This window comes from Streptomyces justiciae (genome assembly GCF_015163075.1).
In the GTDB taxonomy this organism is placed as follows: domain Bacteria; phylum Actinomycetota; class Actinomycetes; order Streptomycetales; family Streptomycetaceae; genus Streptomyces; species Streptomyces justiciae.
This window is the reverse complement of the sequence record NZ_JADDXU010000011.1, coordinates 223,033-278,876: the sequence shown is the minus strand read 5'-3', so window position 1 is coordinate 278,876 and position 55,844 is coordinate 223,033. Positions and strand designations below refer to the sequence as shown.

The following is a 55,844-nucleotide window of genomic DNA, read 5'->3' as shown; positions in this document are numbered from 1 at the left end:
GGCTCTCGGGGTCCGTCAACTCCGCCCGCCGCGCCAGGACCCCGTCCGGCACATCGCCCTCGGCGATCCGCCGGGATGTCGCCGTCACCTGAGCACCCGATGCGGCCAGATTCCGGACCAGCTCCCGGCCGACGTTCCCCGTCGCCCCCGTCACCACGATCATGAGCAACTCCCCTGTGAAACCGGCCTTGTTGCCGATGAAGGGACGCTAACACCGTGGATATAGTAGGTACCTAGAGGAAAGTGACTACCTCGGAGGGATGCGGATGCGGGTCGCCGACACCGCCACGGAACCTGAACTCGCCTGCCCCATAGGCCCGGTCGTGGACATCGTCTTCAGTCGCTGGACCACCCCGATCCTGTGGAGCCTGCACGCGCACGGCCGGCAGCGGTTCGTCGAGCTGGAGCGGCGCATCACCAGGATCACGCCGAAGGTGCTGACGCAGCGGCTGCGCCAGCTGGAACGGGACGGGCTGGTCGTACGGACGTACCACCCGGAAGTCCCGCCGCGCGTCGAGTACGAGATCAGCGAACTGGGCCGCAGTCTCGCCCCGCTGTTCGCGCACCTGGCCGAGTGGTCGACCGAGCACCTCGGCGAGGTGGAGCAGGCCAGGCAGGCCTACGACGAGGCCTGACACTCCGCGCGTCTACGGCACAGGCCGACGCTGCACCGCCGGTCCGCGCGCCTACGACACCGCCTGCCGCCCCGGCGTATCGAGCGTGGCGACCGGCACGACCAGATCCGCCCGGACCCGGGTCGTCGCGACCAGCTCGGCGTTGCGCTGGTCCGTGCGCTGCACCCAGGCCACGGCCTCCTCGTGCCCCTTGCCGAACTCCTCGTGCCGGGCCACCAGGCGCCTGATCCGCTCGCCCTCCTCCAACTCGCAGAACCACACCTCGTCCAGCTGTTCCCGCACCCGCGGCCACGCGCCCGAACCGAGCAGCAGATAGTTCCCCTCGGTCACCACCAGCCGGGCCGACGGCAGCACCGGCACCGCCCCGGCGATCGGCTGCTCCAGCACCCGCTCGAAGCCGGGCGCGTACACGACGTCGCCGCCGTCCTCCTCGGCACGCAACCGCCGCAGCAGCGCCGCATAGCCCGCCGCGTCGAAGGTGGGCGGCGCGCCCTTGCGGTCCCGCAGCCCCAGCCGGTCCAGTTCGACGTCGGCGAGATGGAAGCCGTCCATCGGGACATGCGCCACCCACGGCTCACCGCCGGCGTTCAGCTCGCGCACCAGCGTCTCCGCGAGCGTCGTCTTGCCCGCGCCGGGGCTGCCCGCGATGCCGAGGATCGCGCGCCGGTCGCCCCGTGCGAGGGAGCGGGCGCGAACGAGCAGGTCGTCGAATGTCAGCGGCACACTGGAGAGTGTGCCACCCGGTCATGCCGTGACCATGGCCCGGGACACAGGGAGACAAAGGGAGAGGGGGACGCAGGGAAGGAGCCACCACCGTGTCCGAGGAGACCGGCGAGCCCGACGAGACCGACGACGCCGCGCAGATCCGCGCGCTGATCACGAAGTGGGCCGATGCCGTCCACCGGGGCGACCTCGACGGCGTCGTCGCCGACCATGCCGAGGACCTCGTGATGTACGACGTACCACCGCCCCACCACGGCATCCACGGTCTCGCCGCCTACCGCGCCGCCTGGCCGCCGTTCTTCGCCTGGCAGGCCCAGGGCGCCTGCTTCGACATCGAGACCCTCGACGTCACCGCGGGCTCCGACGTCGCCTGGGCCCACGCGCTGCTGCGCTGCGCGACCCCCGAGGAACTCGCCGAACACCCCACCCTGCGGCTGCGGCTGACCTTCGGTCTGCGCAAGGAGAACGGTCGCTGGCTCGTCGCGCACGAGCACCACTCGTTCCCACACGACTGACCCGCCCCATCCGGAACCCGACCCATATGACCGATCGTCATACAAGTGGGCGAACATCGCGCTGCGCACGGCACGGCTGCGGGTTAATTTGTCCCTGTTTCTGTTCTTTTTACGGCTCCTGACCAGAGCCGAGCACCTCCGTGGCATCGACGGGGTAAGGGGTGGACGATGGCGCACGGCATGAATGCCCTGCTCGCCGAAGGACGACGGAGCGACAGGGTGACCGTGCCCGTCACATTCCGGCACTGGCGGGGCGACGCGCTGCTCGCCGCCGTCGCCGGGGTCTTCGTCCTCGCGCAACTGCTGCTCGTACGGCCGGGGATGGGCCTCGGCTGGGACGAGACGGTGTACGTCAGCCAGGTCGGCTCCGGCGCACCGCCCGCCTTCTTCAGCGCCCCGCGCGCCCGTGGCGTCTCCCTGCTGGTGGCGCCGATCGCCTCCTGGTCGACGTCCACGGAGCTGCTCCGCGTGTACCTCGCCGTGCTCTCGGGGCTCGGCCTCTATCTCGGCCTGCGCGTGTGGCGCGGACTGTTCCGGTTCCGCGTCCTGGCGGGCGCGGGGGCGCTGTTCGCGTCCCTGTGGGTGACGCTCTTCTACGGCCCGCAGGCCATGCCCAACTACTGGGTCGCCATCGGCGCGCTGATCGCCGTGGGCTGCTTCCTCAAGGGCCGCGTGTGGGGCGTCCTGGCGGGCGCCGCCCTCATGGCGTGGATGCGGCCCACGGACGCGGTGTGGGTGACGGTGCCCCTGCTCGTGTTCGCCGTCGCGGCCCGGCGGTGGCGGCCGCTCGCCGCGCTCGTCACGGGGCTCGCCCTCGGCGCGGTGCAGTGGGTGGTCGAGGCGTACGTCTCCTTCGGCGGCCTGGGCGCGCGGCTGCACGAGGCCTCCCGCATCCAGGGCGGCCTCGGCTGGAACATGGCCGTCGACGACCAGATGCGCAGCCTGGTGGGGCGCGCGCTGTGCCGGCCGTGCACCGGGTCGATGCCGAATCCGGTGATCACCGCGTGGTGGTACGTCCTTCCGGTGCTCGCCGTGCTCGGGCTGGTCGTCGCCGTCCGCGCGGACCGCACCGAGCGCACCCTGGTACCGCTCGCCTGCGCCGTCACCGCGGCCGTCCCGTACCTGTTCATGATCGGGTACGCCGCGCCGCGCTTCCTGCTGCCCGCCTACGCGCTGCTCGCGCTGCCGGTCGCCGACGCGCTGCTCCACCTGGCCACCAGGCCGAACGGCAGCTGGCGGCCCGTGGCCGCGACCGTCCTCGCCATCGGCCTCACGCTGCATCTGGCGGTCCAGCTGAACGTCCTGAACCGCACGGTCACCAACGCCACCAACGCCCGCATCGGCTGGGAGCGGACCGCCGCCGAGCTGCACCGCCTCGGCGTCCGCCCACCCTGTCTGCTCACCGGCCACGAAGCCATCCCCGTCGCCTACTACACCGGCTGCTCCTCCGCGGCGACCGGCGGCCACAACGCCAACTCCACCGCGACCGAGATCCGCGACACGGCCCGCCGCATGCCGGTCGCCTACCTCACCGGTCCGGACGGCGGCACGGCCAGGTACGCCCGCGACTGGACGCCCTACGAGACGGACGGGGTCCTCGTACGCCTGGCGCCACCGGGCCCGGACGGCGCCGAATGACGCCCGAACCGGCCGGGCCCGGAGGGCGGCGGCGCATTGCGTCCGAGCCGGTCGGGGTCGGCGCGGTGCTCGTGCGTGCGGCGTCGCCGGGTTCGCAGGGTGGTGGCGTATGACGTGCGCGCCGGTCGGGGTCGAAGGGTGGTGGCGAACGACGGCCGAAGGGGTCAGGCCCGGACGGTGTTGGCGAATGACGCCCGAACCGGTCGGGCCCGGAGGGTGGCGGCGCATGACGTTCGAATCGGTCGGGCCCGGAGGGTGGCGGCGCATGGCGTTCGAATCGGTCGAGGCTGGTGCGGTGGTCGGGCCGGCCGCGACCCCGGGCTTCGCGGGCGGTGGCCGATGACGTCCGGACCGGTCGTCGTCAGCGCTCCTCGAAGACGGGTCTTCTGGCAGACCGCCGTCACCGTCGCCGTCCTGGTGGGCACTGCCTGTCTGGCCCGGCGGCACTGGCCGATGCTGGAACGTGGGGCCGTGCGGCTCGCCGTCGCCGACCAGGGCTGGCTGCTGGTGGGCGGGGTCGCCGCCGCCGCGACCTGGGTGTGCGCCGCGCTCGCCCAACAGGGCGCGGTCGTCCCGCGGTTGCCCCAAGGGCGGCTGGTGGCCGCGCAGTTCGCCGCCGGTGCCGCCAACCACCTGCTGCCCGCAGGGCTCGGCGCCGGTGCGGTGAACCTCCGTTTCCTCATGCGCTGCGGTCTGACCGCGGGGCGCGCCGTGAGCGCCCTCGCCGTCAAGGGCACCGCCGCCGCGGTCGTCCGGGCGGTCCTGATCGTCACCCTCGTGGCGGCCTGCCCCGGCATGCTGCGGATGCCGCGGCCGCACCTCGTGGTCCTCGCCGTCCTGTGCGCTGCCGCCGTCTGCGTGACCGTCCTGCTGGCCTGGTCCCGGTGCCGGCGTGCTCTCGCCACCGTCCTCGCGGACATCCGGGCCGTGCACGCCAACCCGCCCCGGGCGGCGGCACTTTGGGGCGGCCAGCTGGCCTTCGCCGCCCTGCACGCCCTCGTCCTGATCGCCGTCACCCAGGCCGTCGCCCTCTCCCTGCCCCCGGCCCGGGTGGCACTCCTGTACGTCGCCGCCAGCAGCGCCGCCGCGCTGTTGCCCACGCCCGGCGGCCTCGGCTCCCTCGACGCCGCCCTCGCCTTCGCCCTCACGGCGAGCGGCGCCACGGGCACGGCCGCCGCCTCCGCGGTTCTCGGCTACCGCCTGCTGACGGTGTGGCTGCCACTGATTCCGGGGCTGGTGGTCCTGGCCGTACTGGTACGCCGTAAAGCCCTCTGAGCCCCACCGACGCGAGCCCTCTGAACCCCACTGGGCAAGCCCTCTGATCCAACCGGCGGCAAACCTTCTGGCCCGACCGGTCCGAGCCCCCTGAGCCCTCTGAACCCGACCCGTGTTTCCGCTCTGCGGACTTCAGGTAGGACTCGTTTGTCGGCCCGGAGACGACCAGGGGGGAACGCGATGACGGCGAGTGAGCAAGGCGGGCGGCTGGGGGAGGAGTTCTTCACTCCCGGGACCTCGTCCTTCGCGGAGTTCCTGACCGCCCACCGCCCGGACCTGCTGCCCACCCGCAAGCCCTTCCCGGACCACGTCCGCGCCGCCCCCGACCGCTTCCCGCACGGCACCACCGTGCTGGCCCTCGCCTACCGCGACGGCGTGCTCATCGCGGGCGACCGCAGGGCCACGATGGGCAACCTCATCGCCCAACGCGACCTGGAGAAGGTGCACCCCGCCGACGACTACACGGCCGTCGCCTTCGCGGGCACCGTCGGCCTCGCCCTCGACATGGTGAAGCTGTACCAGGTCGAGCTGACGCACTTCGAAAAGATCGAGGGCATCCCCATGACCCTCAACGCCAAGGCGCGGCGGCTGGCGGGGATGATCCGGCAGAACCTCGGCCAGGCCATGCAGGGACTCGCGGTCGTGCCGCTGCTCACCGGGTACGACGACTCCGCGCCCGAGGGCGAGCGGGGCCGCATCTTCAGCTTCGACGTCGCCGGGGGCCTGTACGAGAAGCAGGACTTCCACGCGGAGGGGTCCGGTTCGCCGTACGCCCGGGGCGCGCTGAAGAAGCTGTTCCGGCGGGGCATGTCCCGGCGCGAGGCGGCGCTCGCCGCGCTCCAGGCGCTGTACGACGCGGCGGACGACGACTCCGCGACCGGCGGCCCCGACATCAACCGCCGTATCTTCCCGATCGTCTCGGTCATCACCGAGGACGGCTTCGAGCGGCTGGCGGAACCGGAGACGGAGGAGCTCAGCCGGGAGATGGTGGCACAGCGCCGCACCCGCCCGGACGGCCCCAACGCGACGCCCTGAGCCCTGCCACCACGCTCTTTCCCCTCCCGTGGGGAAGATCTGCCACGGCCTTTACTGCACATGAGTTGCAGTTACCGGAGGATGGCACAAGGCTGCTTGTCGCGGCCGCTTCGCCGAACGAAAGATCCTCCCGATGCCGGTCGCCCCTGACTCCGCTCCGCCCCTCCCCGCCCCGGCCACCGGAAACGCCGGGGTACGGCAGCGCGTCCGCGGCTCCATGACGCGTGAGGAGTGGATCAGGGTCGGGGGGATGGCCGCGTTCATCCTCGCCCTGCACGTCATCGGCTGGTTCACCCTCGTCGTCCTCGTGGCGCCCGAGCACTACAGCGTCGGCACGAAGTCCTTCGGCATCGGCATCGGCGTCACCGCGTACACACTCGGCATGCGGCACGCGTTCGACGCCGACCACATCGCCGCGATCGACAACACCACCCGCAAGCTGATGGGGGAGGGGAAGCGGCCGCTCTCGGTCGGCTTCTGGTTCTCGCTGGGTCACTCCAGCGTCGTCTTCGGCCTGACGTTCCTGCTCTCCCTGGGCGTGAAGGCCCTCGCGGGCCCCGTCCGCGACGACGGCTCCTCGCTGCACGACGTCACGGGCCTGATCGGTACGACGGTCTCCGGGACCTTCCTGTACGTCATCGCCGGCATCAACCTCGTGATCCTGGCCGGGATCTGGAAGGTGTTCCGCCGGATGCGCTCGGGGAACTTCGACGAGGCCGCGCTGGAGGAGCACCTGAACAACCGGGGCTTCATGAACCGGCTCCTGGGCCGGGTCATGGGGTCGGTCACCAAGCCGTGGCAGATGTACCCGCTCGGCCTCCTCTTCGGCCTCGGCTTCGACACCGCCACCGAGGTCGCCCTGCTCGTCCTGGCCGGCTCGGGCGCCGCGTCCGGGCTGCCCTGGTACGCGATCCTGTGCCTGCCCGTCCTGTTCGCGGCCGGCATGTCCCTGCTGGACACGATCGACGGCACGTTCATGAACTTCGCCTACGGCTGGGCGTTCTCCAAGCCGGTCCGCAAGGTCTACTACAACCTCACCATCACCGGCCTGTCCGTCGCCGTCGCCCTGCTCATCGGGACGGTCGAACTCCTCGGCCTGCTCGCCGAGAAGCTCGACCTGCACGGCCCGTTCTGGACCTGGATCGCCGGACTCGACCTCAACACCCTCGGCTTCGCCGTCGTAGGCCTGTTCGTGCTGACCTGGATCGTCGCGCTGGTGGTGTGGAAGGCGGGCCGGATCGAGGAGAAGTGGACCGCGGACCTGGCGGACTGACCCCGCTCACAGCCGAAGTTCCTTGCGCCACTTGAGGATCTGTTTGTCCGGATCGCCTGTGTACGACCAGGGTGTGCGCGTGGCGCGTGGCCCCTGAATACGCAGCAGCGGGCCCGCGATGTCCGTCAGGCCCGCGTGACAGGCCGCGTGGGTCAGGTAGTTGAGGTCACGCAGTTCGCCCGGGGCGACCGCGCCGCGCGGGCGGTCGGCGAACCAGCGCTGCCAGGTGCGGCGTACGTCGCTGGCGGCGCCGTCGTTGCTCCAGTGCTCGGCGAGGCCGACCGAGGACTGGCGTCCCTTGGCCGCGTCCAGGGCGTAGCGGTACTCCTCGACCCGGGCGTACTGGACCAGGACCGGCAGCGCGCATCCCGGCGGCGCCACCCCGGCTGCGTCGCGGGCGAAGTCGTACATCAGGCCGTGCGTGCCGTGCCAGCGGGACGAGTAGTAGTGGAGTATCTGCAGATGGCCCTCCACGCTGTAGGGGTCGCGGCGGTGCAACTCGTCCCACCAGCGCGCCAGTTCCTGTCTGCGGACCCCGGACGGGTAGAGCCGGGCGACGGAGATCAGGGAGATCCACGGCGTCGGGTCGTCGGGGTAGGCGTCGGCGGCCTGGAGGCAGGCCAGCACGGCGGTGTCGATGCGGTGCTGGTCGATCGCCACGCCACGGCCCGCGGCGATCGCCAGGTTGAACGCCCGGGCCGTCTCGGTCGCCGCCCGCAGCACCAGCGCGTCACCGCTGTGCGGCTCGGCGGCCAGCCAGGACTCGGCCGTCGAACTGCTCGCGCAGGCCTGCGCGAGCAGCCGGACGCGGTGGCCGCGGCTGAGCCAGTCGGGGCCGGTCGCGCGCAGCAGTTCGCGCAGTCCCTGCCAGCGGCCGATGACGATGTCGTGGCGGGCGTCGGAGAGGGCGGTGTCACCGCAGTCGGGGTCGAAGTCGAGGGTGAAGCGGTCTCGCACCATTACCGGCTCCCTCAGAAGTCGGTGGGGAGACCCTCGTGGGCACGGGACTGCGCGACCACGAGGCCGTCGGGGACGTAGTCCGTCTCGACCGTGTGCGTGGCGTCCAGTTTGGCGGGGCGGTAGTAGTCGCTGCCCTGCCGCCAGTACCAGAGCATCGGCAGCAGTCCGACGGCGAGGCCGCCGATGCCGATCGTGATCGCCGCGGCGCTCAGCTCGCTCAGCGACTCCACGAAGATCCAGAACATGAACACGGCGCCCAGCAGCGGCCACAGGCCACCGAGCAGGAAGTTGGCCGCCGACCTCAGCAGCATCTTGCGGTAGGCGACGACCACGGCGAGACCCGCGAGCCCGTAGTACACCGCGATCTGGAGGCCGATCGCCGAGATCGCGTCGGAGAGGATGTCGCCCACCGTGCCCAGCAGGTTGGAGGCGATCAGCATCACCAGCGCCACCACACCGACCACGCTGATGGCCACCCACGGCGTGTTCCACCGGCGGTGCACCTTGCCGAGCGCCGACGGCATCGTACGGTCCCGGCCCATCGCGAACAGCGAACGCGTGACCTGGATGAGGGTCGTCTCCAGCGTGGCGATGGTCGACAGCATCACCGCGACGACCAGCAGCTTGCCGCCCCAGCCCGGCCAGATCTCCTCGCCCAGCACGGCCAGCACGTTGGCGTCGTTCTCCTCGATCTGCCGCGAGGACAGCACCACGTTCACCGCGATGGTGAACGCCTCGAACAGCAGGAAGACGATGCCCACCCCGATCAGGCCCGCGAGTCCGGTCGTACGACGGCTGTTGCGGGTCTCCTCGGAGAGGTTGCTGGTGACGTCCCAACCCCAGTAGTAGAAGGCGGCGATGAGCGCCCCGGACGCGAAGCCGGACACCCCGTCGAACTGGCCGAAGCCGAGCCAGGACCAGTCGAAGGCGCGGGCGTTGTCCGAGTGGAAGAGGGCCAGCACCGCGAACAGGGCGAGTATCGCGAGTTCGATGCCGGACATGAGCAACTGGGCGCGGACGGTGAGCCGGGCGCCGCCGAGCACCACCAGCAGCATCACCACGAACCAGGCCGCGCCGACCAGCGTCGACAGCGCGGTGTTGTCGGCGAGTTCCTCGTCGAACAGGGCCAGCGTCATCGACCCGGCGGGCAGCGAGCCGGCCACCATGAAGATGGTCGCCGACACCACCAGTGCCCAGCCGCTGAGAAAGCCGAGGAACGGGTGGAGAGTTCGGCCCACCCACGAGTAACTGGCGCCCGCGTTCACGTCGATACGGCTGAGATAGCTGAACGCCAGGGCGATGCCCAGCATCGGGATCGCGCAGTAGAGCAGGGCGGCCGGGCTGGCGAGGCCCACCGCGCCGACCAGGACGGCGGTGGTGGCGGCGATCGAGTACGCCGGGGCGCTGCCCGCGACGGCCATCACCACCGTGTCGAAGGTTCCGAGGGCGCCTGCTTGCAGCCCTCTGCCCCTGTTGTTGCTCATGACTTGCTGCTTTCCGTCGTGCACGACGCGGGGACGACCAGGGCCCCGACGGCGTAGGGGGGTGGGGGGTGGAACCCGCCTCCCACGGCGAGGGGTGGCCTCGGGTAAGGGGCGGCACAAAGGGGGGCGGCAGACACCGTTCAGCACTGCGTCGGCAGACGGTCACACCGTGTGTGCGAGTGATGATAGCCCTACCCGTCGGCCTTTCAAGATTGGCCGGAGGGGAATCTCCCGCTTCCAACTCCGCCGCAGGTCAGGGGCGTTGCCCGGGGCGGAGCCGGAGGCCGCGGATCAGTCGCCGATGTGGTCGATCTGGCGGAGCTTGTTGGTGGCGTCCAGGGCGGCGACCTTGTAGGACTCCGCGAGCGTCGGGTAGTTGAACACCGCGTCGACGAGATAGTCGACCGTGCCGCCGCAGCCCATCACGGACTGTCCGATGTGGATGAGCTCGGTGGCGCCCGTCCCGAAGCAGTGCACGCCGAGCAGGGTGCGGTCCTCGGGGGACACCAGCAGCTTCAGCATGCCGTGCGAGTCGCCGATGATCTGCCCGCGGGCCAGCTCCCGATACCGGGAGATACCGACCTCGAACGGCACGCTGTCCTCCGTGAGTTGGTCCTCCGTCCGGCCCACGAAGCTGATCTCGGGAATGGTGTAGATGCCGATGGGCTGGAGGTGGTGCATCCGTCCGACCGGCTCCCCGAAGGCGTGGTACGCGGCCGAGCGGCCCTGCTCCATCGACGTCGCGGCCAGCGCCGGGAAGCCGATGACGTCCCCGACGGCGTAGATGTGCGGCACCTCGGTGCGGTAGAACTCGTCGACCGTGATCCGGCCGCGCCGGTCCGCCGACAAGCCGGCCTTGTCCAGGTCGAGGTCGTCGGTGAGGCCCTGCCGGCCCGCCGAGTACATCACGGCGTCGGCGGGGATCTTCTTGCCGCTCTCCAGGATCGTCAGCGTGCCGCGCGGATGCCGCTCCACCGCCGCCACCGTCTCCCCGAACCGGAAGGTCACGGCGAGGTCCCGCAGGTGGTACTTGAGCGACTCGATCACCTCGACGTCGCACATGTCGAGCATCCCGGCCCGCTTCTCCACCACGGTGACCTTGCTGCCGAGCGCGGCGAACATCGACGCGTACTCCATGCCGATGACGCCCGCGCCGACGATGACCATCGAGCGCGGCACGTGCTCCAGGGCGAGGACGTTGTCGGAGTCCATGATGGTGCGCCCGTCGAACTCGACCGTGTCCGGCCGGGCCGGCCGGGTGCCGGTGGCGATGACGATGTGCTCGGCGCTGAGCAGACGTTCGTGACCGGTCACCTCGCGCAGCGCGACGGTGTGCGGGTCGACGAAGCGACCGGTTCCGGCGTAGAGGCTGACGTGGTTGCGGGAGAGCTGGCTGCGGATGACGTCCACCTCACGGCTGACCACGTGCTGGGTGCGGGCGGTCAGATCGGCGACGGTGATGTCCTCCTTCAGCCGGTAGCTCTGCCCGTACAGATCGCGCTGGGTGAGGCCGGTGAGGTACAGCACCGCCTCGCGCAGGGTCTTGGAGGGAATGGTGCCGGTGTGGATGGAGACCCCGCCGACCATGTCGGGGCGGTCGACGACGGCCACCCGGCGGCCCAGTTTGGCCGCGGCGATGGCGGCCTTCTGGCCACCCGGGCCGGATCCGATGACGAGCAGATCAAAGTCGAAGTCGGGCACCCTTAGGAGTGTGACAGTTCAACGGCCCGGTCCGGAAGAGCGGGCAACTGCCCGGCGTCGATGATCAGTTGAGCGGCGGGGTGCCGAGTCCGCCGCGCGGCGCGACAATGCCGTCATGGGCCATCGACTCGACGACGCGAGCGCCCCCGCCCGGCTGGCCGCCCCCGACGAGGGCATCGGCCGGGACGAACTCGCCCTCGCGACCCGCAACCACGGACTCCCGCTGGAAGCCCTGCGCTACGACGTCACCCCGCCGGGTCTGCACTACGTGCTGACGCACTACGACATCCCGTACGTCCCCGACGACACGGAGTGGCAGCTCACCGTCGGCGGCCTGGTCCATCACTCGCTCCGCCTCACCCCCGCCGACCTGCGGGCGTTCCCGCAGGTCACCACCCGGGTGACGCTGGAGTGCGCGGGCAACGGCCGGGCTCTGCTGACGCCCCGCCCGGTCAGCCAACCCTGGCTGGTCGAGGCCGTCGGCACCGCCGACTGGACCGGAGTGCCGCTGCGGCTGCTCCTGGAACAGGCCGGGGTCCAACAAGGCGCCGTGGACGTGGTGTTCACCGGCACCGACCACGGCGTGGAGCGCGGTGTCGAGCAGGACTACCAGCGCGCCCTGCCGATCGGCACGGCCACCGCCACTGAGCCCGAGGTACTCGTGGCGTACGCGATGAACGGCGCCCCGCTGCCACCGCAGCACGGCCGCCCACTGCGGCTGGTCGTGCCCGGCTGGTACGGCATGGCGCACGTGAAATGGCTGCGTGAAGTCACCGTCACCGACACCGAGTTCACGGGATTCCAGCAGTCCGTCGCCTACCGGCTGCGGCAGCACCCCGGTGACGAGGGCGAACCTGTCACCCGGATCGTGCCGCGCGCCCTCCTGGTCCCGCCGGGGTTCCCGGACTTCATGTCGCGCACCCGGGTGGTCCGGCCCGGCCCGGTGCCGCTGGAGGGACGCGCTTGGTCGGGGCGGGCGCCCGTGACCCGCGTCGAGGTGAGCGCGGACGCCGGACAGACCTGGCAGGACGCCGAACTCGAGCCGGACGGCGGCCATCGCTGGGCCTGGCGCCACTGGCGCTCCACCTGGACGGCGACACCGGGCGAGCACACGCTGACCGCGCGGGCCACCGACGCCGACGGCCACACCCAGCCACTGGACCAGCCGTGGAACCGCGGCGGCTTCGCCGTCAACCTCGTCCAGCGGGTGCCGGTCCTGTGCGTCGACGAGGACACGCAAGGCTGACGGGCCCGACGCCGGCCGGGCCCGGAAGGTCGTACCTCTACGGCAGCAGCTTCTCCAGCGCGGCCGGCCCCTCGGCCTCCAGCTTGCGCCGGGCCCATTCCAGGTTGCGCGGGGTCAGGTCCCGGCCGGCCGCGAGCACCACGTCCTCGGCGGACACCTCGGTGCCGGTCCGGGTGTGCAGCAGGTCGTCGGGGGTGGCGCGGTCCTCGGAGGGCCCGGCCGCTTCGGGCTGTGACGTCGGCATGATGTGTGCTCCTCGGGTCGTCAGCGGGTCCGATATCACCATTCACCCGGGGAGCTCCGTGTGCATCCGGAGAGCCCCGGCCCCGGATGCCGACGGGAGTGGGCGGGCGTGTAATGGGGGTAGCGAGCAAAGGCCAACGCCATGTCACCCACCCGCAGCACGCCAGGGGACGGGGGGCCCACCGCCACCGGGGGACTACGGCGGCTGGGACAGTGGTGCGCCCGCCATTTCGTGATCGTCCTCGTGGCCTGGCTCGTCGCCATCGTCGCCCTCCAGGTCCTCAACCGGTCCGTCGGCGGCGAGTACGAGGACAACTTCTCCCTGCCGAACGTGCAGTCGCAGCAAGGCCTGGACGTCCTGAAGAAGCACGACCCGGCGGCCGGCGGCTACAGCAGCCAGATCGTCGTGCACGACGCGCAGAAGCCGCTGACCTCGCTGGACTCCCAGATGTCCACGACGGTCGGCGACCTCCAGAAGCTCCCGCACGTCCTGGCCGTCCAGAACCCCCTGACCGTCTCCACCTCGCCGGTCGGACCGCTGTCCAAGGACGCGAAGACGGCGTACGTCACCGTCCGCTTCGACGTCCAGCCCTCCACCCTCGGCGACGACTACCTCCACGGCGTCGACAGCGCGGTGCAGCCGCTGCGGGCGGCCGGCGCCGACGTCGAGTACGGCGGACCGCTCGGCGAGCTGGCGCGGCCCGCCGCCGACGACCGGGTGAGCGAACTGATCGGTTTCGCGGTCGCGATCGTCGTCCTGCTCATCGGCTTCGGCAGTGTGATCGCCGCCGGTCTGCCCCTGGTGACGGCGCTGCTCAGCGCGATCGGCGGGCTGGCCTGTCTGGGGCTGCTCGCCGCCGCGTTCACCTTCGCCACCGTCTCGCCGACACTGGCCACGATGATCGGTCTCGGGGTGGGCATCGACTACGCCCTGTTCCAGATCACCCGGCACCGGCAGAACCTCATGGACGGCGCCGACCCGGTGACCTCCGCGGGCCGCGCGAACGCCACCAGTGGCCGCGCGGTGCTCGTCTCCGGCTGCACGGTCATCGTCGCCCTGGCCGGCCTGTCCGCGTCCGGCGTGACCTTCATCAGCAAACTGGGCCTGGCCGCGGCCGTGACCGTGGTCTCCGCGGTGCTCGGCGCGCTCACGCTGGTCCCCGCCCTGCTCGGGCTCATCGGCACCCGCATCGACCGCTACCACGTGCGCCGCCCGGTCGCCGAGACCGACGCCGCCGCGGGGGAGACCCCGCAGGGCACCTGGCACCGCTACGCCCAGCGCGTCGAACACCATCCCCTGCGCTATCTGGCCGCGGGCGTGGTGACGGTGGTCGTCCTCGCCATCCCGGTGTTCTCCATCCAGCTCGGCCACATCGGTGACGGTGCCGACCCGACCTCCTTCACCGACCGGCGCGCCTACGACCTGATGACGGACGCGTTCGGGCCCGGCTCCAACGGCCCGCTCACCGTCGTCATCGACCAGACCTCCGTACCGTCCTCGCAGCGCTCCACTCTCGCCACACAGGCCGGGAAGACACTCGACGGGGTGTCCGGGGCGGCCGCCGTCACCCCGCTCACGCCCACCACGGACGGCGACGTCCTCATCGGCACCGTCTACTCGAAGGAGTCGCCGCAGAGCGCCGCCACCACGGACCTGACGAACCGGCTGATCGACGACACCCTGCCCGCCGCGGTCTCCGGCACCGACGCCCAGGGCTATGTCACCGGGACCACGGCCGCGCAGGTCGACTTCCGGGACATCGTCGCCAGCCGGCTGCCGCTGATCATCGGCGTGGTGGTCGCCCTGGCCTTCCTGATCATCCTCGCCGTGTTCCGCGGACTGCTCGTCGCCCTGAAGGCCGCCGTCCTCAACGTCCTGTCGATCGCTGCCTCGTACGGGGTCGTCGTCGCCGTCTTCCAGTGGGGCTGGGGCGGGCCCGCGCTCGGCGTCTCCGGCAAGGTGCCCATCGAGAGCTATGTGCCCATGATGATGTTCGCGATCATCTTCGGGCTGAGCATGGACTACGAGATCTTCCTGCTGTCCCGCGTCCACGAGGCCTGGCTGCGCACGGGGGACGCCAAGGCGTCGGTCGCGCACGCGCTGGAGATCACCGCGCGGGTGATCACCTGCGCGGCGCTGATCATGGTGAGCGTGTTCGCCGCGTTCATCGTCAGCGACAACATCGTGGTCAAGATGCTCGGGTTGGGCCTCGCGGTGAGCGTGTTGATCGATGCGACCGTGGTGCGGCTGCTGATGGTGCCGGCCGTGATGACGCTGCTCGGCCGACACGCCTGGTGGACACCCCGGTGGCTGGACCGGATGCTGCCGCACATCGACGCGGAGGGGGAGCCGGAGTCGGCGGCGGAGCGGCCCAAGGTCATGCAGGGCTGAGGACGAGCATCGTCACGTCGTCGACGGCCGTTCCGCAGTGACCGAGCAGGTCACGCCACACGCGCTCCACCAGGACCGCCGGTTCCAGGTCCATGAAGCCGGTGAGCCGCTCGGTGAGCGGATAGAACACCCCGCCCGCACCCCTGGCCTCGGTGACCCCGTCGGACGCCAGGAACAGCCGGTCACCGCCCAGCAGCGGCACGGTGAGCCCGGCCGGGGACCCGGCGTCGCCCAGCCCCAGCCCCAGCGGCACGCCCGCCGTGACCTCCAGCTCGACGGCCCGCCCCTCGCGCAGCAGCACGGGTGCCGGATGCCCGCACACCACGATCCGCACGGACCGGGCGTCGGCGGCGAAGTCGAGCAGTACGGCGGTCGCGAACAGCTCGGCGTGCGGCACCTCCGCCGAGTCCACCACGAGGCGGCGGTCGAGGCGCGCCGCCACCGACTCCGGGTCCGGCTCGTCCAGCACCGCCTCCCGGAACGCGCCCAGCAGCGAGGCGACGGTGGCGACGGCCGCCAGCCCGTGCCCCTGGACGTCCCCCATCACGGCCCGCACGCCGTGCGGCCCCCGCCGTACGTCGAAGAAGTCGCCGCCGACGAGCGTGCCGCGCTGCGCCGCCCGGTACAGCCCCGCACACCCCACGGGCCCCACCCGCGCGGGCAACGGCGGCACGACCGCCCGCTGCGCCGCCTCGGCCACCGCCCGCTCGGTCACCAGCTGGGCGTCACGGTGGCTGCGGACGAAGGACACGCCCACGCTCAGTGCCGCGACGAAGCCCACGGTGAGCAGGTCGGCGTTGCCGGGGTCGTCGAGCCGGAACGCCGGGACGACCAGGACGGCCACGACGAGGCCGCCGAGGACCGCCGTCGCGGCGGGGCCGTAGGACAGCACGGCCAGCGGGGGGATCGCGCCCAGCAGAAAGCCGATGTCCAACGGCTCGGGGCTCGCGAGGGTCGCCGCGCACACCCCCGCCAACAACGCGACCGGCAACACCCGCACCCACCCCGGCGGCGGCGCCCCGCGCAACCAACCCCCCTGCTCCACCTCCCGCTCCGTACCCACGCCTCCACGGTCCTCCGTACGGGAGTGGGACGCACGCCGAGGCTGGGCCGCCCTCGCGGTCGTCAGGACGCCGTGCGAGCCGTAGGCCGGGGATGGAGCCGGAACACCTGGACGACCGCCCTGGCGTGCAGGGAATCCAGTGTCCTGACCTGCTGCTCCGCCCTCCGCAGCAGCTGTTCGAGCCGATCGGCGTCGAGGCGCGGTTCCAGTGCCGACACCGGCAGCAGCGCACGCCAGAGTGACGCCTTGCCCTGGGCGCCCAGCCGCAGGGTCTCCAGTTCGACCAGCACGGCGAGACCGGAACGGCGCAGCAGCCGGCCGTTGGGCTTCACCCGCCCGATCCGCTCCGCCAGCCAGGCGAGGACCGGCTTGTATCGCCGCACGGGCACATCGAGGTCCGCCAGCATCCCCGCGAGCGCCTGGCGGTCCTGGGCGATCTCCGTCGCCAGCTTGTCCAGATCGCCGCCGTACGCCGACGCGTGATGCTCCTGGACCATGCGGCGGGCGAGCGCCGAACCGCTCGTGGCACCGGCCAGATGGTCGTTGAGGTAGATGCCCAGCATCCTGTGCCGCGCCGGACCGTCCACAGACTTCCGTGTCGGCACGTTCATGGTGTCCCTCCCGGGCCTGGACTTCTCCGACAGTCACCGAGTGCCCCGCTCGGCCATGAACACGAGAAGCGACCGTGCGGCGGACACCGAGCGGCCCGAAAAACCGCTGGCGCCTTCCCCGTTGGATCTCCTAACGTGTCCCCGTCACGCCCCAGGACCGACGGAAGGAGGCGAGTGCCGTGCAGTTCACCCACATCCAGCGCTCCCTTCCCGTTGCCCCGGGCGTGCACGTCTGAGTTCCCGGGAGCGCTTCACGCAGCCTGTTCCCGGAGGAACCCATGACCGATCTGGTCATCCGCGCGCTCGACGAGAGCACCGCCCACGAATTCGACACGCTTCCCGACCCCCTCGGCGTGCGCGCCGCGCATCCGCTGACCCGGCACCGCCCCGACTGGCAGCGCATCGCCCTGCGCGACGGCCGGATCGTGGCCCGCGCCGCCTGGTGGGGCGGCCCCGACGACACCGAGCCCTTGTGCGTCGACCGCCTCGACATGGCCGAGGGGGAGACCGAGGCGGCGGCGGAACTCCTGCGCACCGCGCCCTGGCGCGTCGACATCGACTTCAGCCTGCCGCCCGGCTGGCGCGAGGACCCGGCCGTACGCCCCGAAGTCGAGGCCCGCTTCGACGCCGCGCGAGCCGCCGGGTACGAACTCCTCGTCGAGCGCTTCCACTACCGCTGGACCCCCGACTGCGGCCTGCCCGAGCGGACCGGCCGCCTCGTGTACGGCCCCGAGCCCGACGACGCCGTCTTCTTCGACGCCCTGCGCCGCATCCACTCCGTCACCCTCGACGCGCACAGCGCTAAGGCCGCCGAGGAAGGCGGCCTCGACCGAGCGGCCCAGGAGGAACTGGACTTCTTCCGCTGGTGCCCCTCCCCGCGCGAGTGGTGGCAGATCGCCCGCACACCGGACGGCGAGCTGGCCGGCATCCACATCCCCGCGCGCAACCACCAGGCCCCGATCGTCGCCTTCATCGGCGTCGTCCCGGAACAGCGCGGCCATGGCTACGCCTACGACCTGCTGACCGAGTGCACCCACTACCTCGTCGAGCAGGGAGCCGAGTACGTCGTTGCGGCGACCGACCAGGGCAACTTCCCCATGGCCGCGCACTTCGCCAAGGCCGGCTATCCCGTGACCCGGGAGCGGGTCAACTTCCATCTCCCGGCGGACGCGCGGTAGCCGCGACGGCCTCTGTCAGTGCCGGATGACAAGGTGAGCGGGAGCATCGGCACCGGGTGACGGAGGCGCAAGTGGGGTTCGACAGTCAGGTCTGGCAGGTGCGCGGCGGCGACGAGCCGGTGGGGGAGATCCACATCGACGACGCCGACTTCCCCTGGCTGTCGGGCCACTTCACGGCAGGGCCCGGCTACGACGTCGTACGAGAACTGTTCGCGCGGGAACTCGCCCTGGCCGAACGGGACGACGACGGTCACTGGGAGGAGTGGGAGCGGGTCTACGACGAGATCCGGCGGCGGGTGTCGCTGGTCTCGCCGGACGGCCCGGTCCCCGAGTTCCTGCTGCACATCGAGGGCGACCGGGCCTGGTTCCGGTGGAGCGACAAACCGTTCGACGACTAGCCGCCGCACCTGGGATCTTGGATGGTCGCGACCGTGGAGAGGACCCCCTGTGCAGCGAGCAGCCGATGCCATCGCCGACCACTACGGACTCGGCGGCGGACCGTGGACCATGACCCCCGTCGCCCGTGGGGCGCTGGGGCAGATCTGGAAGCTGTCGGGTGGCGGCACCACCTGGGCGGTGAAGGAACTGCTCTTCGGCTGCGACGAGGAGCAGGTGCGGCGCGAGGCCGCGCTGCGGGACGCCGCCGAGGAGCTGGGGATCTCCGCGCCCCGTCTCATGCCCAACCGCGACGGCTCCCACGTCACGCGACTCGACGGTTCCTACGTCAAGTTGTACGACTGGGTCGGCGGCGGCGAGGCCGACCGCACCGACCCGGAGATGCTCAGCTGGTGCGGGCGGACGCTCGCCCTTCTGCACCGGGCCGGCGAGGGGGCCACGGAGACGCCGAACGCCTGGTACGAGGAGTGTCCTCAGGACGCCGACTGGGCCCGCCTGTTGAAGGAGGCGCGCCAGGCCGGGGTGGAGTGGGCGGAGGAGCTGGGCCGGTTCCTCGACACCCGGATGCCGGAACTGGCGCGGCACGTCACGCCGTCCGGCCCTGACGGCCTGGTGACCTCCCACCTCGACATGCAGCCCCCGAACGTCCTGGTCGGCCCGGCCGGCCCCACCCTCATCGACTGGGACAACGCCGGCGTCATCTCGGCGGAACGCGAACTCGCCCGCGTGCTCTACGTGTGGGCGGGCGGCAACGACTTCTCCGCCGAGGCCGCCCGGCGCCTCACCCGCGCCTACGCGGACGCCGGAGGCCCCGCCAGGATCACGGGCCTCAACTCCTTCTCGATGCTCTTCGCCACGGACCTCAACTTCGTGTACGTCCAGGCCGAGTGCGCGATCGACCCGAAAGTGACCCCTGAACAACGCGAGTTCGCGAGCCGCAGGGTCATCGACACCCTGGCAACCCTGCCGGACCCGCCCACCGTGGCACGCCTCGCGGCGACGACCACGACCTGAGCCTCGGCCGCGGTTTGAGCGTCTCCGTGGTCTGCCTGTTGAGCGGCGACTTGATGCTGAGCCGCGGCTGGACTGTCGGCCGCCCCCGAGTGTCGTCCGTGGCATGACCGCCTCACGCGGCATGATGCCTCAGCCGCGGCCGGGGCGTTGGCCGGGGTTTGGGCGTCGTCCGCGGTCTGCCTGTTGAGCGGTGACTTGATGCTGAGCCGCGGCTGGACCGTCGGCTGCCACGCGAGCAGCATCCGCGGCATGACCGCCTCACGCGGCATGACGGGGCGTTGGCCGCGGTTTGGGCGTCGCCCGCGGGCTGGTTGCGAGCGGCGACTTGATGCCGAGCCGCGGCTGGACTGTCGGCCGCCCCCCGAGCGTCGCCCGTGGCACGGCCGCCTCACGCGGCAAGCTGCCTCAGCTGCGGCCGGGGCGTTGGCCGGGGTTTGGGTGCCATCCGCGGGCTGGCTGCGGGCCGCGACTCGATGCTGAGCCGCGGCTGGACCGTCGGCCGCCATGCGAGCAGCGTCTGCGGCATGGCCGCCCCACGCGGCACGAAGCCTCAGCCGCGGCGTGAGTGTCGTGCCGGGACGGCCGTAGGCCGTGCCATGCGCCCCAGCCGTCCCTCGGCCGTCAACCGCCGCGCGTGTCAGTCGCGTTCGTCGCCCAGCAGGCTCTCGGCCCTGGCCAGGATCTCCGTGACCCGCAATCCGAACGCGGCGTCGCACGGGTGTGGTCTGCCGGTGCGGGCCGCGTCGAGCAGGGCGTCCGCCGCGCGGATCAGGGCCGGCACCGCGCCCTCCGGGCTGCGCGGCAGCAGGGTCGCCCCCGCCTCGCCGCGCAGTTCCACGGCCGCGCCCGCCGCCGCGGGCGGCGCCGTCAGGCTCAGGGTGAGCGTGCTCGACGCGCCACCGGTGTGTTCGAGGACGAGGTGCACGGTGTCCGCGGGACCGTGCGCGGCCGCCGCCACCCGCCGTACGTCGCCGAGGACCGGCAGCAGCACCGACAGCGCGTGCGGGCCCACGTCCCACAGCGCGCCCATCTCGCGCCGCCACGGCGACGCCCCGAAGGGGCTGTCGGTGGTGAACACCGCGCCCAGCCATTCGGCGCGCGCGGTGAACCAGCCCTCCACGGCGGCCTGTTCGGTGATCCACGCCTCGGTCACGGCCTGGAAGCGGGTCGTGAAGAACACGACTGAGGCGACCCCGGCCTCCCGCACCGCGTCCACCACGGCCCGGCCCTGCTCGACCGTCGGCGCGAGCGGCTTGTCCAGCAGCAGATGGCAGCCGGCCCGCGCGGCCCGTACCGCCAGCTCGGCCTGCACCCCCGGCGGCAGCGCCACCGCGACGGCGTCCACGTCGGCGAAGAGCGCGTCGACGTCGTCGTAGGCCCGGGTGCCGAACCGGCCCGCCAACTCCTTCGCGGCGTCCGGGCGGCGGCCCCACACCCCGGCGAAGTCCAGTTCCGTGTGCTCGCTCAGGGCGGGCGCGTGCGCCCCCTCGGCCCATGGGCCGGTGCCGAGCAGTCCGATGCGCATGCCGCCGCCTCTCTCAACCGTCGTCGCTGGTCGAGGGCGAGCGTGCCACACGCACCCGAAGCCCGCGCAAGCGGATCGGGGAGACGGGTCGCACACCGGTCGACGTGCCGCGCAATTCAGTCCCCGCAGTGCTGAATGCGTTCTCTTTCTTCTATTGGACCTGCGGGCCCGGACCGGTTCAGGCTGAGACGCGTGTCCGGCCCGGCGTCCGCCTGTCGACCCACCGGACACCCGCACCCGTACGGCAGCCGCAGAGAGGTCACACCCCATGCACACGCGACGCATCGGTGACGTCGAGGTCAGCGCCATCGGCCTGGGCGGAATGCCCATGTCCATCGAGGGACGCCCGGACGAGGCGCGTTCCCTCGCCACCCTGCACGCCGCCCTCGACGCGGGCGTGACGCTCATCGACACCGCCGACGCCTACCACCTGCACGCCGACGAGGTCGGCCACAACGAGAGCCTGATCGCCAAGGCCCTCGCCTCCCACGACCGGGGCGGGGACGTCCTCGTCGCCACCAAGGGCGGCCATCTGCGCCCCGGCGACGGCAGTTGGACCCTCGACGGCCGCCCGGAGCACCTGAAGGAGGCCTGCGAGGCGTCGCTGCGCCGGCTCGGCGTCGAGGCCATCGGGCTCTACCAGTTCCACCGCCCCGACCCGCGGGTGCCGTACGCCGACTCCGTCGGTGCCGTGCGGGAGTTGCTGGACGAGGGCAAGATCCGGATGGCGGGGATCTCCAACGCGAACCCGGAGCAGATCCGGCAGGCGAACGACATCCTCGAGGGACGGCTCGTCTCCGTGCAGAACCAGTTCTCCCCGGCCTTCCGCTCCAGCGAGCCGGAGCTGGAGCTGTGCGACGAACTCGGCGTCGCGTTCCTGCCCTGGAGCCCGCTCGGCGGTATCTCCCGGGCGCGTGAACTCGGCTCCGCCTACGCGCCGTTCGCCCGCATCGCCGAGGCGCACGGGGTGAGCCCGCAGCGGGTGTGCCTGGCCTGGATGCTCGCCAAGTCGCCGGTCGTGGTCCCGATCCCGGGGTCCAGCCGGCCCGAGACCATCCTCGACTCGCTCGCCGCGGCCGAACTCACCCTGAGCGCCGCGGAGATTGCCGCTCTCGACCAGGTGTAGCCCCAGGAAGCAGGGGCAGAAAGCGCTTGCCCAGTCGGGCGGGCTCTGATGGAGTGCCTGCCCGACCACCCGAACCCTGGGAAGGACCACCACCAATGGCCTCGCCGTTGGAGAGACCGCTCGACCACCGCTACCGGGGCGAGCACCCCATCCGCACCCTCGCCTACCTGTTCCGTGCCGACCGTCGCCGCCTCGCCTCGGCGGTCGGCATCTTCACGGTCAAGCACAGCCCCATCTGGCTGCTGCCGCTGATCACCGCGTCCATCATCGACACGGTCGTCCAGCACGGACCGATCGGCGACCTCTGGCTGAGCACCGGGATCATCATGCTGATCCTGCTGGTCAACTACCCGTTGCACGTGCTGTACGTCCGCCTGCTGTACGGCAGCGTGCGCCGCATGGGCACCTCGCTGCGGTCCGCGCTGTGCACCCGCATGCAGCAGCTGTCCATCGGCTACCACTCCCGGGTCAGCGCCGGCGTCCTCCAGGCCAAGGTCGTCCGGGACGTCGAGACCGTCGAGCAGATGGTGCAGCAGACCGCCGAGACCGGTCTCGGTGCGGGCACCGTGCTCATCGGCGGGCTCGTCATCATCGGCATCCGCACCCCGGAGTTCCTGCCGGTGTTCCTGGTCGTCGTCCCCGCCGCCGCGCTCGTCGTGGCCCGCCTCAGGGCCCGGCTGCGCACCCACAACGAGCACTTCCGGCACGAGGTCGAGACCCTGTCGTCCCGCGTCACCGAGATGACCCGCCTGATCCCCGTCACCCGCGCCCACGGTCTGGAGCGCAAGGCGCTGCGCCGCATGGACGGCACCCTGCACCGCCTGCTCACCTCCGGCAACCGCCTCGACCTCGTCAACGGCCGCTTCGGCTCGCTGGCCTGGGTGGTGCTCAACGTCGTCGGCGTGCTCGTCCTCGCGGGCGCCGCGCTGGTGTCGTACTACGACGTCTGGGGCGTCACCCCCGGTGACGTGGTGATGCTCAGCGCGTTCCTGACCACCCTGACCAACTCCACGACGACGCTGGCGGGGCTCGCCCCGGTCATCACCAAGGGCCTGGAGTCGGTGCGTTCGGTGGGCGAGGTGCTCCAGGCGCCCGAACTGGAGGACAACGCGGGCAAGTCCGAGGTCGGAGAGGTCCGCGGGGCCGTCGCCTTCGAGCAGGTCGGCCATGTGTACGGGGACGGGGAGCGGCCCGCCGTGCACGACTTCACCCTCTCCGTGCGGCCCGGGGAGACCATCGCCCTCGTCGGCGCGTCCGGCGCGGGCAAGTCCACCGTCCTCAACCTGGTCATCGGCTTCATCCGCCCGACCTCGGGCCGGCTGCTGCTCGACGGCACCGACATGAACGACCTCGACCTGCGCACGTACCGGCGGTTCGTGTCGGTGGTGCCGCAGGAGTCGATCCTGTTCGACGGCACGATCCGGGAGAACGTCGCCTACGGGATGGAGGACGAGGCCGACGAGGAGACGGTGCGGGCGGCCCTGCGGGACGCCAACGCGCTGGAGTTCGTCGACCGGCTGCCGCAGGGCCTGGACACCGTCGTCGGCGAGCGCGGGGCCCGGCTCTCCGGCGGCCAGCGCCAGCGCCTCGCGATCGCCCGCGCCCTCATCCGGGACCCCCGGGTCCTCGTCCTCGACGAGGCCACCTCGGCGCTGGACACCCGCTCGGAGGCCCTGGTCCAGGAAGCCCTCGCCCGGCTCCTGCACGGCCGCACCACCTTCGTGGTGGCCCACCGGCTGTCCACCGTGCGCGGCGCGGACCGGATCGTGGTGATGGGCGACGGCCGCATCCAGGAGATCGGCACGCACGAGGAACTCCTGCGCCGGGGCGGCGCGTACACGGCACTGCACAGCGGGCAGGTGGCCTGAGCGGTGCCCTCCGGGCGGTAGCGGGTCTGCGGCATGATCCGCCGGACAGGCCCTGGCGACGCCCGGAGGGCGCTCGTGCGAGGCAGGTCCGTCAGGCGGCGCTGCTGCGCGGGACGCGGTGCGGACAGCGGCTGTCGTGGTCCGTACCGCAACTCGTCCACCAGCGCTCGCAGCACGCGGCGTCGAGCTCGGCCTGTACGACGTCGTCGGCGGCCTCGGTGACATCGAGGCCGACCGCGTACCCGGCCGGCACGGCCGCCGTCCGCTCCTCGTGCCACTCGGCCTCGCGGACGACGGCGATGACCGGGACGAGGCTCGCGGCGGCGAGGAGATACACGGCCCACGTGGGGCCGTGACGGTACTGCAGGACCGAGGTCCAGGCGAGTCCGGCGCTCGTGGCGACGTAGATCGCGCAGAGCAGACGGGGGAGGCAGTTCATGGCGTACACCGTTCGTGCGAGGGTCTGCGTCCTGTTCAACTGCCGACGGCCCGTGGGGAAGCGGGTCGGTTCCACGCTTGCCGGAACGTCACTCCTGTGGGTCTCCCGCAGTCCGGATTCGAGCGGCACTCGGGCACGGAGAGTCAGGATTCCGTCAAAAGCGGGCCGCGGAGCGGAAGATGTGACCGATCCGAAGCCGGGCCCGTGGACCGAACCGTCTTGAGAGGGGCATTTCCGTGTTGGTGCCGGACCCGAAGGTCGTCAGGAAGCTGCTCACGCAGTACGCGTCGCTTCAGATCGCCCACGCCGAGCGGAGCGACGCCACGGTCGCGCGCGAGTTGGAGGACGTGAGCTACACCCTGTGCGTCCTGATGGGCGCCAACGCCGTCCACGACGCCGTCGCCAAGGCCGACGCCCTGCTCTGAGCGGGTTCTAGCGGGACACCGGAGAGCGTGAACTCCCGTGGAACGCGCCGCGGTAGGCCTGCGGAGTGGTTCCGGCGACGCGCCGGAACCGCTCCCGGAACGCGGTCGGGGAACCGAACCCGGCCTGCCGCGCGATGCGTTCGATCGGGTGGTCGCTGTTCTCCAGCAGGTACTGGGCGCGCCGCACCCGCGCCCGAAGCAGCCACTGCAACGGAGTGGTGCCGGTCTGTTCGCGGAACCGGCGGCTGAAGGTGCGCTCGCTCATCCCCGACCGTGCCGCCATCGCGGCCAGGGTGATCTCACGGGCCAGGTTGTCCTCGATCCACTCCAGGACCGGTTCGAGGGTCGAGCCGCGCGGCACCGGCGGATGGTCCAGCACGATGAACTGGGCCTGGCCGCCCTCCCGTTCGAGGGGCATGACCGACATCCGCGCGGCATCGGCGGCGACGGCCGACCCGAAGTCGCGCCGGATCATGTGCAGACACATGTCGAGGCCCGCGGCGGCGCCCGCCGAGGTGAGGATCCGGCCGTTGTCGACGTAGAGGACGTCCGGCTCCACCCGGACCCGGGGGAAACGGCGGGCCAGTTCGCCCGCGGCCACCCAGTGCGTGGTGGCCCGCAGCCCGTCCAGCAGCCCGGCCTCCGCCAGCACGAACGCGCCCACGCACACCGAGGCGATCCGGGTGCCCGCCGCCGCGGCCTGCCGCAGCGCGTCCAGCACCGGTGCGGGGGTGGGGCCGGCCTCGGGGGAGCAGCCGGGCACGACGATGGTGTCCGCGTCCGCCAGGGTCTCGAGGCCGCGTTCGACGCGGAGCGAGAAACCGCCGTCGGCCCGCACCTCCGGCGACTCGGCGCACAGCCGGACCCGGTAGGGCCCGCGGCCGTCGGGCAGCCGCGTCCAGTCGAAGACCTGCATCGGCGCCGCCATGTCGAACGGCACCACCTGGTCGAGAGCCAGGATCGCCACGGTGTGCATGAGGGCCACGATAGGCGGGTTCCCGCCAGGCCAGGTGAAGGGGGCCAGAAGGAAAAGCAGTGGTGGACGGCCTTGGCGAGAATCCGTTGCTTCCTGTCGTTCCAGCCGCTGTGCGCCGGGTGCGAAGATCCCTAACGTGGGCCGCCGACCACCCACGACCCGATCCTGGACCTCACCCGATGACCAAGCTCCTGCTGTCCCTCCATGTCCTCGCGGCCATCGTCGCCGTCGGCCCCGTCACCGTCGCGGCCAGCATGTTCCCGCCCGCGGCCCGCCGGGCGGGCGACGACCCGGCGGGCACGGGCACCGTCGCCCTGCTGCACCGCATCTGCCGCGTCTACGCCGGCCTGGGACTGGCCGTCCCGCTCCTCGGCTTCGCCACCGCCGCCGCGATGGGGGTGCTGGGGAGCGGCTGGCTGGTCACGTCCATGGCGCTGACCGCCGCGGCGGCCGGCGTGCTGGTGGCCTTCGTCCTGCCCCGGCAGTCGGAACTCCTCGAACAGCTCGACGCAGGTCAGCCCGTCGAGCGGTCCGGCACCGCCCAACTCGCCATGTTCACTGGCGTCTTCAACCTGCTGTGGGCGACGGTCACCGTTCTCATGATCGTCCGGCCGGGCTCCACGACGGGAGCGTGAGTCAAGCCGAACGGAGGAATTCACCCCGCAGGGGGCAGGGGCGCCTAGACTCGACAGCCGTGCCCATACCTGTGGGCCGTGACACGAAAGGCACGTTGACGGGTGTTCCAGGATTCCCCCATCTATGACCGACTCATCGCTGAGCGCGGCGACGTACCCACTCAGGTTCGCAGGGAGGCCGAGCGAGTCAGCAGGGAACTGGAGTTCGTCATGCAGCCCCTCCAGTCCATCGGCCGTTCCCAGCTCGGCGAGCTGCCCTCGCCGCCCCCGCCCCCGGGCTGGCAGCGGGGCGCGCTCATGCCCGGCCCCGGACAGCTGTGACCCTCAGGTGAGCGCGGTGTTCGCGCCGTTGACCTGTGCCCCCTCGCCCGGCACGGGACGGGCCAGCCACTCGGCGATCGTGCGCGCGATCGGCTGACCCGTCTCCACCTCCACGAAGCCGAACTGCCCCGACTGATTGCATTCCAGGAACCACCACGTCCCGTCGGCGTCCTCCGCGAAGTCGAAGGCGCCGTAGGCCAGTTCGGCGCCCCGAAGATAGGCGCGCACGGCGTCGGCGACCCGCGGCGGCACCTCGGTGGCCTGCCACGGATGGGCGGGGGAGGCGAAGCGGACGTCCACCTCGTCCGCGTCCGCCGCCGTCGACTTGCGCGCGGCCAGCATCCGCTCACCCACCACCGTGAGGCGGATGTCCGCCCGCTTGGCTATCCGCCGCTGCAACAGCGTCGGACCGAACGCCACCGCCCCGAAGTCCGCGTCCGGCGCCACCCTGCTCGTCGGCACCGCCCGCGGCGGGTCCTGCGGATGCGCCCCGGACACCGGCTTGACCACCAGGTCCGGGTACCGCTCGGCGAACTCCCGGGCGGCCTGCGGGAAAGTCGTGATCAGCGTGGCCGGCACGGGCAGCCCGGAGCGCTGGGCCAGCCGCAGCTGCCAGGGCTTGTGCCGGGCCCGGCGGGCCGCGTCCGGGTGGTTCATCCACCGCGCCTGCGAACTGCGGAGCATGCCGTAGAGCGCCTGCGACGACTCCTCCGTCAGCCACTCGGACGGCTCGGCGGCCCGGGCGGCGGCCGTGCCCGGCCTGCGCACCCACACGGACCGCAGCCCGTTGATGCTCACCAGTCGCCCCCCGGACGACAGATGGCCCCGGAACGAGCCGTGCACGTACTCCCCGGACAGCGCCACGCTCGCCGTCAGGTCCGCCGGGTCGAGCCGGACCACCGGCACCCCGGACGCGTTGAGGTGGACGACCACCATGTCGGCCGTCACGTCGTCCTCACAGGTCAGGATCAACACGGTCATGTGCGCCGGCCCGTGTTCAGTCGTCGAAGTGGGTCTTCGAACCGGCAGTTGACGTCGTCGTACCGAGCTCTCTCAGCAACGCCAGGTCGTGGGCGGCTATCCGCCCGTCCGAGAGCACGTTCAACTGCCGCCCGGAGTCGTACACATACGGAGTGCTGGCCTCCGACTGTGCTGCCGGGCGGGCGTAGTTGAGCGCGAACGGTTGCATCGTCTCTCCCTCGTGGATGCTGCGCCGAGCCGGCGACGGTCACGTGCACCGCCGCCCGGGACGCCGACTCCCGTCGGCTTCCTGAGACTTATACGAATCGAACGAGTGATTGGTTTCCTTACTGTGTGTAACCAGGGGCGGTTGGGGAGGCGGGGACGGGGGAGACAGATGGGGACGTCGAGGCGTGTGATCAGGCCGTATCACTGAATTCGTCACGCTCCGCGTACGCGCGCATGCTGCGCAGAGCGAGCAGCAGAACACCGATGTCGTCCAGATACACCGGGTCGACCAACAGGTCGGCCGGCAGCAGGAAGTAGGCGAGGGCACCCCAGAAGACCCACCGCGGACCGGTCGGCAGCCCGGCCCGCTTCAAGTCCCGCCGGGCGCGCAGGAGTCGTACGAACACTCCCAGGGCCGCGGCCAGGAGGACCGCCGCGACCACCGCGGCGACGACGATCACGGTGCTGGTGTCCACGGGCCCTCCTCGTATCGGGACGTGCCGTATCAGGATGTGTGCATCTCTTCACGGATTCCCGTTCCCGCCACGGGTATGGCCGACAAGGCTCGAACCGGTGCCATCGAACACCAGTGGGAGTGCAGGGGCGTGGGCCGCCGGGGGTCCGTCATACCCGTGGCCCATCCGAGTGGCAGGGTCGGGCGCGGACACCTAGTAATGGTCACCGTAACGTTGCGTGTCGCGCGTCGGGGGCGCAGCAGCGGCCGCATCTCATCCGCTTGGAGAGCCGCGCATGACCAGTCGCCCGTCAACACCTCAGTCGAACGAACCCGCCATACCCGTCACGGAACCGACCAGCCCCTTCGCGCCGACCGGCGACCGAGGGGACGGGAGCGTCCCGGCGTACGGCGATCCGGTCGACGGGCTGGTCCGTGCCGCCGTGGCCGATCGCCCCCTGGACGAGGTGGCCCAGCTCATCACGCTGCTCGAACAGTCACCCCTGTACGCGCGGGCCACCGCCGACGCGCTCCGCGCGGTCGGGGTGAACCGTTCCGTGGACGACGTCACCCGGCTCGTGGTCCTGCTGACCCGGCCGCCCCGGGACGCGTCCGGAGCCGACGAGGCGATCCGCGCCGCGGCCGAGTCCCGCCCCGTCGAGGAGGTGACCCGGCTGATGGCCCTCCTCCAGCAGGCCCCGCTGGAACCGCACTGCGGACAGGAGGCGGTGCGGGCGGCCGCCACCGGCCGGCCCGTCGAGGACCTCGTGGAGCTGATCGGCCGCCTGGCCGACGAACGCGGCGGCACCCACCCGCCGCAGCAGCCGCCGGAGACCGCCGCGACGCCGCCCGTAGCGCCTCCCGAAAGGACGCCGGTGCCGCCCACGGCACGCGTGCGCTTCCGCAGCGCCACCCCGCCCGCCTGGCCCGGCCGCCTCGCCGCGCTGGCGCTGTTCGTCTGCGCCGCCGCGTACTTCCCCGTCCACCAGGACGGTGTCTCCCTGCGCCGCTACGGCTTCGTCCTCGGCCTGGCCGCCCTGTGCCTGCTCCTCGGCCTGCTGCTGACCCTGCGCCCGACGGTGCCGCTGTTCACCCTCGCGGTCCTGGTACCGGCCGCCCTGGCCGCGACCCAGCTGTACGCGGCCCGCTTCGACGCCGGCCGGCTGTTCCACGCCCTCGACCTCACCCTCGCCCCGGCCTGGGCCGCCGGACTGGCCGCCGTGTGCGCGGCCCTCGCCGCGCTGACCGCCCTGGTCGTACGGCTGGCATCCCCGGCGCCCCGCCCGAACCCGACGGAACGTCTGCTCGCCGAGGCCCAGCGCACGGCGGACTGACACCCCGTCGCCTCGGGTTCGTGGTCGGCTTGTGCCGAGGCCGGGTCAGGCGTACGACGGTCTGACTCCGTCCGTACGACGGCCCGGCCGCGTCCCTGCGGCAGCGGCGTGCCGCCTACGCTGGCGTCATGACCATGTCCGACGTGCCCGTGGACCCCACGCCACCGTCCGAGGTTCTGCGCGCCGCCTACAGCGCCTTCGCGGACGTGGCCCGGCCGTTGGCGGACGAGGAGTCCTGGCGGCCGACCGGCTGCACGGGATGGGCGGTGCGTGATCTGATCCTGCACTGCGTCGCCGACTGCCAGCGGGCCCTGGTCGCCCTGCACACGCCGGCCGCCGGGCCCGCCGACCGTGACGCCGTCACCTACTGGCGGGACTGGCGGCCCGATCCCGTCGGCGCGGCCAACGGGCGGCGCTGGAGCCGGGTGGGCGCCAGCATGTTCCTGGACTTCCGTCAGCTGCGGGAGCTGTATCTGGAGACCGCGGCGGCCACGGTCCATGCCGCCGAGGCGGCAGCCCAGGACCGCCTCGTCGCCACGCAGGGCCATGTGCTCACCGCCGGGGACCTCATGACGACCCTCGCCGTCGAGGCCACGATCCACCACCTCGACCTCGTCGTGGACCTGCCCGGCGTGCCGGAACCGGCACCCGTGGGCCTGGCCGCGGTGCGCGCCACCCTGGACGGGCTGCTCGGCCGTCCCGTCCCGGTGGCGTGGAGCGACGAGCACTACGCCCGCGCCGCCACCGGACGCGCGCCCCTCACGGACGCTGAGCGCCGCTCGCTGGGAGCCGACGCCGAACGCCTCCCGCTGTTCAGCTGACGCCGTCGCCGTCCTTCGGGGGTCGGCGCTTGAGGCGTTCGAAGGTCCGGGTGAGCTGGTGCAACGGAGACGCGGGCTGCTGCTCGGCGGGCGGAGTTGCCGGTTCGGCGGCGCGGCCCTCGCGGTAGGCGGCCAGCGCCTCATTCGCGCGTTCGGCGGCCTCCCGGTACAGGTCACGGGACTTGGTCATGGCGTCGAGCGCCTCCGCGTACATGGCGACGAGTTCGCGCTGCCGGGCGAGCTCCTCCTCCAGCGTCAGCAGCCCCCACTTCTCGCGCAGGTCGGTGACCGCTTCCGCGGCGTCGCCGGGCAGCTGCCTGGGAAGCGTGGCGAACCGGGTCAGGACGTCGATCAGCTCCGTGGGCGGTGTCCCGTCGAGGAAGACGCTGCGTACGGAGAACTCGTCGGCGTCGTGACCGGACGGCAGCGGCGGCAGGACGACGGCGCCACCGCGCGGGACCTGCACGTCGAGGTCCTTCAACGCCCAGTTGACGGCCCGCAGTTGGTGCGGGGCGGCGCGGTGTTCCACCACACGGTGCGCAAGTCCCGGCGGCAGCAGTGCGGCCAGCGGGCGCAGGCCGCGCTCGTCGGGGGTCATGGCCTCGTGCACGACCACATGGACGGCCCACGACTCGCGCGCGCAGCTCTTCAGCAGGCGCCGCATCTCCTTGTCGTCCTCGGTGAGCCGGTTGACCTCCCGGAAGCGCACCCCGGGGACCGTGTCGTGGTCCCACTGCGCCTCCGGGCCGAGCGGCCAGAACATGCCGACGGGGGAGGGCCAGGACAGGTTCCAGGCCCGCTCCGCCTCCGCGACCAGCACCCACTCCTCGTCGGTGAGGGTCAGCCGGGCCCGCACGGTCACCTCGTCCTCGACCCGCCAGCGGGCCTCGAAGACCCGTTCCTCGGCAAGTTCCTGGAAGTCGTCGACGACCCCGTCGTCCTTCAGCTGCCGCAGATGCGAGGCACGGAGCACGTCCGCCGCGGCGGAGTCGGCGTGGCGGCCGCGCAGCTGCCACACGGTGGCGGGGGTCGTGGTGGGCGAGGCGGTGGTGGCGGAGATCGGCATGAGTCCATCTGAGGGCGGGGGCACGTGCGCCTCCCAGTATCGTCGCCGCAGGTGGAACGAGATCGGGCGGGGTCGCCAGATGAGACGGGCCACGGCGGTCCGGATCACTCGGGGTGTGCGGGGCGCGCTTCGGGTGGGCGTCGTTCACCCGTGTCGCGCGGCCGACGGGACCACCACAATGACCGGCACGAACAGGGCCCGCCCACCATCCGCATTGGGGCGGGTCCTGTTCGCCGTGGCGCGCGTGGGCCCCAGCGGGGGAAGGATGGGTGCATGACCACCATCGCCATCATCGGAGCCGGCCCCGGACTCGGCGCGGCCGTCGCCCGGCGGTTCGGCAGCGAGGGCTTCGACGTCGCCCTCATCGCCCGCACCCCCGAGCGCGTAGCGTCCCTCGCGGCCGGCCTGACCGGGCAGGGCGTCACGGCCCGCGCCTTCACCGCCGACGTCCGTGACCCCAAGGCCCTGGTGGCCGCCCTCGACGAGGCGCGGGCGGCGCTGGGCCCGATCGAGGTCCTCCAGTACAGCCCGGTCCCGCAGCCCGACTTCATGCGCCACGTCCTGGAGACCACCCACGCCGACCTCGCCGGCCCGGTGGAGTTCTCGGTCTACGGCCCGGTCGCCGCGGTCCAGCAGGTCCTGCCCGGCATGCGCGAACTCGGCCGCGGCACCATCCTGTTCGTCAACGGCGGCACCGCCGTCGTCCCGCACCCCGACCGCGCGGGTACGTCGATCGCGTTCGCCGCGGAGAGCGCGTACGGGCATCTGCTGCACGACACCCTCGCGGCCGAGGGCATCCATGTCGCCCAGCTGGTCATCCCCGGCGCGATCATCCCCGGGCACCACCGCAAGGACCCGGCCGCCCTGGCCGACACCCTGTGGGAACTCCACCGGGACCGGCACGGGTTCCGGCACTTCGCCGACGACCTCGACTCCTGAGCCCGGCCTCACCGGCCGGCGGGGTGGCGGTCCTCCCGGGCCGAGGCGTCCACCAGGGCCGTCAGCAGCCCGGGGAAGCGCTCCTGCATCTCGTCCGTGCGCAGGGCGTTCATCTTGGTGGTGCCGACGTAGTACTGCCGGATCAGCCCGGCCTCGCGCAGCACGTTGAAGTGGTGCGTGAGCGTCGACCGGGACACCGCCACGTCGAAGGTGCCGCAGCTCATCTCCGTACCGGCGCCCGCGAGTTGGGACACCACTGCACGTCGTACCGGGTCCACCAGGGCCTCCAGCACCTGCTGGAGCGACACCTCCGCCACGGCGGGGTGCTCCACCGTCCGTGGGGCGGTGCGGGGGCGGGCCATGCGGACTCCCTCGGGGCGACTGCGGTCCGGTCATGGTACGGCGGTCGCGCCCGAGGGCCGGCGGTGCTGGGGGTCAGGCGCCCACGTAGTCCGCGAGGTGCTCGCCGGTGAGGGTGGAGCGGGCGGCGACCAGGTCGGCCGGGGTGCCCTCGAAGACGATCCGGCCGCCGTCGTGGCCCGCGCCCGGGCCGAGGTCGATGATCCAGTCGGCGTGGGCCATGACCGCCTGGTGGTGCTCGACGACGATGACGGACTTGCCGGAGTCCACCAACCGGTCGAGCAGGCCCAGCAGTTGCTCGACGTCGGCCAGGTGCAGACCGGTCGTCGGCTCGTCGAGGACGTAGACGCCGCCCTTGTCACCCATGTGCGTGGCGAGCTTCAGGCGCTGCCGCTCACCGCCGGACAGCGTGGTCAGCGGCTGGCCGATGGTCAGATAGCCGAGGCCGACGTCGACGAGCCGCTCCAGGATCTTGTGCGCCGCCGGGGTGTGCGCCTCGCCCGAGCCGAAGAACTCCTCCGCGTCGGTCACCGACATCCCCAGCACCTCGCTGATGTCCCGGCCGCCGAGCCGGTACTCCAGGACCGACGCGTCGAACCGCTTGCCGTCGCAGTCCTCGCAGGTGGTGGAGACACCGGCCATCATCCCGAGGTCGGTGTAGACGACGCCCGCGCCGTTGCAGGTGGGGCAGGCGCCCTCGGAGTTGGCGCTGAACAGGGCCGGCTTGACGCCGTTGACCTTGGCGAAGGCCTTGCGGATCGGGTCGAGCAAGCCTGTGTAGGTGGCCGGGTTGCTGCGCCGCGAGCCCTTGATCGGGCTCTGGTCCACAGACACCACGCCCGCGTCGAGCGGCACCGAGCCGTGCACCAGCGAGCTCTTGCCGGACCCGGCGACGCCGGTGATGACGGTGAGGACGCCGAGCGGGATGTCGACGTCGACGCCCTGGAGGTTGTTGGCCGTGGCGCCGCGGATCTCCAGCGCGCCCGAGGGCTTGCGCACGCTCTCCTTGACGGTCGCCCGGTCGTCGAGATGCCGGCCGGTGATGGTGCCGGAGGCCCGCAGGCCCTCCAGGGTGCCCTCGTAACAGACGGCGCCGCCCGCGACACCGGCGCCGGGACCGAGGTCCACGACATGGTCGGCGATCGCGATCATCTCCGGCTTGTGCTCCACGACGAGCACGGTGTTGCCCTTGTCGCGCAGGCGCAGCAGCAGGTCGTTCATCCGCTGGATGTCATGCGGGTGCAGCCCCGCGGTCGGCTCGTCGAAGACGTAGGTGACGTCGGTGAGCGAGGAGCCGAGATGGCGGATCATCTTCACGCGCTGCGCCTCACCGCCCGACAGCGTGCCGGCCGGCCGGTCAAGCGCGAGATAGCCGAGGCCGATCTCGACGAACGAGTCCAGGGTGTGCTGGAGCGCGGTGAGGAGAGGGGCCACGGAGGGCTCGTTGAGGCCGCGCGCCCAGTCGGCGAGGTCCCTGATCTCCATCGCGCAGGCGTCGGCGATGCTGATCCCCTCGATCTTCGACGACCTGGCCCCCTCGGTGAGCCGGGTGCCGTCGCACTCGGGACAGACGGCGAAGGTGACCGCGCGCTCCACGAACGCCCGGATGTGCGGCTGCATCGCCTCGGGGTCCTTGGACAGCATCGACTTCTGGAGCTTCGGGATCAGGCCCTCGTAGGTGAGGTTGACGCCGTTGATCTTGACCTTGACGGGCTCGCGGTACAGGAAGTCGTGCCGCTCCTTCTTCGTGTACTTGCGGATCGGCTTGTCCGGGTCGAAGAAGCCGGACTCCCTGATGATCCGCACCACCCAGCCGTCCCCGGTGTAGGTGGGGATCGTGAACGGGTCCTCGTTGAGCGACTTGGAGTCGTCGAAGAGCTGGGCGAGATCGATGTCGGTGACCGTACCGCGGCCCTCGCAGCGGGTGCACATGCCGCCGGTGCGGTTGAAGGTGACCTTCTCGGTCTTCGTCTTCTCACTGCCCCGGTCGACGGTGAGGCCGCCCTGCGCCGAGACCGACGCAACGTTGAAGGAGTACGCGCTCGGCGGGCCGATGTGCGGCTTGCCGAGCCGGCTGAACAGGATGCGCAGCATCGCGTTGGCGTCCGTGGCGGTGCCCACGGTCGAGCGCGGGTCGGCGCCCATACGGCTCTGGTCCACGCTGATCGCGGTCGTCAGCCCGTCGAGGACGTCCACCTCGGGACGGGCCAGCGTCGGCATGAACCCCTGCACGAAGGCGCTGTACGTCTCGTTGATCAGCCGCTGCGACTCCGCGGCGATGGTGTCGAAGACGAGCGAGCTCTTGCCGGAGCCGGACACCCCGGTGAACACCGTCAGCCGGCGCTTCGGGATCTCGATGCTGACGTCCTTCAGATTGTTCTCGCGCGCCCCGTGCACGCGGATCAGATCGTGGCTGTCGGCAACGTGCGGCCCGGAGGCCTGCGGGTCCGTCTTCCTGGCCATGCTGTCGTCTCTCCTCCGTCGGACCGGGGCGCTCGGCGGAGCCGAGGCGGCGTGGCTCTCAGGCTAGGTCCGGACACCTGACCCGCGCTTCTCCATTCCTGACCGCCCGAGAATCCGGGGCGTGTTCGGCTCGCAGAATATATCGGCAGCCGATATATTCAGTTTCATGGCACCGAGGAACATGACACAGGCGGCGTTCTTCGTCCTGACCGCCCTGGCCGACGAGCCGCGACACGGGTACGGCATCCTGCGCGAGGTCGAGGAGCTGTCCGACGGCGCGGTGCAACTGCGCGTCGGCACGCTGTACGGCGTACTCGACCGGCTCACCGCGGACGGACTGATCGTCCTGGACCGTGAGGAGGTGCAGCAGGGCCGGCTCCGGCGCTACTACCGCCTCACCGACGAGGGGATGCGGGCCCTCGACGCCGAGGCGGAGCGGATGGCCGCGGGCGCCAGCGCCGCCAAGCAGCGCATCGCCGAGGGCCGCAAGGCCGGCGGCACCCCGCCCGTCACCGGACCCGGACTCGCGGGAGGCCTCGCATGACGACCCTGCTCGAAGCGCGCTACCGCACCGTGCTGCGCCTGCTGCCCGCCTACTACCGCGAGGCCCGCGAGGAGGAGATGGTCGAGGTCTATCTCTGGGACGTCGACCAGGAGACCCAGGACCAGAGCAGGCCCACCCTCGGCGAGGTCGCCAGCATCGCCGCCCTCGCCGTACGCAGCAGACTGGCCGCGGCCGGGGCGCCCCGGCGCTATGCCCTGTTCGGCTCGGCCGTCCGGAACTTCGCGCTGTACGCCGTACTGCTTCAGGCGGCGGCCGTCGTCTCCGACGAGGTCCTGCGGGTCACCTGGTCCGCCACCCGCGGCCCCCGTGAATGGGACCTGTTCCTGACCGGCTTCACGGGCAGCGGCCCGCTGCCGACCGTCGTCGCGGTCGCCGGATGGGTGCTGCCGCTGCTGTGGACGGTCGGGTTCTTCGCCCTCGTCCACGACCGCCGGCGTCTGGCCCGGGCCGCCGTGCTGCTGGCCGCGCTGCCCTCGCTGTGGCCGGTGATCGAGCCGCTGGTGACCGAGTGGCCGATGTCCGCGCCCTACTTCGTCACGGCCAACGCGTTGTTCGCCTGGCTGCCGGCCCTCGCCGTGTGCGCCGCGTACCACCGCGACGCCCCGCCCGCCGTGCTGCCCGTCGGCACTCCCGGGCTCGCCTTCCTGGCCTGCTGTGTCGTCACCGGCGGCTCCGTCGCCCTGCTGCCCACCATGGCCGACCTCGCCTGGGCGCCCGCCACCTGCTTCGTGCTCGCCGCCCTCGGCTGGCTGCTGCTGCGCACCCGCCGCGCGGAATCCGGTGTCGGCAGCGGGGCGCTGGCCCTGGCGGTCCTCGGCCTGCTGATCCTCGCGGTCCGGACGGCGTCGTTGATCCTGTGGATCGGCCTGCCGCTGCCCGCCGTCTACCTCGCCGGCGCGTACGCCCAGGCGACCGCGCTCACACTGCTGGTCCTGGTGCTGGCAGTGGTGGCCAGGCGCGACCTCGCCCCCCGCTGACGGGGCCGCGCCGCACGCTCAGCTGTGGAACTTGATGTAGCCGTTGCGGTCCGGGTCCGACCCGCTCTTGGTGTAGGAGTGGACGTCGGCCCGGCTGCCGGCCGGCTTGAACAGGTAGATCGTGTCCTTGTCGTTGTTCCACATGAAGTTGCAGTTGTCGCGGTACACGACGTTCTTCGCGTCCGAGTCGCTGCCGTTGCCGCCGCGCAGCTTCACGTAGTCGCCGGGCTGGAGGTAGTGGTTGGCGGTGAACTCGAAGTAGTTCCCGGCCGCGTCCTCGACCCAGTACCCCTTGAGGTTCACGGTCTTGGTCGACGAGTAGTTCTTGATCGTCACGTACTCCTCGTCGGTGTTCCCGGTGGAACAGTTGTTGGAGTCGCTGCCGGGCGCGTCGTACTGGACCCCGCGGATCTTCAGCGCGGACGTGTACTCGGTGGCCTGCGCGGGCACGGCGGCGAGCGCTATGAGTGTGCCGGCGGCGGTGGCGGCGGCGGCCGCGGTGGCGGCAAGGCGTATACGCATGACAAAGCCCCCCTTGTGAAGGTTCGGTGAAGAAGAACCTGGAGCGTATACAACCTTCTTGTGTGGTCACGGCCGATTCCCCGAAATGTGACCACGTCAGTGCGGGTACGCGCGCGGCGGCCGCTGTCGGGGCAGTTCGTCGCGGAACTCCGCGATGACGGAGTGGATCTGACGCATCAGCGCGGTGTTCTCCAGCCGGTCGAGGTAGAGGTTGCGCCGGGCCAGGGCGAGTGCGTCCACGCAGAAGTACAGGGACATCAGCGGGTTGATGAACAGCTCGCTGCCCCGGGTGCGTTCGGTGAAGCGCACGTCCCCGAAGGCGCCGCGCACGGCCGCGGCGACGGAGCCGTTGACGATGCTCGGATGGTCCGGGGTGCACTCCTGCGCGTGCGCCACCGCGTCCAGGTACAGCGCGCCCTCGCGGCTCTCGCGCGGCAGGGAGAAGGCGCCCAGGTAACCGCCCTCGCGGTCCAGCGCGGCCAGGTTCTCCAGGACCAGGGAGTGGTTCACCCCGTGATGCGCGTCCACCCCGAACCCCAGGCAGGCGACCAGCCGTTCGGGTACGTCGTCCAGTCCGGCCACCGCCGCCAGGCTCGCCATGTCCTCCTCCGGGGTGCCGAGCCCGTGCTCGTCGCCGCGCAGCAGGATGTCGGTGCCGCCGTCCACCAGCACGATCGCGTCCACCGGACCCAGGTGGTCGAGGAGGGTGCGATAGGCGGCCCGCAGCGGTCCCACCCCGGTGAGCGGGAAGGCGTAGACCGTCGAGGGCAGGCCCTGGCGGTCCAGCCAGCGGGCGAGGGTGCGCTCGGGGAAGTAGTCGCCGCGGGCGGCGGTGTCGGGGCGCACGGCCGCGACGTCCTGGTCGAGCCACGCGTCCAGGTCCAGGCCGTAGAGGTCCGCGAACGACAGGTTGGCCAGGTGCACCTCCTTCCCGGCGGCCTGGAGGGCGAGCGCCAGCGGGAGGCCGGCGTAGACGTCGAAACCGCCGCCCGCGCCCGCGACGAGCACCCGCCGCGCGGCACGCAGACGGGTGAAGAGGGCAGGCTCCTGGAGTGAGAACACCGCAGGACGCTAACAGGCGATCTTCCGCCTCCTGCGGGCGTGTTGGGGCGCCAGGCTTGTGGGAGCGCTCCCAACAGGTCAGGATGCTGCGATGACTTCGCCAGCAGTGATCCGCCGGTACCGCCCCGGCGACCGGGCCGCCCTCGACGACATCTGCATCCGCACCGCGCACAACGGCCTGGACGCCAGGCCCGTTTACGCGGACCCCGCCATCCTCCCGGCGATCTTCGCGCAGCCATACGTCGAGCTGGAGCCGGACCTCGCCTTCGTGCTCGACGACGGTCAGGGGCGGGCCGTCGGCTACATCCTCGGCGTCGCCGACACCCCTCGCTTCGCCGCGGAGTTCCGCGCCAAGTGGCTCCCGCTCGTCGCCGACCGGTACCCCGAGGGCAGCGCCGCCCCCGGCACCCCGGACGAGCTGATGATCCGGCTCCTGCACGACCCCGAGCGCATGATCGTCCCCGAACTCGCCGCGTACCCCGCCCACTTGCACATCGACCTGCTCCCCGAGTGGCAAGGCCGCGGATACGGCAGGGAGCTGATGCGCACGCTCCTGGCGGCCCTGCGGGATCGCGGGGTCCCGGCGGTCCACCTGGTGATGGCGACGGCCAACGTCCCGGCCCGTGCCTTCTATGACCGGCTCGGCTTCCAGGAGATCCCGGTACCGGGCATGGAGTCGGTCGCCTGCCTGGGGCGTACGACCGGAGATCTCGACCGGTTGTAGACCTCCCCATACTACGATGGCTGTCGAAGTTCGACGCCTGTCGAACTTGTATGCGCGGTCGAAGGGGGAAGAGCCATGGTCAGGACGGTGCGGTTCCACGAGGTCGGCGGGCCCGAGGTACTGCGGCTCGAAGAGGCGCCGGTCGGCGAGCCCGGCCCGGGCGAACTGCTGATCCGGGTGGACGCGATCGGCCTCAACCGGGCCGAGGTGCTGTTCCGCAGCGGCCGGTACATCGAGCCCGTCAAGGAGTTCCCGGCCCGGCTCGGCACCGAGGCCGCCGGCGTCGTCGAGGCCGTCGGCCCGGGTGTGACGGGCTTCGCGGTCGGCCAGCCGGTCAGCGTGGTGCCCGCGTTCTCGATGAACGAGTACGGCGTCTACGCCGAGCGCGCGATCGTCCCCGCCCGCGCGGTCCTCCGCCGTCCGGAAGGGCTCGACGCGGTGGCGGGCGCCGCCGTGTGGATGCCGTACGTGACGGCGTACGGGGCGCTGGTGGAGGTCGCCGGGATGCGGGCCGGGGACACGGTCGTCCTGACGGCCGCCTCCAGCAGCGTCGGCCTGGCCGCGATCCAGGTCGCCCGCAGCGTCGGCGCCGTCCCCGTCGCCACCACCCGCACCCGCGCCAAGGAGGCGGCGCTGCGGAAGGCGGGCGCGGCCGACGTGATCGTGACCGAGGAGGAGGACGTCGCCGAGCGGATCCTCGGCCGCACCGCCGGAAGGGGCGCCGAGTTCGTCTTCGACGCCGTGGCCGGCCCCGGGGTGGTCGACCTGGCCCGGGCGGTCGCCCCCGGCGGCACGCTGCTGCTGTACGGGGCGCTCAGCGGGCAGCCGACCCCGTACCCGGGCTTCGACCTGGGCATGCCCGCGCTGAACATGCGCACGTACACCCTCCACGAGACGACCCGCGACCCCGAACGGCTGCGCCGCGCCGAGGCGTTCGTCGCGTCCGGACTGCGCACGGGAGTCTTCGCGCCGGTCGTCGATCGGACCTTCGCCCTGGAGGACATCGCCGAGGCGCACCGCTACATGGAGGCGGGTGCGCAGTTCGGGAAGATCGTCGTCACCGTCGAACACGGCTGAACGCGTGCGAAGGGGCCGGGGGTACGCCCCCGGCCCCTTCGCTTTGCTTACTTCAACTCGCTTACGCGCCGCTCGCCTTGAGCATGTCCTCACGCTCGACGATCTTCACGCGCTCGCGGCCCTGCGGCTCGCCCAGCGCCTTCTCGGCGGCGTCCAGCCGGTACCAGCCCTCCCAGGTGGTGAAGCGGATCTCGCGCTCGGCGAGGAACTCCTCCACGGCCTCCGGAGCGGGCGAAGCCGGCGTCTGGAGGCGCTCGTTGGCGAAGTCGTCCAGCAGGTTCGCGACCGTCTCGTTGGCGTCGCCCTTGGTGTGGCCGATGAGACCCACCGGGCCGCGCCGGATCCAGCCGGTGACGTACGTCGACTGGAGGTGCTCGCCGCTCTCCTGGAGGACCCGGCCGCCCTCGTCCGGGACGGTGCCCGAGTCGATGTCCCAGGGCAGCTTGGGGAGCTTGTCGGAGAGGTAACCGACCGCGCGGTAGACGGCGTTGACGTCCCAGTCGGTGAACTGACCGGTGCCCTTGACGTTGCCGGTGCCGTCCAGCTCGGTGCGCTCGGTGCGCAGGCCGACGACCTTGCCGTCCTCGCCGAGGATCTCGGTCGGGGACTCGAAGAAGTGCAGGAACAGCTTGTGCGGGCGGTCGCCGATGTCGCGGATCGCCCAGTTCTCCAGGGTCTTGGCGACCATGTCGACCTGCTTGTTGCCGCGCCGCTCGGCGATCGAGCCCTCGTCGTAGTCGATGTCCTCGGGGTTGACGATGACCTCGATGTTGGGCGAGTGGTCCAGCTCGCGCAGCTCCATCGGGGAGAACTTCGCCTGCGCCGGGCCGCGGCGGCCGAAGACGTGGATCTCGACGGCCTTGTTCGCCTTCAGGCCCTCGTAGACGTTCGGCGGGATCTCGGTCGGCAGCAGCTCGTCCGCCGTCTTGGCGAGGATGCGGGAGATGTCCAGGGCCACGTTGCCGACGCCCAGGACGGCGACCTTCTCCGCCTCCAGCGGCCAGGTGCGCGGGACGTCCGGGTGGCCGTCGTACCAGGAGGCGAAGTCGGCGGCGCCGTAGGAGCCGTCGAGCTCGACACCCGGGATCTTCAGCTCGCGGTCCGCCATGGCGCCGGTCGAGAAGATCACCGCGTCGTAGAAGGCGCGCAGGTCGTCCAGGTGGACGTCCGTGCCGTAGTCCACGTTGCCGAAGAGGCGGACCTGCGGCTTGTCGAGGACCTGGTGGAGGGCCTTGACGATGCCCTTGATGCGGGGGTGGTCGGGGGCGACGCCGTACCGGATCAGCCCGAACGGGGCGGGCATCCGCTCGAAGATGTCGATGGACACACCGGGCTCGGCGGCCACGTCGGACTTGAGCAGAGCGTCGGCGGCGTAGATGCCGGCCGGGCCGGCGCCGACGATGGCTACCCGCAGGGGGCGGGGCATGATCAGGTTCCCTTCGAGAGGCGACAAGCGATCTCGACGGGAAGCCTAAACTAAGGCAAGCCTAAGTCGGTACGCGGGTCCGATCTATGAGCTCATAAGGCTACTTTATGAGTCGCTACGACCTGCGCGAGCACCTTCTCACACCGTCCGGGAACCCGATCACGGGCATCGGCGAACAGCGGTCGACCATGCCCGCGACCGCGAGGGAACCGAATGAAACCGACAGGCGATGCGTACGTCGAGGAGTACCCCGCCGTCGCCTCCGACGACGTGTTCTCCGACGCCTCGGTCGTCGAACGGTCCTGGGAGGAACCCGACGCGTTCGAGCTCCTCTTCCACCGGTACGCCGACGACATCCACCGGTACGTGGCCCGGCGGCTCGGCACCGAGGCCGCCGACGACCTCATGGCCGAGACGTTCGTCGTCGCGTTCCAGGAGCGCCGCCGCTACGACCTGACGCGACTGCACGCCCGCCCGTGGCTGTACGGGATCGTCACCAACCTCGTCGGCCGGCACCGGCGTGCCGAGGCGCGCCGGCTCAGGGCGCTCGCGCGCGCCGCCGCGACCGGGATCGGCGACGGGGACGGCGGCGAGGCGCTGGCGGACCGGGTGACGGCCCGGGTGGGCGCCGAACGCACCCGGGCCGAACTGGCCGGTGCCCTCGCCGAGTTGCCCGCCCGGTACCGGGACGTGCTGCTGGTGATCGCCTGGGGCGACCTCGACTATGCGGAGGCCGCCGAGGCGCTCGGCATACCGGTGGGCACGGTGCGCTCACGACTGCACCGGGCGCGGGCCAAGCTGCGCGTGGCGCTGGGCGGTTCCGATCCCACAGCCCCGCACGACGACACCGAGGAGACCGACCGTGGATGACCTCACCGCCGTACGCGAACTGGCGGCCGACGTGCCGCCGCCCACCGACGAGGCCCGCTCCGCCGCCCGCGCCCGCCTGCACCGCGCCGTCGTCCAGGAGGGCCGCCCGGGCGCGCTGCTGTCGCGGCGCCTGATGTTCCGGGTCGCCGTCGCCGGGACGGCCGCGGCGGCGGTCGCGGGCGGGGTGGTCGTCGCCACCCGTGACGAGCGCGACGCCGACGGTCCGCGGATGGCCACACTGAGCGCGGCGGAACTGCTGCACAGGGCCGCGGACCGGACGCGGGCCGACAGTGCGGGCCTGCCGATCCCGCGCAACGACCAGTACCTGTACACCAAGACGTACATCAGCCGGACCTATGCGGAGGGCGGGCGGAGGCGGACCTGGACCGACGAGAGCTGGACCTCCGTGGACGGCTCCAAGCCCTCCAGGCGTCAGGAGTACGGCAAGGTGCACCACGATCCCCCGCTGGCCGAGCACGAGGTGATGTGGCCGCCGACCGAGTACACGGCCCTGGCGAAGTGGCCGACGGACCCGGACGCGCTCCTCGACCGCCTGCGCATGGGCGGGCGGGGGGACGACCGGACGGCGTTCATGAACGCCGTCCAGTTCTTCGTGGTGCCGCGCGTCATGCCACCCGGACTGGAGGCCGCCTCCTTCGAGGCGGTCGCGCGGATTCCCGGCATCAGGATCGACCGCGGGGTGGTCGACGCGCTGGGCCGTCAGGGGATCGCGGTCTCCTACCCGGAGTCGGACTTCGCGTTCCTCTTCGACACGAAGTCCTACGCCTACCTCGGGCTGAACGTGGACGGGGGCACCGGGGAGATGGTGGACGGCCGGATGAAGCTGCGCGACCGGTATCACGAGTTGCGGGCCCGGCAGGAGACGGGCGTTGTCGACCGCATCGGACAACGCCCGTAGGCGACCTCCGGCTCCCGGTCAGCCGATGTGGTAACTGTCGCCGTACACCTTCCAGTCCAGCGGCGGGTTCAGGTCGAGGTTGCCCTTGCGCAGGAACACCCGCTGGGCCGTGTCGACGCGGCTGGTGTCGCTGTGGGCCTCCTCCTGCTTCATGGCCCACACCCGGGCGTCCAGGAAGGCGTCGAGGTAGGTGACCTCGTCGCCGCCCTGGGCCGGGGGCCGGGCCCGGTTCAGGGCCCGCCTGCGGATGTTGCGGAAGCTGGTGGGGTCGCCGCCGTCGCCGTGCATGACGATGGCGTCGTAGTACGCGAACTGCCCGAGCACCCGCAGCCCGTCGGCCTTGCCCTGCCGGACGGCCGGGTTGAAGTACACCCGGTCGCGCTCGTCGTCCTGGGCCCGCCGGAACTCCGCGTCCTGCGCGGCCCGGCGCCAGTCCCCGGGGAAGTTCGGGTCCAGGCCGGCGTGCGAGTCGCTGCCGTCGACCTGGCGCAGGGCCGGCAGATAGCGGGCGAGGACGTTGCCGGGCTTGCGGTCGGTGTACAGCTCGACGAGGTCGAGCATGTCGCCGGTGCCCGAGCAGAAGCCGATGATGCCCGCGGTGTAGCCGCGGCCGTCGCCGATGTCCTCGATGTACTTGTACTGCGCCTTCCAGTCGAGCGAGGAGTTCTCCGCGCTCGACACCAGCTGCATGGCGATCTCCTTCTTCGCCGGGTCGTCGAGACCGACCGCGGCACAAAGGGCCGTGGCGCGGGGGGAGTTGAGGAGCGGGGCCGACGCCAGGGACGCGCCGATCAGGGTGAGGAGGGTGCGGCGCGAGGTGCGCGCGGGGTGCTTCACGGCGGCTCCAAAGGGAGGTGGGGGGTGGGGAGTTGGCCGTACGTGACACTGATAGGAAGGTTTCCTATCAGACGCCGCGCGTGAAGAACAGCCTTTCCGTCGAAGGTTCGTACCAATGAACGAGAGGGGCCGGTCTACGGCACCGGCTGCTCCGCCCAGATGACCTTGCCCTCGGGCGTGTACCGCGTGCCCCAGCGCTCGGCGAGCTGCGCGACCAGGAACAGGCCGCGGCCGCCCTCGTCCGTCATCGCCGCGTAGCGCAGATGGGGCGAGGTGCTGCTGCTGTCGAAGACCTCGCAGATCAGGCTGCGGTCGTACAGCATCCGGACCCGGATGGGCTCACCGCCGTAGCGGATCGCGTTGGTCACCAGCTCGCTCAGGATCAGCTCTGTGGCGAACTCCAGGTCCTCCAGGCCCCATTGGGTCAGCTGCCGGGTGACGTCGGCCCGTACCCGCCCGACCGCCGCCGGGTCGGACGGCACCTGCCACTCGGCCACCCGGCCGGGGTCGAGGGCGCGAGTGCGGGCCACGATCAGGGCGATGTCGTCGCTGGGGCGGGCCGTCAGCTTGGAGTCCAGCACGACCTGGCAGGTCTCCTCGGGTGTCTCCCCGGCCCGCTCCAGCGCGGCGGCCAGCAGCTCCAGACCCACGTCGATGTCCCGCTCCCGGTCCTCGACCAGCCCGTCCGTGTAGAGCACCAGCCTGCTGCCCTCGGCGAGTTCGAGGTCGGCGGTCTCGAACGGCAGTCCGCCGAGGCCCAGCGGGGGACCGGCGGGCACGTCGGGGAACTCCACGCTGCCGTCGGGGTGGATCAGCGCGGGCGGCGGATGCCCGGCGCGGGCGACGGTGCAGCGCCGGGAGACGGGATCGTAGACGGCGTACAGGCAGGTGGCGCCGGTGACCGGGGCGCTGTCGCCCTCCTGGACCTCGTCCTGGTCGATGCGGCCGACGAGTTCGTCCAGCAGGGCCAGCAGTTCGTCGGGCGGCAGGTCGAGCGCGGAGAAGTTGTGGACCGCCGTGCGCAGCCGGCCCATCGTCGCCGCCGCGTGCAGACCGTGGCCGACGACATCGCCGACCACCAGGGCCACCCGGGCGCCGGACAGAGGCAGGACGTCGAACCAGTCCCCGCCCACCCCCGCCTGCGCGGGCAGGTAGCGGTAGGCGATGTCCAGGGCGTTCTGCTCGGGCAGGCTGCGGGGCAGCAGGCTGCGCTGGAGCGTGACCGCCATGGTGTGCTCGCGCGTGTAGCGGCGTGCGTTGTCGATGGAGACAGCGGCCCGGGTCACCAGCTCCTCCGCCAGGGCCAGTTCGTCGGTGTCGAAGGGCTCCGCCTTCTGCGAACGCCAGAAGTTGACCACCCCGAGCACCAGCGCGCCCGCCCGCAGCGGCACGGTGATCAACGAGTGGATGCCGAACTCCAGGACCTGCGCGGTGCGTTCCAGGTTCTGGGCCCGCCAGCCCGGCGACTCCGCCAGCCGGGACTCCAGGACCGCCTGACCGGAACGCAGGGCACGGGCCTGCGGGGCGGACGCGACCAGCCGCATCCGCTCACCCACCGGGTACAGCGGCGCGTCCTTGCGGATGCCGCTGAACGCCGTACGCCGCAGCTCGGTCCCCGCCTCCGGCTGGCCGCCGCCGAGCACCGCGTCGAAGAGGTCCACGGTGGCGAAGTCCGCGAACCGGGGCACGGCCAGCTCCGCCAGCTCCTCGGCGGTCCGGGTCACGTCCAGGCTGGTGCCGATGCCCACACCGGCGTCGTACAGCATGTTCAGCCGCTCCCGCGCGGCCTCCGCACGGCCCGACAGGGCCCGCAGCTCCGTGGAGTCGCGCAGGGTCGCCACGGTGCCCGCCGGGCCGCCCTCCAGCTCGGTGGCCCGCTGGTTGATCGCCAGCAGCCGGTCGCCGACCAGATGCACCTCGTCCGTCGCGACCCGCCCCGATGCGAGCAGATCCGCGGTGTCCGGCGGCAGACCCAGGTCGGCGACCTGCCGGCCCTCGGCGTCCGTGGGCAGGTGCAGCAGCCGCTGCGCCTCGTCGTTGGCGAGCAGCAGCCGGCCCTCGCCGTCCGCGATGAGCACGCCCTCGCGCACGGCGTGCAGCACCGCGTCGTGGTGTTCGTACATGCGGGTCATCTCGTGCGGACCCAGGCCGTGCGTCTGCCGTTGCAGCCGTCTGCTGACCAGGGCCGTGCCCGCCGTGGCCACCGCGAGCCCGCCGGCCGCCATGGCGATCAGCAACGGCAGCTGCTCGTCCGCGGTGCCGCCCACATGTTCGGTGGTGATGCCGGCCGACACCGCGCCGACGACCTTGCCGTCCGGAGCCCTGATGGGCACGACCGCCTGCACCAGGGGCCCGATCGTCCCGTTGATCTGCTCGGTCACCACGTGCCCGGCCAGTGCGGGCGCGAGATTGCCGACGAACTTCTTCCCGATGCGGTCCGGCTTGGGGTGCGTGTAGCGGATGCCGTCGGTGTTGAGTACGACGATGAAGTCGACGCCGGTCGCCTTGCGCGCGGCCTCGGCGCGGGGTTGCAGCACCTTGGTGGGATCGGGCGCGCTGAGCGCCTCGACGGTGCCCGGCGCGTTGGCGAAGGCCTCGGCTACGGCGACCGAGCGGTTGCGGGCCTCGGTCGTGCTGTCGTGCCGCACCTGGAGCACCAGGGCCACCACGGCGGCCACGACCAGCAGCAGCACGATCACGACCTGGAGAACGAACACCTGTCCGGCGACGCTGCGTCCGCCCAGCGCCGACCGCACCTCCGCTCGCCCGCGCCGCGACCGGCCTGCGTCACGCTGGGAGAGTCGGACCATGTGCCATGTCTACACTGCACGGCCCCAGGAGGCGAGAGGCGTCACAGCCTGTGACACGACCTGCACGACACCTCGGCACCGCCCTCGCAGTTCCCGGCGGCGCAGGTGTGGTGGGGCGTTTGCGGCGATCGGCCTGTGCCGGCGTGTCGGGGCGTTTGTGGTGGCTGGCCTGTGACGGCGTGGTTCCCGGTGCCGTGGGTGTGGTGGGGCGTTTGCGGCGGCTGGCTTGTGCCGGCGTGGCGGTGCGTTGGCGGCGGCTGGTCCGTACCGGTGTGGTTCCGGTGGCCGCGGGCGCGGTGTCGGGTCGGCCGGGGCGGCTCATCGCTGGCGCCGCCTTCGCTCCGGGCGCCGCGTCGCCAGCAGCAGGGCGATGTCGTCCGGCCGCTCGGCGGTGTGCCGGGCCGCCGTGGTGAGGCGGTCGGACAGGTCCGCGAGGCGTGTCGAGGGGTTGCCGGCCCGGGTCAGGGCCACCCGCAGGGCGCTGATGCCGTCGTCGATGTCCACGCCGGGCCGCTCGACGAGACCGTCGGTGTAGAGGGCCAGCACGGCGCCGGGCTCCACCTGCAATTCGGTGATCGGGTAGCGGGCGTCGGCGTCGACGCCGAGGACGACGCCGCCGGGCAGGTCGAGGACGCGGGTACTGCCGTCCGGGTTGCGCAGCAGCGGCGGGGGATGGCCGGCCCGGGCGGCGCGGGCGAGTCCGGTGGCCGGGTCGAGCCGGATGTAGCAGCAGCTGGCGAACTGGCCGGGGTCGAGGTCGATGAGGAGACGGTTCGTACCGCTCATCACCTCGTCCGGCGGCCGGTCGCTGAGTGCGAACGCCCTGACCGCACTGCGGAGTTGGCCCATGGTGGCGGCGGCCTGCACACCGTGTCCCTGGACGTCCCCGATCACCAGGGCCAGGCCGTCCCCCGACTCGACGACGTCGTACCAGTCGCCGCCGACCTCCATGCCCTGGGTGCCCGGCAGATAGCGCCCGGCGGTCTCCACCAGCGGATGGTCTGTCAGCCGCCGGGGCAGCAACGCCTGCTGGAGCCCCCGGGCGAGCGCGGCCTCGCTCTCGTACCGCTGGGCCTTCTCCATGGCGTGGGCGATCAGCCCGGCGAGCGCGGTCAGCACCGAACGCTCCTCGCCGCTGAAGCTGCGCCGCCGGTCGAAGCCCAGGATGCAGGAGCCGACCGGGCGTCCCGAGGCGATCAGCGGCAGGAAGGCACGGGCGCCCTCTGCCGCGTCCAGCGGGATGCCCGGGTAGGCCGCGGAGAGCTGCTCCATGGAGTCGAAGAAGAGCGGCCGGCCGGTGGTGAGCGTCTCGACGCCGGGCAGTTGCGCGTCGAGGCCCACGCCGTCGAACGGGGCGAGGAACCCCGGTGGGAAGCCGGACTCCCAGGCCAGGAACAGATGCCGGTCCTGAAGGAGGTAGAGGGCGAGCCGGCGCCCGCCGAACGCCGGCAGCAGCTCCCGCATCACCACGGCCGAGACCTGACGGGCGGTGACGGCCTCCGTCAGAGCGATGGCGAGGACGATCGGCCGGTACAGCGGGGCCAACGAGGACGCGCCGGCCGTACCGCCGCCACTCGCGCCCGCGCCTGCGGCCTCGGCTGGGTCCGGCATGCGGCTCGCGGGCTGGACCGTACAGGTCAGCACGTCCGGGCCCGGATACACCGACAGCGCCAGCCAGTCACCCTCGTACGAGTCCTGCGCCGGGTCGGGCGGCCGTCGCACATGCAGGTGAACCGGGTCCGGCGACAGCAGGGCGCTGCGCAGATGGTCCTCGAAGTCGGGCTGGTTCAGCCAGGGCACGCCGTCCCACAGCGAGCGCCCGAGGAGCAGGTCACGCGGCCGTTGCAGCAGCTGGGCGGCGCGCGGGTTGGCGTAGGCGACCAGCCCCAGCCGGTCCAGACAGAACACGCCCTCCGGCAGCAGGTCCGCGGCCGCGTCGCCCGCCACCGAAGGCCCAGGATCGAGGACGAACCCGCGCACGGGCCGGGTGTCCGAGCCGGACGGACCGGGGTCCGGGGTCCAGAACTCCATGAGCCGCAGGCCGCCGTCCGGGGCGCGCACATACAGCGGCAGCGACGGCGGGGGCCGGTTCGCGGCGGTCTCCTGGAGCGCCGCCAGCACGCGTTCCGCGTCGGCATCGGACACGGCCTTCGCGAGCGCCTGGACCGTCCCCTCGAACTCGGTGGGCGCCACGCCGAGCAAGGCGTGCAGCGGTGCGTCGGCGGTGACGACGCCGCTCGCCGGGTCCCAGGCGAACCGCCCCAGCCGTCCCTCGGACGGGTGCGCGGTCGGCGGCCGTACGCACAAGGGCTCGCCGTCCCAGGCGACCGTCTCCCGGTGGCCCTCCAGGCGCGCGGCCAGCTCCTCGGCCACCCGTGTCAGCCGCTCGCACGCGGGCAGCACCTCGGCGGCGTCGGCGGTCGCGGGTCGCAGCACGGTCAGCACGCCGTACGTCGCCGACGCCCCCACCACGGGCACGTACAGCGACCCGAACTGGAACGGCAGGCCCGCCGCGAACTGCGGATACCGGCGCATCGTCTCCGTGGCGTTCGGCAGCACCACGTGCACGCCGAGCCGGTAGGCGTCGGCGACGGGGAAGGGACGGTCGGCGTGCAGCCGCCACCAGGGCTTGAACAGCGGCCCCGGCAGTCCGGCGAGGACGGCCAGCCGCAGCACCCCCGAGGTGTGCGAGCGCAGGTAGATGCCGCCGGCGTGACCCCCGGCCGCGCCGATCGCCTCCGTCGAGGCGTCGATCAGCAGTGCGGCCAGCCGTCCCGGCGCCCGGTGCGCGTCCTCGCCGCTCCCAGTCATCAGCCCTGCCTCGTCGCTGCGCCGCCACTCGGGCGACACAGCAAGAATGCGCCACGACACACCTGCGGCGCACCCGGACGGAAGGGATGAGCTGAGGATCGGGGCGCGCCCTACGTACCTGGCCGGGAACGCCGGACAGGGACCGGGGCAACGAGCGGCACGCGGTCCCGGACCGATGTCAGGTGGGTAGGCCCTGGAGGCCCTCGTAGGCTGCCGAGACGATCTCCAGGCCCCGTTGGTCGTTCGCGGGCTCGCGCATCTGGTTGGTCACGTAGGCGACCGCCAGGCGGGCCGAGGGGTCGAGCATGACGAGTGAGCCGCCCCAACCGCCCCAGCCGTACGCCGTGCCGAAGAGGCCGTATCCCAGGCCCCAGCGCATCGGCATGCCCAGGGTGCGGTCCTCGCCGTTGAACTGCTCCTCCCACGCCCGCTCGCACCCGCCCGGGGACAGCAGCCGGACCGCGCCGATCCCGCCCGCGCAAGCCATCACGGACTGCACGAGGGCGACGGAGCGGGCGTTGCCGTAGCCGTTGGCCGCGGGGATCTCGGCCCGGCGCCAGGGGATGCTGTTGGCGTCCCGGACTCGAAGGGCGGTCGCGGTGGCCGGTTCGGGGTCCGCGTTCGGGGCGCTCGCGGTGTAGTCCTCGTCGTGCCCGGGCGGCGGGACGGCGAGCGCCACGCGGTGGTCGTCCTCGGGGCCCACGCCGATGTGGAAGTCGGCGCCGAGCGGCCCGGCCACCTCCTCGGCGAAGAACGTGCCCAGGGTGCGGCCCGTCACCCGGCGCACCACCTCGCCCACCAGGAAGCCCTGCGTGAGGGAGTGGTAGCCGGCCGCGGTCCCCGGCTCCCACTGCGGGGCCAGCGCCGCGAGCCGCGCCGTGACGCTGGGCCAGTCGTAGATCTCGGCGACGGGCCCGTCGTAGTCGGGCAGGCCCGCGGTGTGCGACAGCAGATGCCGTACGAGCACCTTGTCCTTGCCCGCCGCGGCGAACTCGGGCCAGTAGCGGGCGACCGGCGCGTCCAGGTCGAGCTCGCCCCGGTCCACCAGGACGAGCGCGGACAGGGCCGTCATCGTCTTGGTCACCGAGAAGACGTTCGTGACGGTGTCCCGCTCCCACGGCCTGCTCCGCCCGGCGTCCGCGTACCCGCCCCACACGTCCACCACGGCCTTGCCGTCGACGAACACCGCCGCCGAGCCGCCGGTGTCCCCCTCGTCCAGGAAGGCTGCCAGCGCGTTGGGCACCGCCATGAACAGATCGTCGTACGAGCCCTGGATGTCTGCCATGCGCGGAATCTAGCCCCCGGCGAGGGCCTGGCGGCAACCGGTTTTCCGGCCCGGACGGGGTGGAGCACGGGGGCGGCGGGGCATCCGCGGCCCGGGCTGTCCGGCGGATCAGGTCGGATCGGAGAAGAGCGGCTGCCCGCTCTGTCAGGGCCGGCGTACCCGCCCCCTCGTCTACGGCAGATCCGATGCACCGGGCAGGCCCTTGGGCCCATATCGTGGGAAGTGGTGCGATATCGGCAGTGAGGCGGCGGAGCCATGGCGGACGCTGGGATCGACTACGCGGCGGTGTTCCAGGCCCTGCCCGGCATGGTGGCGGTCCTGACGCCCGAGCTGGTGTACGTGGACGCCAACGAGGAGTTCGTCCGCATGTCCGGACGCAGCAGGCAGCAGCTCGTCGGCCGCTATCTCTTCGACGTCTTCCCCGACAACCCCGGCGACCCGGCCGCCTCCGGCATGCGCAACCTCGCCGCCTCCCTGCAGCGCGTCCTGACCACCGGCGAGCGCGACACCATGGCCGTCCAGCGCTACGACGTCCAGTCGCTGGAGCAGCCGGGATGCTGGGAGGAGCGCTACTGGAGCCCCGTCAACGCTCCCGTGTTCGGGCCGGACGGGAAGGTCGTCCTGCTGGTGCACCGGGTGGAGGAGGTCACCGAGTTCATCCGCGACCGCGGTGGCCCAGTCGGCACCCGGGCCCGTGCCCTGGAGGCCGAACTGTACATCCGTGCCCGGGAGTTGCAGGAGGTCAACGAACGGCTGAGAAAGGCCCACGCCCGCGAGCGTGAGGTCGCCCTGGCCCTCCAGGAGGCGATGCTCCCGGCGCCGCGGCAGGTGCGCGACCACCGGGCCGCCGTACGTTACCGGCCCGCCGTCGGCGCGCTGAACGTCTGCGGCGACTGGTACGACCTCGTGGAACGGATCGGCGGCGACCGCATCTGCGTGGCGGTTGGGGACGTCGTCGGGCACGGACTGGCGGCGGCCTGTGTGATGGGCCAGCTGCGCAGCGCGCTGAGCGCCGCGTCCCGGGTGGCCGAGGGGCCGGCGCAGGCCCTCGACGTGGTGGGCCGGTACGCGAACGTCGTCCCCGGTGCCGAGTCCGCGACGGTGGTCACCACGTTCGTCGACTTCGACGCCCGGACCGTCACCTACAGCAGCGCCGGGCATCTCCCGCCGGCGCTGGTCCACGCCGACGGCCGGGTGGAGTTCCTCGACGCGGCGACGGACCCGCCGCTGGACGCCAGCCCCGATCCTGTCGCCCGCCCCGAGGCGACGGCCGGCTTCCGCTCCGGCGACACGCTGGTCCTGTACACCGACGGGCTGGTGGAACGCCGCCGCGAGGACATCGACGCGGGCCTGGCACGCCTGGCGGACTCCCTCGCCCGCCACCGCACGGCCGAACCGGCGGCGATGGCGGACGCGGTGCTGCTTGAGCTGCTGCCGCCGGAAGGAGCGACGGACGACACGGCGTTGATCGTCGTACGGCTGTGAGGTGGCCTGGTCGACGGGTGCGCGGCGGACGGCATCGCGCTGATTGTCGTACGTCTGTGAGGCGACCCGGCGACCGGGCGGCCCCGTCAGTGTGCGGCGGTGAGCGACGGGTCCCTACGGTCGTCCCCGTCATCCCCGTCCGCCTCGCCCAAGCGCAGCGCTCCCCGCGGCAAGAGAAACGGCGTCGCCAGCAACAGCAGCCCGGCGGCAGCGATGGCGACGCGCGGGCCCGTGGCGGCGGCGAGCAGGCCCCACAGTGCGGTGAGCGCGGCGATGGTCAGCTTGACCGTGATGGACCAGGCGGACAGCGTGCGGGCGAGGCGGTCGGTCGGGGTGCGTTCGAGCCGGTAGGTCGCCAGGACGGGCGTGAAGACGGCCGCGCAGGTGATCAGCCCGAACTCCACGGCCATGACGAGCACCAGCCCCGCCGCCCCGGGTCCGACGAAGGCCAGCCCGAGCCCCCAGCACGCCCGCAGCGTCCCGGCGACGAGCAGGACCTTGCGCTGCCCGAACCGTGTGACCAGGCGCCGCGACAGCCGCGAGCCGATCAGCCCGCCCAGGCAGGGCAGGGCGAAGGCGAGCCCGTACTGCCAGGGCGTGAAGTGGAGACGGCCGAGCATGAGGACGGCGAGGGGCGGCTGGGCCGCCATGATCAGGCCGTTGACGAGGGCGTTGTTGAAGAACAGGGGGCGCAGCGTCGCGTGGGTGAGGAGGAAGCGCCAGCCGTGGAGGAGGTCACCGGCCCGGAGTTTCGCGTGGGCCGAGGGGTGTTCGGGCCGGGGCTCGGTGCCGCCCATGGCGCGGATTCCCCCGGCCGAGAGAAGGAAGCTGACGGCGTTGGCGGCGATGGTCGTCACCGGTCCGAACAGGGCGACGACGGCGCCACCGAGCGGCGGGCCCACCATGGTGGTGCTCCAGGTCGTCGCCTCGAACCGCCCGTTGGCGACGAGCAGATCCTCCCGCGGCACCAGCGCCTTGAGGCACGCGCCGGACGCGGCGGTGAAGGTGATGTCGGCCGCGGCGACGACCACCGACACAACCAGGAGTTGTCCGAACGTCAGCCGGTCGAAGGCGAACGCCACCGGGATCGTCATCAGCGCGGCGCACCGGACCAGGTCCATCCCTATCATCACCGGCCGTTTCCGGCGGAACTCCACCCACGGCCCCAGCGGCACCGCCACCACCGCCCCGACCGCGAGGCCGGCCGCCGACAGCGCCGACACCTGGGCAGGCCCGGTGTGCAGGACAAGGATGGCGACCAGCGCGAACGCGTCGAAGGCGAGCCAGGTGCCGAGCGCGCTGACGCCGTACGCCGCCCACAGCCACCCGAAGGACCGCCCGAGCGAACGTCTCGCCCCCATGAACCGCACCCGCCTCTCGCCGACCCGCACATCCAACCCGGCCGGGCCCGCCCGGATCAAACAACCGCCACGCGGCCCCGACACAACCAAAAGTTGTGGCTCTACGATGGCGGCCATGGACCTCGAAGGTGTGCGCACGTTCGTGACGGCCGCGGACACGGGACGCTTCCAGGACGCCGCCGCGACCCTGTCGATCACCCAGCAGGCGGTCTCCAAACGCGTCGCCGCGCTCGAGAAGGACCTGGCCGTACGGCTGTTCACCCGCACGGCCAGGGGAGTGCGGCTCACCATCGACGGCCAGGCGTTCCTGCCGCACGCCCGGGCCCTCCTCGACGCCGAGGAGCGGGCCGTGGCCTCCGTGCGGCCCGGCCGCCGGGCGCTGCGCGTGGACGTCATCGGCCGCCGGCTGGCCCCGGCGGACGTCCTGCGCGGCTTCCATCGCGCCCATCCGGACATCGAGCTGGACGTGGTGACCCTCTTCGACGCCAAGGAGGCGTTCGCCGCGGTCCGCTCCGGCACGATCGACGCGTCCTTCCGTGCCGTCACCGTCCCCGCCCGCAGGCTCCCCGACGGCATCGCCACCGCCCGAGTCCACGACGAGCCTGTGCAACTCCTGACCGGCCCGCGGCACGCCCTCGCCGCGGCCCGGGCGGTCACCCCGGACCGGCTTGTCGGTCACCGGATCTGGATGCCCGGCCTCGTCGACGGCACCGAGTGGGCGGCCTACTACGACGACTTCGCCGCCGCGTTCGGCCTCACCATCGAGGCCACCGGACCCGACTTCGGCACCGATCCGCTCCTGGACACCATCGCCGACTCGCCCTCCCTGGCCACCCTGGTCGGCGCGCAGACCCGCCTCGGCTGGCCCGCCGACCACGACCTGCGACGCATCGCCCTGCACGACCCGATGCCGGTCTACCCGCACTCCCTGATCTGGCGCGCCGACAACCCCCACCCGGCCCTCACCGCGCTGCGCGCCCACCTCGACTCCGCCCGGCAGGGGCACGGCACCCGGCAGGTCTGGACGCCGCACTGGGCGCAGTGAACCCCGACTGGGCCGGATGCAGCAGCAGAAGAAGCAGGTGACGGCCGGGGGTGGAGAGGCTGGACCGCAGTCCAGCCCACCCCCCCCGGGAGCCCTCGATGCCTCTGCGTTCCAGCCTGCGTGCCGCCTCCGTGGCCGCCCTCTGCGTGGCCGTACTGACCCCGGTCACCGCTTCCAGCCCCGCGTCCGCGACACCGAAGCGCGGCGACGACCACCGACTCCAGGAGCAGATCGACCGGTTCGTCCGCAGCGAGGGCGGCCCACCCGCCGTCATCGCCGTCCTGGACTACGGCAGGAAGACCCGCGTCCTCACCGCGGGCACCGCCGACGTCCGCACCGGCCGCCCGCCCCACCCGGACGACCACATGCGCATCGCCAGCACGGCCAAGGCCTTCAGCGGTGCCGTCGCCCTGGCGCTGGTGGACCGCGGCGCCCTGGACCTCGACGACAGCCTGCGCGAGCGGCTGCCCCAACTGCCGAAGGCGTGGGGCGCGGTGACACTGCGCCAACTGCTCCAGCACACCAGCGGGCTGCCGGACTTCTCGGAGAGCACCGCGTTCCGGGACGAGATCCGCGCCGACCCACGGCACCACTTCGACTCCCGCCGCCTGCTCGACTACGTCGCCGACGAGCCGCTCCGCTTCACGCCGGGCAGCCGCTACCAGTACTCCAACTCCGACAACATCGCCGTCGCGCTGATGGCGGAGGCCGCGACCGGAACACCGTACGAACGCCTCCTGCGCGAA

53 protein-coding genes (2 of these 53 only partly in view) are annotated in these 55,844 nt (G+C 72.1%); 28 read left to right on the top strand and 25 right to left on the bottom strand.

All coding sequences use genetic code 11. The features are described from left to right. Positions 1–163, bottom strand: the 5' portion of a protein-coding gene (locus IQ210_RS29210; protein WP_194082142.1) for an SDR family oxidoreductase. It extends 722 nt beyond the left edge of the window; only the first 163 of its 885 coding nucleotides appear in the window; its start codon is at positions 161–163; its stop codon lies beyond the left edge, outside the window. Positions 164–266: 103 nt separating this feature from the next. Between IQ210_RS29210 and IQ210_RS29205 the strand changes: the two genes are divergently transcribed. Next, entirely contained in the window at positions 267–635 is a 369-nt protein-coding gene (locus tag IQ210_RS29205; RefSeq protein ID WP_194082141.1) for a winged helix-turn-helix transcriptional regulator, read from the top strand. 51 nt (positions 636–686) lie between these two features. Here the strand turns inward: IQ210_RS29205 and IQ210_RS29200 are convergent, their stop codons facing one another. Further along, complete coding sequence (locus IQ210_RS29200; RefSeq protein WP_194082140.1) at positions 687–1,358, bottom strand: nucleoside/nucleotide kinase family protein; 672 nt, start codon at positions 1,356–1,358, stop codon at positions 687–689. A 92-nt stretch (positions 1,359–1,450) separates the two neighbouring features. On the opposite strand from IQ210_RS29200, the gene IQ210_RS29195 reads away from it, so the two are divergent. From IQ210_RS29195 to nicT, 5 genes are all read left to right on the top strand, one after another. Beyond that, positions 1,451–1,873, top strand: a complete 423-nt coding sequence (locus IQ210_RS29195) for a YybH family protein (RefSeq protein WP_194082139.1) — start codon at positions 1,451–1,453, stop codon at positions 1,871–1,873. Positions 1,874–2,041: 168 nt separating this feature from the next. Continuing rightward, on the top strand, positions 2,042–3,511 hold the full coding sequence (locus IQ210_RS29190) for a hypothetical protein (RefSeq protein ID WP_194082138.1): 1,470 nt from the start codon (positions 2,042–2,044) through the stop codon (positions 3,509–3,511). A 339-nt stretch (positions 3,512–3,850) separates the two neighbouring features. Beyond that, entirely contained in the window at positions 3,851–4,786 is a 936-nt protein-coding gene (locus tag IQ210_RS29185) for a lysylphosphatidylglycerol synthase transmembrane domain-containing protein (protein ID WP_194082137.1), read from the top strand. Positions 4,787–4,966: 180 nt separating this feature from the next. Further along, positions 4,967–5,821 (top strand): proteasome subunit beta, encoded by an 855-nt coding sequence (gene prcB / locus IQ210_RS29180; protein WP_194082136.1) that lies wholly within the window; start codon positions 4,967–4,969, stop codon positions 5,819–5,821. 133 nt (positions 5,822–5,954) lie between these two features. Continuing rightward, on the top strand, positions 5,955–7,094 hold the full coding sequence (gene nicT / locus IQ210_RS29175) for a Nickel transporter NicT (protein WP_194082135.1): 1,140 nt from the start codon (positions 5,955–5,957) through the stop codon (positions 7,092–7,094). A 6-nt stretch (positions 7,095–7,100) separates the two neighbouring features. Here the strand turns inward: nicT and IQ210_RS29170 are convergent, their stop codons facing one another. From IQ210_RS29170 to sthA, 3 genes are all read right to left on the bottom strand, one after another. Next, positions 7,101–8,054, bottom strand: a complete 954-nt coding sequence (locus IQ210_RS29170; protein ID WP_194082134.1) for a hypothetical protein — start codon at positions 8,052–8,054, stop codon at positions 7,101–7,103. Positions 8,055–8,065: 11 nt separating this feature from the next. Further along, entirely contained in the window at positions 8,066–9,538 is a 1,473-nt protein-coding gene (locus IQ210_RS29165) for an APC family permease (RefSeq protein WP_194082133.1), read from the bottom strand. 291 nt (positions 9,539–9,829) lie between these two features. After that, positions 9,830–11,239, bottom strand: a complete 1,410-nt coding sequence (gene sthA, locus IQ210_RS29160) for a Si-specific NAD(P)(+) transhydrogenase (protein ID WP_194082132.1) — start codon at positions 11,237–11,239, stop codon at positions 9,830–9,832. A gap of 115 nt (positions 11,240–11,354) precedes the next feature. Here sthA and IQ210_RS29155 point away from each other — a divergent pair, with 115 nt between their 5' ends. Further along, positions 11,355–12,485 carry a sulfite oxidase gene (locus IQ210_RS29155; protein WP_194082131.1) on the top strand — a complete coding sequence of 377 codons (1,131 nt, stop codon included), beginning with the start codon at positions 11,355–11,357 and terminating at the stop codon, positions 12,483–12,485. Between the two features lie 37 nt (positions 12,486–12,522). Here IQ210_RS29155 and IQ210_RS29150 read toward each other — a convergent pair whose 3' ends face one another. Then, positions 12,523–12,729 (bottom strand): hypothetical protein, encoded by a 207-nt coding sequence (locus IQ210_RS29150; protein ID WP_194082130.1) that lies wholly within the window; start codon positions 12,727–12,729, stop codon positions 12,523–12,525. Positions 12,730–12,870: 141 nt separating this feature from the next. Between IQ210_RS29150 and IQ210_RS29145 the strand changes: the two genes are divergently transcribed. Beyond that, entirely contained in the window at positions 12,871–15,120 is a 2,250-nt protein-coding gene (locus IQ210_RS29145) for an MMPL family transporter (protein ID WP_194082129.1), read from the top strand. Here the strand turns inward: IQ210_RS29145 and IQ210_RS29140 are convergent. After that, positions 15,107–16,183, bottom strand: a complete 1,077-nt coding sequence (locus IQ210_RS29140; RefSeq protein WP_322656916.1) for a PP2C family protein-serine/threonine phosphatase — start codon at positions 16,181–16,183, stop codon at positions 15,107–15,109. The genes IQ210_RS29145 and IQ210_RS29140 overlap by 14 nt on opposite strands. A gap of 62 nt (positions 16,184–16,245) precedes the next feature. After that, entirely contained in the window at positions 16,246–16,794 is a 549-nt protein-coding gene (locus IQ210_RS29135; RefSeq protein ID WP_194082128.1) for a hypothetical protein, read from the bottom strand. Between the two features lie 278 nt (positions 16,795–17,072). Here IQ210_RS29135 and IQ210_RS29130 point away from each other — a divergent pair, with 278 nt between their 5' ends. The 3 genes from IQ210_RS29130 to IQ210_RS29120 all read left to right on the top strand — a co-directional run bounded on the left by IQ210_RS29130 (position 17,073) and on the right by IQ210_RS29120 (position 19,382). After that, positions 17,073–17,972 carry a GNAT family N-acetyltransferase gene (locus IQ210_RS29130; protein ID WP_194082127.1) on the top strand — a complete coding sequence of 300 codons (900 nt, stop codon included), beginning with the start codon at positions 17,073–17,075 and terminating at the stop codon, positions 17,970–17,972. 71 nt (positions 17,973–18,043) lie between these two features. After that, the gene (locus tag IQ210_RS29125; protein WP_194082126.1) at positions 18,044–18,370 is read left to right on the top strand and encodes a hypothetical protein; all 327 of its coding nucleotides are present in this window, start codon (positions 18,044–18,046) and stop codon (positions 18,368–18,370) included. 49 nt (positions 18,371–18,419) lie between these two features. Next, positions 18,420–19,382 carry a phosphotransferase enzyme family protein gene (locus IQ210_RS29120; RefSeq protein WP_322656914.1) on the top strand — a complete coding sequence of 321 codons (963 nt, stop codon included), beginning with the start codon at positions 18,420–18,422 and terminating at the stop codon, positions 19,380–19,382. A 637-nt stretch (positions 19,383–20,019) separates the two neighbouring features. Here the strand turns inward: IQ210_RS29120 and IQ210_RS29115 are convergent. Beyond that, on the bottom strand, positions 20,020–20,907 hold the full coding sequence (locus IQ210_RS29115; protein WP_194082125.1) for a Gfo/Idh/MocA family protein: 888 nt from the start codon (positions 20,905–20,907) through the stop codon (positions 20,020–20,022). A gap of 268 nt (positions 20,908–21,175) precedes the next feature. Here IQ210_RS29115 and IQ210_RS29110 point away from each other — a divergent pair, with 268 nt between their 5' ends. Both IQ210_RS29110 and IQ210_RS29105 read left to right on the top strand, forming a co-directional pair. Then, positions 21,176–22,033, top strand: a complete 858-nt coding sequence (locus IQ210_RS29110) for an aldo/keto reductase (RefSeq protein ID WP_194082124.1) — start codon at positions 21,176–21,178, stop codon at positions 22,031–22,033. Positions 22,034–22,128: 95 nt separating this feature from the next. Next, complete coding sequence (locus tag IQ210_RS29105) at positions 22,129–23,901, top strand: ABC transporter ATP-binding protein (protein ID WP_194082123.1); 1,773 nt, start codon at positions 22,129–22,131, stop codon at positions 23,899–23,901. A 91-nt stretch (positions 23,902–23,992) separates the two neighbouring features. Here the strand turns inward: IQ210_RS29105 and IQ210_RS29100 are convergent, their stop codons facing one another. Continuing rightward, positions 23,993–24,340, bottom strand: coding sequence for a hypothetical protein (locus IQ210_RS29100; protein ID WP_194082122.1), 348 nt, complete (start codon positions 24,338–24,340; stop codon positions 23,993–23,995). 236 nt (positions 24,341–24,576) lie between these two features. Between IQ210_RS29100 and IQ210_RS29095 the strand changes: the two genes are divergently transcribed. Continuing rightward, positions 24,577–24,765, top strand: a complete 189-nt coding sequence (locus IQ210_RS29095; RefSeq protein WP_194082121.1) for a DUF5133 domain-containing protein — start codon at positions 24,577–24,579, stop codon at positions 24,763–24,765. A gap of 7 nt (positions 24,766–24,772) precedes the next feature. Here IQ210_RS29095 and IQ210_RS29090 read toward each other — a convergent pair whose 3' ends face one another. After that, positions 24,773–25,741, bottom strand: coding sequence for a GlxA family transcriptional regulator (locus tag IQ210_RS29090; RefSeq protein ID WP_194082120.1), 969 nt, complete (start codon positions 25,739–25,741; stop codon positions 24,773–24,775). Between the two features lie 179 nt (positions 25,742–25,920). Between IQ210_RS29090 and IQ210_RS29085 the strand changes: the two genes are divergently transcribed. Next, positions 25,921–26,376, top strand: coding sequence for a DUF2269 family protein (locus IQ210_RS29085; protein WP_194082119.1), 456 nt, complete (start codon positions 25,921–25,923; stop codon positions 26,374–26,376). Positions 26,377–26,478: 102 nt separating this feature from the next. Continuing rightward, complete coding sequence (locus tag IQ210_RS29080; protein ID WP_194082118.1) at positions 26,479–26,697, top strand: hypothetical protein; 219 nt, start codon at positions 26,479–26,481, stop codon at positions 26,695–26,697. Positions 26,698–26,700: 3 nt separating this feature from the next. Here IQ210_RS29080 and tgmB read toward each other — a convergent pair whose 3' ends face one another. The 3 genes from tgmB to IQ210_RS29065 all read right to left on the bottom strand — a co-directional run bounded on the left by tgmB (position 26,701) and on the right by IQ210_RS29065 (position 28,361). Further along, positions 26,701–27,678, bottom strand: a complete 978-nt coding sequence (tgmB, locus tag IQ210_RS29075) for an ATP-grasp ribosomal peptide maturase (RefSeq protein WP_194082117.1) — start codon at positions 27,676–27,678, stop codon at positions 26,701–26,703. A gap of 16 nt (positions 27,679–27,694) precedes the next feature. Next, positions 27,695–27,886: a putative ATP-grasp-modified RiPP gene (tgmA, locus tag IQ210_RS29070; protein ID WP_194082116.1), complete on the bottom strand. Its 192-nt coding sequence runs from the start codon at positions 27,884–27,886 to the stop codon at positions 27,695–27,697. 190 nt (positions 27,887–28,076) lie between these two features. Further along, complete coding sequence (locus IQ210_RS29065) at positions 28,077–28,361, bottom strand: DUF1232 domain-containing protein (protein WP_194082115.1); 285 nt, start codon at positions 28,359–28,361, stop codon at positions 28,077–28,079. A 274-nt stretch (positions 28,362–28,635) separates the two neighbouring features. On the opposite strand from IQ210_RS29065, the gene IQ210_RS29060 reads away from it, so the two are divergent. Next, positions 28,636–29,673 carry a hypothetical protein gene (locus IQ210_RS29060; protein WP_194082114.1) on the top strand — a complete coding sequence of 346 codons (1,038 nt, stop codon included), beginning with the start codon at positions 28,636–28,638 and terminating at the stop codon, positions 29,671–29,673. A gap of 128 nt (positions 29,674–29,801) precedes the next feature. Further along, positions 29,802–30,494: a maleylpyruvate isomerase N-terminal domain-containing protein gene (locus tag IQ210_RS29055; RefSeq protein WP_228048483.1), complete on the top strand. Its 693-nt coding sequence runs from the start codon at positions 29,802–29,804 to the stop codon at positions 30,492–30,494. Here IQ210_RS29055 and IQ210_RS29050 read toward each other — a convergent pair. Next, positions 30,487–31,560: a hypothetical protein gene (locus IQ210_RS29050; protein ID WP_228048482.1), complete on the bottom strand. Its 1,074-nt coding sequence runs from the start codon at positions 31,558–31,560 to the stop codon at positions 30,487–30,489. The two genes, IQ210_RS29055 and IQ210_RS29050, sit on opposite strands and share 8 nt — an antisense overlap. A 273-nt stretch (positions 31,561–31,833) precedes the next feature. Here IQ210_RS29050 and IQ210_RS29045 point away from each other — a divergent pair, with 273 nt between their 5' ends. Further along, positions 31,834–32,499: an SDR family NAD(P)-dependent oxidoreductase gene (locus tag IQ210_RS29045; protein ID WP_194082113.1), complete on the top strand. Its 666-nt coding sequence runs from the start codon at positions 31,834–31,836 to the stop codon at positions 32,497–32,499. 8 nt (positions 32,500–32,507) lie between these two features. On the opposite strand, the gene IQ210_RS29040 is transcribed toward IQ210_RS29045, so the two are convergent. Continuing rightward, the gene (locus tag IQ210_RS29040) at positions 32,508–32,861 is read right to left on the bottom strand and encodes an ArsR/SmtB family transcription factor (RefSeq protein ID WP_194082112.1); all 354 of its coding nucleotides are present in this window, start codon (positions 32,859–32,861) and stop codon (positions 32,508–32,510) included. Positions 32,862–32,934: 73 nt separating this feature from the next. Next, entirely contained in the window at positions 32,935–35,322 is a 2,388-nt protein-coding gene (locus IQ210_RS29035) for an ATP-binding cassette domain-containing protein (RefSeq protein WP_194082111.1), read from the bottom strand. Between the two features lie 181 nt (positions 35,323–35,503). On the opposite strand from IQ210_RS29035, the gene IQ210_RS29030 reads away from it, so the two are divergent. After that, on the top strand, positions 35,504–35,866 hold the full coding sequence (locus IQ210_RS29030) for a PadR family transcriptional regulator (RefSeq protein ID WP_194082221.1): 363 nt from the start codon (positions 35,504–35,506) through the stop codon (positions 35,864–35,866). After that, a complete protein-coding gene (locus tag IQ210_RS29025; protein ID WP_194082110.1) occupies positions 35,863–36,864 on the top strand; it encodes a hypothetical protein in 1,002 nt (333 codons plus the stop codon). The genes IQ210_RS29030 and IQ210_RS29025 overlap by 4 nt, the downstream gene beginning before the upstream one ends. A gap of 18 nt (positions 36,865–36,882) precedes the next feature. On the opposite strand, the gene IQ210_RS29020 is transcribed toward IQ210_RS29025, so the two are convergent. Both IQ210_RS29020 and IQ210_RS29015 read right to left on the bottom strand, forming a co-directional pair. Further along, entirely contained in the window at positions 36,883–37,386 is a 504-nt protein-coding gene (locus IQ210_RS29020; RefSeq protein ID WP_194082109.1) for a lamin tail domain-containing protein, read from the bottom strand. Between the two features lie 96 nt (positions 37,387–37,482). Further along, on the bottom strand, positions 37,483–38,448 hold the full coding sequence (locus IQ210_RS29015) for a DUF1152 domain-containing protein (RefSeq protein WP_194082108.1): 966 nt from the start codon (positions 38,446–38,448) through the stop codon (positions 37,483–37,485). Between the two features lie 91 nt (positions 38,449–38,539). Between IQ210_RS29015 and IQ210_RS29010 the strand changes: the two genes are divergently transcribed. Both IQ210_RS29010 and IQ210_RS29005 read left to right on the top strand, forming a co-directional pair. Next, entirely contained in the window at positions 38,540–39,172 is a 633-nt protein-coding gene (locus IQ210_RS29010; protein WP_194082107.1) for a GNAT family N-acetyltransferase, read from the top strand. A gap of 75 nt (positions 39,173–39,247) precedes the next feature. Next, the gene (locus tag IQ210_RS29005; RefSeq protein WP_194082106.1) at positions 39,248–40,249 is read left to right on the top strand and encodes a zinc-dependent alcohol dehydrogenase family protein; all 1,002 of its coding nucleotides are present in this window, start codon (positions 39,248–39,250) and stop codon (positions 40,247–40,249) included. Between the two features lie 61 nt (positions 40,250–40,310). Here IQ210_RS29005 and IQ210_RS29000 read toward each other — a convergent pair whose 3' ends face one another. Further along, positions 40,311–41,675 carry an FAD-dependent oxidoreductase gene (locus tag IQ210_RS29000; protein ID WP_194082105.1) on the bottom strand — a complete coding sequence of 455 codons (1,365 nt, stop codon included), beginning with the start codon at positions 41,673–41,675 and terminating at the stop codon, positions 40,311–40,313. 213 nt (positions 41,676–41,888) lie between these two features. Between IQ210_RS29000 and IQ210_RS28995 the strand changes: the two genes are divergently transcribed. Beyond that, positions 41,889–42,545, top strand: coding sequence for an RNA polymerase sigma factor (locus IQ210_RS28995; protein WP_194082104.1), 657 nt, complete (start codon positions 41,889–41,891; stop codon positions 42,543–42,545). Continuing rightward, positions 42,538–43,464 (top strand): CU044_5270 family protein, encoded by a 927-nt coding sequence (locus IQ210_RS28990; RefSeq protein ID WP_194082103.1) that lies wholly within the window; start codon positions 42,538–42,540, stop codon positions 43,462–43,464. Before IQ210_RS28995 ends, IQ210_RS28990 begins: the two co-directional genes overlap by 8 nt. An 18-nt stretch (positions 43,465–43,482) precedes the next feature. On the opposite strand, the gene IQ210_RS28985 is transcribed toward IQ210_RS28990, so the two are convergent. The 4 genes from IQ210_RS28985 to IQ210_RS28970 form a co-directional block, all read right to left on the bottom strand. Then, positions 43,483–44,301, bottom strand: a complete 819-nt coding sequence (locus tag IQ210_RS28985; RefSeq protein WP_194082102.1) for a chitosanase — start codon at positions 44,299–44,301, stop codon at positions 43,483–43,485. 134 nt (positions 44,302–44,435) lie between these two features. Then, the gene (locus IQ210_RS28980) at positions 44,436–47,111 is read right to left on the bottom strand and encodes a SpoIIE family protein phosphatase/ATP-binding protein (protein ID WP_194082101.1); all 2,676 of its coding nucleotides are present in this window, start codon (positions 47,109–47,111) and stop codon (positions 44,436–44,438) included. 318 nt (positions 47,112–47,429) lie between these two features. Then, positions 47,430–49,922, bottom strand: coding sequence for a SpoIIE family protein phosphatase (locus tag IQ210_RS28975; protein ID WP_194082100.1), 2,493 nt, complete (start codon positions 49,920–49,922; stop codon positions 47,430–47,432). 178 nt (positions 49,923–50,100) lie between these two features. Continuing rightward, entirely contained in the window at positions 50,101–51,207 is a 1,107-nt protein-coding gene (locus IQ210_RS28970; protein ID WP_194082099.1) for a serine hydrolase domain-containing protein, read from the bottom strand. 255 nt (positions 51,208–51,462) lie between these two features. Between IQ210_RS28970 and IQ210_RS28965 the strand changes: the two genes are divergently transcribed. Next, entirely contained in the window at positions 51,463–52,692 is a 1,230-nt protein-coding gene (locus IQ210_RS28965) for a PP2C family protein-serine/threonine phosphatase (protein WP_194082098.1), read from the top strand. An 86-nt stretch (positions 52,693–52,778) separates the two neighbouring features. Here the strand turns inward: IQ210_RS28965 and IQ210_RS28960 are convergent, their stop codons facing one another. Further along, positions 52,779–54,053, bottom strand: coding sequence for an MFS transporter (locus IQ210_RS28960; protein ID WP_194082097.1), 1,275 nt, complete (start codon positions 54,051–54,053; stop codon positions 52,779–52,781). A gap of 115 nt (positions 54,054–54,168) precedes the next feature. On the opposite strand from IQ210_RS28960, the gene IQ210_RS28955 reads away from it, so the two are divergent. After that, complete coding sequence (locus IQ210_RS28955) at positions 54,169–55,098, top strand: LysR family transcriptional regulator (RefSeq protein ID WP_194082096.1); 930 nt, start codon at positions 54,169–54,171, stop codon at positions 55,096–55,098. A gap of 98 nt (positions 55,099–55,196) precedes the next feature. Further along, positions 55,197–55,844, top strand: partial view of a serine hydrolase domain-containing protein gene (locus tag IQ210_RS28950; protein ID WP_194082095.1) — the 5' portion only. It continues 525 nt past the right edge of the window; only the first 648 of its 1,173 coding nucleotides appear in the window; it begins with the start codon at positions 55,197–55,199; its stop codon lies off the right edge, out of view.

Excerpts from the sequence above, each read along its gene's own strand:
- IQ210_RS29020 (WP_194082109.1), bottom strand. The coding sequence starts at position 37,386 with ATGCGTATACGCCTTGCCGCCACCGCGGCCGCCGCCGCCACCGCCGCC.
- IQ210_RS29155 (WP_194082131.1), top strand. The coding sequence starts at position 11,355 with ATGGGCCATCGACTCGACGACGCGAGCGCCCCCGCCCGGCTGGCCGCC.
- IQ210_RS29005 (WP_194082106.1), top strand. The coding sequence starts at position 39,248 with ATGGTCAGGACGGTGCGGTTCCACGAGGTCGGCGGGCCCGAGGTACTG.
- IQ210_RS28995 (WP_194082104.1), top strand. The coding sequence starts at position 41,889 with ATGAAACCGACAGGCGATGCGTACGTCGAGGAGTACCCCGCCGTCGCC.
- IQ210_RS29010 (WP_194082107.1), top strand. The coding sequence starts at position 38,540 with ATGACTTCGCCAGCAGTGATCCGCCGGTACCGCCCCGGCGACCGGGCC.
- nicT (WP_194082135.1), top strand. The coding sequence starts at position 5,955 with ATGCCGGTCGCCCCTGACTCCGCTCCGCCCCTCCCCGCCCCGGCCACC.
- IQ210_RS29055 (WP_228048483.1), top strand. The coding sequence starts at position 29,802 with ATGACCATGTCCGACGTGCCCGTGGACCCCACGCCACCGTCCGAGGTT.
- IQ210_RS29130 (WP_194082127.1), top strand. The coding sequence starts at position 17,073 with ATGACCGATCTGGTCATCCGCGCGCTCGACGAGAGCACCGCCCACGAA.
- IQ210_RS29145 (WP_194082129.1), top strand. The coding sequence starts at position 12,871 with ATGTCACCCACCCGCAGCACGCCAGGGGACGGGGGGCCCACCGCCACC.
- IQ210_RS29025 (WP_194082110.1), top strand. The coding sequence starts at position 35,863 with ATGACGACCCTGCTCGAAGCGCGCTACCGCACCGTGCTGCGCCTGCTG.
- IQ210_RS29040 (WP_194082112.1), bottom strand. The coding sequence starts at position 32,861 with ATGGCCCGCCCCCGCACCGCCCCACGGACGGTGGAGCACCCCGCCGTG.
- IQ210_RS29165 (WP_194082133.1), bottom strand. The coding sequence starts at position 9,538 with ATGAGCAACAACAGGGGCAGAGGGCTGCAAGCAGGCGCCCTCGGAACC.
- IQ210_RS29105 (WP_194082123.1), top strand. The coding sequence starts at position 22,129 with ATGGCCTCGCCGTTGGAGAGACCGCTCGACCACCGCTACCGGGGCGAG.
- IQ210_RS29150 (WP_194082130.1), bottom strand. The coding sequence starts at position 12,729 with ATGCCGACGTCACAGCCCGAAGCGGCCGGGCCCTCCGAGGACCGCGCC.
- IQ210_RS28975 (WP_194082100.1), bottom strand. The coding sequence starts at position 49,922 with ATGACTGGGAGCGGCGAGGACGCGCACCGGGCGCCGGGACGGCTGGCC.
- IQ210_RS29030 (WP_194082221.1), top strand. The coding sequence starts at position 35,504 with ATGACACAGGCGGCGTTCTTCGTCCTGACCGCCCTGGCCGACGAGCCG.
- IQ210_RS29035 (WP_194082111.1), bottom strand. The coding sequence starts at position 35,322 with ATGGCCAGGAAGACGGACCCGCAGGCCTCCGGGCCGCACGTTGCCGAC.
- IQ210_RS29170 (WP_194082134.1), bottom strand. The coding sequence starts at position 8,054 with ATGGTGCGAGACCGCTTCACCCTCGACTTCGACCCCGACTGCGGTGAC.
- IQ210_RS29190 (WP_194082138.1), top strand. The coding sequence starts at position 2,042 with ATGGCGCACGGCATGAATGCCCTGCTCGCCGAAGGACGACGGAGCGAC.
- IQ210_RS29135 (WP_194082128.1), bottom strand. The coding sequence starts at position 16,794 with ATGAACGTGCCGACACGGAAGTCTGTGGACGGTCCGGCGCGGCACAGG.
- IQ210_RS28965 (WP_194082098.1), top strand. The coding sequence starts at position 51,463 with ATGGCGGACGCTGGGATCGACTACGCGGCGGTGTTCCAGGCCCTGCCC.
- IQ210_RS29115 (WP_194082125.1), bottom strand. The coding sequence starts at position 20,907 with ATGCGCATCGGACTGCTCGGCACCGGCCCATGGGCCGAGGGGGCGCAC.
- tgmB (WP_194082117.1), bottom strand. The coding sequence starts at position 27,678 with ATGACCGTGTTGATCCTGACCTGTGAGGACGACGTGACGGCCGACATG.
- prcB (WP_194082136.1), top strand. The coding sequence starts at position 4,967 with ATGACGGCGAGTGAGCAAGGCGGGCGGCTGGGGGAGGAGTTCTTCACT.
- IQ210_RS28960 (WP_194082097.1), bottom strand. The coding sequence starts at position 54,053 with ATGGGGGCGAGACGTTCGCTCGGGCGGTCCTTCGGGTGGCTGTGGGCG.
- IQ210_RS29100 (WP_194082122.1), bottom strand. The coding sequence starts at position 24,340 with ATGAACTGCCTCCCCCGTCTGCTCTGCGCGATCTACGTCGCCACGAGC.
- IQ210_RS29185 (WP_194082137.1), top strand. The coding sequence starts at position 3,851 with ATGACGTCCGGACCGGTCGTCGTCAGCGCTCCTCGAAGACGGGTCTTC.
- IQ210_RS29085 (WP_194082119.1), top strand. The coding sequence starts at position 25,921 with ATGACCAAGCTCCTGCTGTCCCTCCATGTCCTCGCGGCCATCGTCGCC.
- tgmA (WP_194082116.1), bottom strand. The coding sequence starts at position 27,886 with ATGCAACCGTTCGCGCTCAACTACGCCCGCCCGGCAGCACAGTCGGAG.
- IQ210_RS29090 (WP_194082120.1), bottom strand. The coding sequence starts at position 25,741 with ATGCACACCGTGGCGATCCTGGCTCTCGACCAGGTGGTGCCGTTCGAC.
- IQ210_RS29205 (WP_194082141.1), top strand. The coding sequence starts at position 267 with ATGCGGGTCGCCGACACCGCCACGGAACCTGAACTCGCCTGCCCCATA.
- IQ210_RS29045 (WP_194082113.1), top strand. The coding sequence starts at position 31,834 with ATGACCACCATCGCCATCATCGGAGCCGGCCCCGGACTCGGCGCGGCC.
- IQ210_RS28955 (WP_194082096.1), top strand. The coding sequence starts at position 54,169 with ATGGACCTCGAAGGTGTGCGCACGTTCGTGACGGCCGCGGACACGGGA.
- IQ210_RS29050 (WP_228048482.1), bottom strand. The coding sequence starts at position 31,560 with ATGCCGATCTCCGCCACCACCGCCTCGCCCACCACGACCCCCGCCACC.
- IQ210_RS28980 (WP_194082101.1), bottom strand. The coding sequence starts at position 47,111 with ATGGTCCGACTCTCCCAGCGTGACGCAGGCCGGTCGCGGCGCGGGCGA.
- IQ210_RS29000 (WP_194082105.1), bottom strand. The coding sequence starts at position 41,675 with ATGCCCCGCCCCCTGCGGGTAGCCATCGTCGGCGCCGGCCCGGCCGGC.
- IQ210_RS29060 (WP_194082114.1), top strand. The coding sequence starts at position 28,636 with ATGACCAGTCGCCCGTCAACACCTCAGTCGAACGAACCCGCCATACCC.
- IQ210_RS28970 (WP_194082099.1), bottom strand. The coding sequence starts at position 51,207 with ATGGCAGACATCCAGGGCTCGTACGACGATCTGTTCATGGCGGTGCCC.
- IQ210_RS29110 (WP_194082124.1), top strand. The coding sequence starts at position 21,176 with ATGCACACGCGACGCATCGGTGACGTCGAGGTCAGCGCCATCGGCCTG.